Origin of the sequence: Hyphomonas sp. UBA4494, assembly GCF_002388935.1 — a bacterium.
Taxonomy (GTDB): domain Bacteria; phylum Pseudomonadota; class Alphaproteobacteria; order Caulobacterales; family Hyphomonadaceae; genus Hyphomonas.
Genome location: NZ_DGNK01000020.1, coordinates 1 through 57490, shown reverse-complemented (window position 1 = coordinate 57490; position 57490 = coordinate 1). Strand labels below are relative to the sequence as shown.

Sequence of the window (57490 nt, the reverse complement as noted above, 5' to 3'; positions counted from 1 at the left end):
GCGCTTTGGGTGCGGTCATGGGGCAGATCCGAATATCGATTGGGTGTCGGGTTACAGCCGTGCGCAGGGCGAAGCAAGCACGGGAATGCGATCAGAATGACCCACGAGATTCATCATGATCATTTGACCCTGCCCCGCGCCCGGTGACCATGCGGTAAAACCCGCCATGCCCCAGCAAGGCCAGGACCAGACCAATGAACAGAAAGCCGAAGAACAACAGGCCGAACATGGCCAACTCCTTTTTCTATGCCCTTACCTCAATTCAGACCCTAGCCTGCAAATGTGGCAATTCCCAGAAAATCTGGATTACCAGTCGATCGCCCTGCCATGACGGATCGCATCCAGCGCTTCGCTGGCCTCACCGTCGGCGGTGTGAGTGACGACGGGCGCGAGCAAACGCACCTCTCCCCGTCTCAATCCCTTGCGTCCCCGCACCAAAACCCGGCGCGCATCTTCGCCATGTTTCGGCGCGATGGGCAGAACGGTAATCTCTCCCGTCAGGCGATCCAGCACAGCGAGAATTCGGGCAAGTTCGGCAGCGCGATGAATTATCACAATGGGCGCACGCGGCTTGGCCGCAAACGCCATCGCCTTGATCCAACCATCGAGGCTGAGGGATTCGAGATATGCTCCAGCTTTCTCCGCTCCCGGTGCGGAGATCCTTCCTGGCTCGAAATATGGCGGGTTTGCAAAAACCAGATCGAACCGATTTTCCTTGTCGCGTACCCATTCGGCGGCATTGCCAGTCTCGACACTCACTCGGTCTTTGAAATTGTTTGACGAGACAGATTGCCGTGCGAGGTCAGTCATGACCGCATCAATATCCACGCCTGTCACCTGCATCTGCGACAATCGAAATGCGGCCGTCATCAGCGCCCCACCGCATCCACAGCCTATTTCTAGGGCCGCGCCGCCGGACTTTTCGGGAAGGGCCGCGGCCAGCATCAGCGAGTCTGTGCTGGCTCTGAAGCCCTTTTCAGGTTGGAACAGGGTGACCCGCCCTTGGTAAAGGGTATCTTCTGTGATCTGCCCCACTAGCCGCGTTCGACTTCGGCCAAGGCTGCCTCGGCAGCAGGCAACAATTCCTCCGGCACCATCACGCGCCTCGGAAACGCGCCGATATTGCCCTCGACAGCGGAGATATGCTGATCAACGATGAAATATTCGATGCCCGCCTCCCGCAGCAGGTGCTCAATATAGCTCAGCTTGACGACGTCATTGGTGCGAAAGACTTCCTTCATTCGGTCGCCGAACCGCGCAGATTGATGTCCACAGAGCGGGCATCATAGACACTCGGCCGATCAGGTTTGTCGCCTTTGCCGGTGACGATTTCGAGGACTTCGGTAACCGACCCGCTATTGCCACCCCCTAGCGGAATGCCGATCCCTACGCCGACCCCGACGCTGCTGTGGCCGCGAGAGCCCGACGAACCGCCAATGGAGACGCTGGAACCACCGCTACGGCTGTCTTCACTACGTTCGGCAAAGCTGCTGGTTATCTCAAACCAGTCAGAGCCCTCCAGAAGCGTCAGTTCAGCTGCACGCAGCAAGGCCCGGTCACGCGCCTTCGACGGACTGGAGTCGGTGTAGGAGACCTGGTATCGGCCCGTTTCGATCTGCTGGCTGGAATAGCCCATCGCTCCGGACTTGGATGCGGGCCCGTAGGCCGCGTTCGACGTACATGCAGCGAGCAGGCCAGCGGCGAGCAGAATTGCATATGGCTTCATGTGGGAACCCTTCCTTGTTGGAATATTCTCAACGGCCCAATTGCCTGAATGTTTCGCACACACGGCGAGGATTCGCCACAACACTTCGCTGTGAGATGCGTCGGGGTGCCACGTCGCGCTTGATGCGAACCCATCCTACGACTATTTCCCATTTCGTCAGAGAAATGATGGGAGCCAGTGAAAACGTGACCCTTGCGCCAAAACCAAGAGGCAAAGAGGCAGTCGGTTCCATTGTGGATCGGATGCAAACGCTCGTGGCCAAGGACCTCGGTGAGGTCGAGACCTTGCTGGCGACCCGCGCAGCAAGCCCGATATCGGTCATTCCGGATCTGTCCGGTTACATTGTGTCGGCGGGCGGCAAGCGCCTGCGACCATTGATAACCCTCATTTCTGCACATGCCGTGGGCACGCCGAACAAGGCAACACATGCTCTTGCAGCGGCCGTGGAGTTCATCCACACCGCCACGCTGTTGCACGATGACGTGGTGGACGAAAGCGATCTGCGACGCGGGAAACCTGCTGCCAAGGCAATTTGGGGCAACAAGGCCTCCATCCTGGTGGGGGACTTCCTGTTTGCGCGCGCGTTCAACCTGCTGGTTGAAACCAACAGTCTCGAAATCCTGAACCGGCTCGCCACAGCATCCACGGTGATTGCCGAAGGCGAAGTTCGCCAGTTGGCCGCGATGCAGGCCCGGGATCTGCCAACCGAAGACTATCTGGCAATTATTGAAGCGAAGACCGGCGCGCTGTTCGAGGCCGCTGCCGAGACCGGCGCCATGTCGGTCGGTAGTGATGATCACGCTCATGCGCTTGCCACATACGGCAAGAATCTTGGTCTCGCCTTCCAGATCATCGATGACGTGCTGGACTATGGTGGCACCACGTCGGTAATTGGCAAATCAGTTGGCGATGACTTCCGCGAATGCAAAATTACACTGCCCGTCATCGTCGCGAAGCGACGCGGCTCAGATGAAGACCGTCTGTTCTGGGACCGAGCCATGAATTCCGAAACGCAGCAGGACGCCGATCTGGCTCACGCTGTTCATCTGATCCGGGCCACTGGGGCTGCAGACGCCACCGTTCAGGAGGCCGAGGCCTATGCTGCGCTGGCCAAGGGCGCGCTGAGAACGCTCGAAGAGTCCCCCTATCGCAGCGCACTCGAAGATCTGGCCGATTTCTGCGTAAGCCGGGCCTACTGAGTCCGCGAGCGTTCGAGCCACCAAAAGACTGATCCGATAGCGGCAAGGGCAACCAGTGCCGTCAATTGCAGAACCGGGAAATCATCGGCCTGGTCAGTGGACTCTGCTGCGCCAAACATGGTGACCACACCCATCACCGCGCAAATCAGTGTCATACTCCACCAGAAGGTCGCGACACTGAGGTGGCCCCAACCGCGGGCAATCAGCCGCTGATAGGCGTGATCGGTGTGCGCCTGAAGAAGATTGCGCCCCTTGAATGTGCGCCACGCTAGCGTCAGCAAGACGTCAATCAGAAACGGCAGGGCAAGCGTGAGCGCCAGAAGCGCGGCGCGAACGCCGTCCATGCCGTCGCCAAGGTGGTAGACGGCCATCAAGCCAAACAGTCCCCCGGCGCCTAGAGATCCACAGTCTCCGGCATACAGCCCCCCTCGCAAGTTCCACACAAGAAAGCCGAGCACAGCTCCGAACATGGCGAACTGGGCGATTACGGCAAATTCCCCGATCGGGTCGGGTACACAGCTACCAAAGCACAGCATCAGCACGGCAAAGAGCGGGAACAAAGCCACATGCATGATCGCAATCGATCCCAGCGCCAGGCCGTTGGCGCCGTCCATGAAATTGACCGCATTCGTAATCACGATCAGCCAGACAATGACCGCAATACCAAGGAGCCATCCACCTGCCCCGCCCGACATGAAGAATGGTATGGCCGCAATGACAGCCCAACCGCACAGCAGCGCGAGCTTCAACAAGGCTGACAGGCCGAGCCAGTCATCGAGGAAGCCGATTGCCCAGGGCGTGACGGCTAGCGCAACTGCAAACAAAATCCTGCCCATGGGCATCTGAGCCAATGACGAGGGTTCCGCCATGACCGCGAACGCACCCAGTGTAATCAGGATCGCGCCGAAGATACCGATCCCGCCCGTGCGAGGCACAGGCGCTGCCTGCTGTTTACGGCCACCATCCGGAGCATCGAGCAGCGGCAAATGACGCGCCAGGGTGCACAGGACGAAAGAAATCAACGCCGCTCCGGCAACGAGGTAGAAAATCGTCATCGCGCGTCCCCCAAGCTTGTGGCACGAATCCACCACTTGGGATGGGCGCGCTCAAGATCCCTTGCCGCAGACTGTGCGTCGTCATCGGTTGCAAACAGCGCGAAACAGGTTGCGCCCGATCCACTCATTCTTACGAGACGACTTCCCGGCACCACATTGAGGACGTCAAGCACCTCCCCGATAGCTGGTACAAGGCGCACCGCTGGGGATTGAAGATCGTTACGTTGGTGCGCCAGCCATGCGATCAACTCTTCCGGCGAACGCATTTCAGGCACGGCTTCGAGGGCGCTGAAAGCACTTATGCCCCCTTCTGCGTCAAAGGCCCGGAAAACCGGCCCGGTCGGGCAATCGACCGCTGGATTCACCAGAACAGCTGGCAATCGAGGGAGGTTCTTTTGCGGGCGAACTTGTTCGCCTTCGCCCTGCATCAACGCCGTCCGCCCTTCCAGCGCAACAGGCACATCGCCGCCCAGCGGCACCGCGACCTGTCGGACAAGATCGCGCTCCAATGACCACAATTTCTGAAGAACGCGCAACGTCGCGCCGGCATCCGCCGAACCGCCGCCAATTCCCGCTGCCACGGGAAGATGCTTGTCAAGCGTCAGCGCAGCACCGTGCGATCTGCCCTCGGCCACGCACAGAGCTTGCGCTGCGCTCAGGACGAGATTGTCACCACCGACTTCCAGGCCGCTGGATCGTGGCCCCGCGACACTGAGGGTCAGAGTATCTGCGGACTCAGCAGATACCCGGTCGGCCGCTTCCGGCCCTGCGAACATGACGAGCGAATCGAGCGGATGACGGCCGTTTTTTTGTACGGTTCCGACATGCAGGAACAGGTTTACCTTGGCGGGCGCGAGAGATGTCGGCATGTCAGACTGCCACAGCGACTAGGGACGAACAGGCTTGGGAAGTTGCGCGCCTGCACCAGTTTCAGCCTGTTTGACCAATGGCACGTTCGGACCGGCGACCAGCTTGGCCTCAATTCGGTCGCGCTCGCCATCCGCAGGATCGAGTGTCAACGAACGCCGCCACTGGAATCGCGCCTCAAGCTTGCGGCCGGTCTGCCAATAGGCGTCACCCAAATGATCGTTCAGAACAGGATCGCCAGGCTCAAGCTCGACTGCGCGTTCCAGATGCTGCGTAGCAGTCTCGTAATCCCCCAGCCGGTAGTGCGCCCAGCCAAGGCTGTCGATGATGTAGCCTTCATTTGGCTCCATCTCCGCAGCCCGTCGGATCATATCCATGGCGAAGTCGAGGTGCTCACCCCGATCAACATAGGAATAGCCGACATAATTCAGCAGTGATGCGTCGTCCGGCTGCAGAGCCAAAGCCTTCAGCAAGTCGCGCTCACCTTCGGGCCAGTCGCCGAGCTCTCCACGTGATACACCGCGCGCATAGAACAATCGCCAGTCCTCACGCTTGTGGCTTGCATCATCGCGGATGATCTCTGTCAGCAAGGCCTCTGCCTGTTCCTGTCTCCCAACAGCGCGATAGAGGTCTGCAATCTGGATCTGCAAGCCCCTGTCCGGAGAATGGTCCAGGGCCTCGGCGGCAACGGCGAGGGCAGACTGACTGCGTCCACTGCGCTGCAGGGCCCAGGCGATCTGCCCCCGCGAAGTAGCATAGAAAGCTGACGTTTCAGGCACACGCGCCAGCACGCCAATGGCTTCGTCCCAGCGTTCCGCATTCGAGAGAGATTGTGCCCAGAGGGATCGCGCAACGTGAAGCTCCGGATCAAGTGCCAGCGCCAGCACGAAGTATACGGCTGAGACATCATCGCTTGTCTGGCTCATCAAAGCGGCCGCCGGAACATAGATGGCAAGCGCGGCCCCCTCATCCGGGGTCAGCCTCCGAACCTTGATCTTGTCGCCCGATGCAATCGCCTGGCTCAGGCGCGCAATAGAGGCGTTATGGCCAACTTGTTCGTCAAACGTATTCAGAATTTCCAACGCCCTGTCACGTTGGCCACGGGAGGCCAACAACTGGGCGTGTGCTTCCACACCAACGGCAAGGCGGGCGCTCGAATCCCACAGCGTGTCAAAAACCGACAGCGCGGCATCATCATTACCGGCCGACATCTCGATCAGCCCCATCATGTAGAGCGTTGCGCTGTCCAGCCGTGGATCGCCAGACAGGCCATCTTCGAGATACCGGACGGCTGCATCCGTCCCTTGTGTATCAACTACGCGCCAAGCCGACAGTCCGCGCGCAATCATGCGGTTGAACGGCCCGAAACGAGACTGCTCCAGCATTTGCTTCGCGTCATCTTCCCGACCGACCCGAAGAGCTTCCACAGCCAGGGTCAATCTAACGAGAGCGGCCTCGCTGCCGAGGGTGTTTGCCCGCTTCGCCACCCGCACGCCTTCGCGATAATCGCCAGACAGAAGCGACGCAAACAAGGCGCGATCAGCAATACCAGATTTCTCCGGTGCAGAATCAATCGCCAGAGCGTAATGCTCGGCCGCCTTTTGGGGATCATTGGTCATCGCCGCAAAGCGCGCGATCAGAAAATCGCTGTACGCCTCGGCCTCAGTCGGACGACCATTGTGGACGAGCGAAGAATCCAAATGGCTCAATCCACCACTTGAACACGACGCTGACAGCGCCAGAAGCGACGACGCCACAAGAAAACGCAACAATATCATAGGAGGCAACTTCTCAGTAACGGTGCGCCGCTGCAAGGGATTTCCCCCGCTCTAGCCCTGTCCCGCCAACAGAATGTCCTGCTTGTCAAAAAAGCGGTCGATGCCGCGCTTGACCGCCGACATGGCATTGCGCAGGTCGCGGTCGGACTGCAGGCGCTTTGCGTCGGCCCGGTTCGTCACGAAGCCCATTTCCAGAAGCACCGCCGGAACATCCGGCGCCAGCAAAACATAGAAGCCTGCCTCGCGGTGTGTATTGCGCAGCACAGGGCCGGACTTCTCCAGTTCCGGCAGAAGCATTTCCGCAAATTCAGACGAGTGCGTCTTGGTTTCGCGCTTTACGAGATCTTCGAGGATGCCACTGACACGTTGCGGGGCGCCGTCCTCGAGCGGAATGCGCCAATTGTTGCGATTGGCTTCCTTGTCGATCCGGCGCTCACCACTCGCGCTGATCGTATAGACGGATGCGCCGGCAACTTCGCGACTCGCCGCAGCGTCCGCATGTAAGGAAATGAACAGGTCAGCGCCCCAATCGCGCGCCATGCTGACGCGCACCTCATGGTCGACATAGACATCCGTGTCGCGTGTCAGCCGCACCGTATAGCGGGGGTCCGCCTGAAGGATATTCTTGAGTGCGAGTGCCGCCCGCAAGGTGATGTCCTTTTCCACACCGCCTGTAATAGCCATGGCACCCGGGTCCTTACCACCATGCCCCGCATCGATAACAACCGTGTAGGATTGGTTTGCGACGCGCTGGGACGCTGGCAACGGAGCATCAGGTCTCATTGATGCGAGTTCAATTGCGAGTTCTTCCTTGCGCTTTTTGGCCTGATAGGAGGCAAGCTTGCGCATATCTTTCTTCGCCACGCTGCTGAAGCGCGCGGCCGACACGGTCTGAAGGTCAACGATTACCCGGTAGGATGGCTCGTTGCCCGCAGGTGGCAGGGACAAGGTCCGCGCGACCATCAACGGGCGCTCAAGCGCAAAGCTGAGCGTTCCCTCGGAGAGCGCCCAGGTGGCAACACCACCACCCCCATCACCCACAGCAGGGGTCACTGGCCCATCAACTGGCAGCACGAGGCTGCGAGCGTTTCCCGATTCGGCAAGGAAGGCGCGACCTTCCTGCTCGGAATCTGCCCACACGGTGATTCGAGTCGGCTCTCCATTGCCAACAACCTGCACCCGGCTGACATCGGCGGATGCGGCAAAACCCGCACCCAGACAGGCCATCACAAGGCAAACAAAGCGTAAAATAGTCATCAGGATCGCATGTATTCCAGATTCGAAGGTTTTCCCTACCAGACCGATTATTAACCCAGCATTGACCACAGGTTACGTATTACACAGCCTCAGCGCCCTTTTTGGTCTTTTCTTGACGGTCAAAATTGGGCAGTATCATCCGGTAGCCGCCAATCAGGCCTACCAAGCAAGTTTCCCAACGTCGCGACAGCGATCCCGGCTTCACCGAAAAGGCAAGCGGGCGCCGCGCTCCGGAAAGCAGAGAAGATGTACGCGGGTGCAGTAGTCAAAACCGATTTTCCTGTACTGCCCATGGGGCAGTCGGGTCGGCGTGACCGTATCCTCCCCCTAAATTTACAGACCGGCCCTGCGGCTGGCTTGAGGTGCGTTGACGCATCCAAAGCTGCTGCGCCGGCTCATAAGGTTCCTTTACATGAGCAAACTCATGCTAATCGACGCCTCGCACACGGAAGAGACCCGTGTTGCGATCGTCAACAATGGTCAGGTCGACGACTTTGACTTTGAAACAACTGGCAACGAACAACTCCGCGGAAACATCTACCTCGCAAAAGTAACGCGTGTAGAGCCGTCGCTTCAGGCGGCATTCGTTGAGTATGGCGGCAATCGCCACGGTTTCCTGGCTTTCAGCGAAATCCACCCCGACTATTACCAGCTGCCCGCGGAAGACCGCGAAGCCCTGCTGAAGGAAGCAGCCGAAGAGGCCGCTGCCCAGATCGAAGACGACGATGATGAAGATGGCGATGCAGTCGACATCGACGATGAAGACGACGTCGACAACGATGCAAGCGACGATGACTCTGACGAGTCGGAAGACTCCACCGATAATGAAAGCGGTGAAGCCAAGGCTGACGCCGCACCCCGCCGGAAGAAATCAAGCCGCGCCTCGATCTCCAAGCGCTACAAGATCCAGGAAGTCATCCGCCGCCGCCAGGTGATGCTGGTCCAGGTCGTGAAGGAAGAACGTGGGAACAAGGGCGCCGCCCTGACCACCTATCTCTCCCTCGCTGGCCGCTACTCTGTCCTGATGCCGAACACGCCGCGCGGCGGTGGCATTTCCCGCAAAATCGTCAATGGCGCGGACCGCAAGCGCTTGAAATCCATCGTCTCCGAGTTGGATGTGCCGGACGGCATGGGCCTGATCGTGCGGACCGCAGGCGCCAAGCGCACCAAGGCCGAGATCAAGCGTGACTATGAATACCTTTCCAAGCTTTGGGAAAACATTGTCGAGAAGACACTGACATCAGAAGCTCCAATGCTGATCAATGCCGAGGGCGGTCTCGTCCACCGGGCAATGCGCGACATGTTCGACAAGGATATCGAGGAGGTCCTTGTTCATGGTGAAGAGGCCTATCGCGAAGCGAAGGATCTCGCCAAGCTCATCATGCCGAGCCAGTCCAAGAAGGTTCAGCAATGGAAAGAGGAAGACCCGCTTTTCGTGGCCGAAGCGGTCGAGCAGCAGCTCGATTCCATCTACTCCCCCACCGTCCAACTGAAATCCGGCGGCTATCTCGTCATCAACCAGACCGAAGCCCTGGTTGCGATCGATGTGAACTCCGGCAAGTCGACACGTGAGCGCAACATTGAGCAGACGGCTGTGCGGACGAACCTCGAGGCAGCTGAGGAAGCCTGCCGCCAGATGCGCCTGCGCGACCTGGCTGGTCTCATCGTGATCGATTTCATCGACATGGACGAGAACAAGAACAATCGCGCCGTCGAGAAAAAGCTGAAGGATCACCTCAAGGTGGACCGGGCCCGCGTCCAGCATGGTCGCATCTCGCAGTTCGGCCTGATGGAAATCTCACGCCAGCGTCGCCGTCAGGGCGTGCTGCAGGCAACCTCCGATCCGTGCGAAGCGTGTAACGGCACTGGCCGTCGCCGCTCTATCCCGTCGGCGGCACTTCAGCTGATCCGGGCCATCGAGGCCCGCGCCTCCATGGGCGGCCTGAAAGCCATTTCCGTGAAGGCTCCGACCGATGTCGCGCTCTACCTGCTAAACAACAAGCGCGAAGCGCTGGTCGAAGTCGAACAGGTGGCCGGCTTTGCTGTCTCGATTCACTCGTCAGAAGACATGCTGCCAGGCGATTTCGTGATCGATGCAGAGCGCGACCCGAACGGAAAGCCGAAGAAGCGCAAGCCACCACGCTCGCTCGCCAAGCCGAGCAAGCAAATCGTCAGTGATGACGAGGATGAAGATGACGAGAGCGAAGACGACACGTCCGAAGCCTTTGCTGATCAAGATGACGAATCCACAGGCACCCGCCGCAAGCGCCGTCGGCGCCGAGGCGGTCGTGGCCGCAAACAAGAGGCAGCTGAGTCGCAAGACGATGAATCCCGGCTCGACGGCGAGGACGCCGAGGATGACGGCGATGACACCGCCGAGGCCGCGTCAGACAGTGACGACGATTCAGAGGATGGCGCCCCTCGCAAGCGCCGCCGCCGAGGCCGTCGCGGAGGTCGTCGGCGGCGCCGGTCTTCAGACACCCGCAACGAGGCAGCCGATGGAGCGCCAACAGATGGCGGCGCCTATCTGGACGGCCTCGCTGCGAGCGCTCCGGAAATGCTGGACGATGTTCCGCCGTCCGAGGCCAAAGTAGAGGAGCCGGTAGCGGCAGAAGCTGAAACTGCTCCGGACGAACCGAAGACGGAAGAGACTTCTGGTGACAGTGAGGAAAAGCCGGCGAAGACGAAGCGTCCCCGCCGATCCCGCAGCAAGAAGAAGGAAGCCCCTGTGGCAGCCGACACCGGCGATGCACCAGAGACCAACGATCCTGTTGAAGCTGAACCCACTCCAGCATCCAAGCCTGCTTCAGAGCCAGAGCCTGTTGCAGAAACGCCAGCCCCGGAGCCTAAGCCTGAAGTGGCGCCCGCCATGGTCGAACAGGCTGCGCCAGACCCCACTCCTGAGCCTGCCGCAAAGCCCTCCAAGAAGGCCGAGCCAAAACGCGCCGGCTGGTGGTCCCGCGCCAAGCGGTAAGACGGCTAGTATGGCTGGCGAAAACACAAAAGGGCCGGAGCAACGATGCTCCGGCCCTCTACGTTTCAAGCTCATACAAAGTAGACGAACCGGAACTCTATTCCGCGACCAACCCTGCGAACTGGGGGTCAGCTACTGCCTTACCTATCAGCTCTTGCACGGCTGGCGTAAAAGCATCAATCACGTTCTGGCAAGCTTTGAGCGCCGAGTAGCTCGTTTTGAAGCTATAGTCCGTAGATACTTCATAGCCATCGGGCGCAGCTTCAGACGAAAGCTTGAGCCCAATCTTCCAGGACCCAGTCCCAAATGAGTTGAAATCCAACTGCGTGATTTCACCATCGATTGTTGTTCCGTTGGACTGATCGTAAACTCCGGCGGCAAAGAGTTCGTCTCGCATCGCGCCCTCAATAAAGGCAACCGGCGCTTTTCCAGGAGCTACTTCCAAAGCGCCGAGCGCTCGGCAAGTCATATCGCCTTCAACGCCCTCTGCGGTAGTAAACGCCGCCAACTGGACCTTTTGCTCATCGTCCTCAAATGCGGATTGAAACGCCATGATGTTCGCAGTCGACGGCGTATACGGACGGCTGGACGTTGTTTCGCAAGCGCCCAACGTTAGAGCGGCCACAACAACCGCTACATACTTCAGCATAGAATTCTCCCCAAATTTCCCCGTGACCCAAGTTGATCACAGAACCACATTTCCCGCATTGGTTGCTAGGGTCAACAACAAAAAAAGGCCGGTCTTGAAATAATCACGACCGGCCTCCAAATGTTCGATTAAAGCGAAAAAATATTCACATTCGAGTATTTACGCCGCAGCTTTCTCGGCTTTACCGGCTGGCGGAAAGCGGTCGTAGAAGCCTTCGCCCTTGGATGCCATGTCGCGGAGCAGGTCGCCCGGACGGAACCGGTCACCATACTTGTCGGCGAGCTTATCGGCCTCGGCGACGAATTCCTTGATGCCCCACATCAGGTCGATATAGGAACAGCAACCGCCCGTATACGGTGCAAAGCCCCAGGCGAGGATGGAGCCAATGTCGGCATCGCGCGCATCGGTGATAACACCCTCTTCAAAGCAACGGGCAACTTCCACAGCCTGACGGATCAGGAAGCGGTTGGTCAGCTCTTTCTTTAGGTCTGGTGGGCATTCGTCCACCTTCACTTCCAGCTGCGTGTTCAGGTCTGGCCAGAGGCGTTCCGGCTTGCCCTTTTCGTTGTAGTCGTAGAAGCCCTTGCCAGCCTTGCGGCCCACACGCTCCTGGTCCTCGACGAGCCAGGCGAGGAACTGCGTCCGGTCATCCGTCTGCAGATCGATACCAGCTGCCTCAGCGGTTGCCCGCGTCACTTTCAGGGCTGTGTCGAGGCCAACCGAATCGGAAACTTCCAGCGGGCCCATCGGCATGCCGGACTGTCGGCCGACATTCTCGATGATCGCTGGCTTGATGCCTTCTGCCAGCATTTCCATGCCCTCGCGTGTATAAGTGCCGAAGCAACGGGAGGTATAGAAGCCGCGACTATCATTGACGGCAATCGGCGTCTTGCGGATGGCGAGCACATAATCGACCGCCTTGGCGAGGGTCGCTTCGCTGGTCTTTTCACCGCTGATGATTTCGACAAGCCCCATGCGCTCGACCGGCGAGAAGAAGTGGATGCCGATAAAGTTCTCAGGGCGCTCCGATGCTTCAGCCAAGCCTGTAATCGGCAATGTGGATGTGTTTGATCCGAAGACAGCATCCTTGTCGAGAACAGCTTCAGCCATCTTGGTGATCTTGGCTTTCAGTTCGACATTCTCGAACACGGCCTCGATGACCAGGTCAGCGCCTTTGACATCATCATAATTGTCGGTCGTCGTGATCAGGTCGAGCAGTGCGTCACCCTTCTCCTGTGTGGACTTGCCACGCGAGACGGCCTTTTCGACGAGACGGCGGGAATAGTCCTTACCCTTCTCGGCATTCTCTTTCGAGACATCGACGAGAACAGTCGGGATACCAGCCTTGGCCTGCACATAGGCAATGCCCGCGCCCATCAGGCCCGCACCGACGACAGCGATCTTCTTGAATTCGGTCTTCGGATGACCGGCCGGGCGGTTGCCGCCCTTGGACAGTTCCTGCATCGACAGGAACAGGGACCGGATCATGGCTTTCGCTTCCGGGCGCTGCTGGGTGTTGATGAAGTAGCGGGTCTCGATCCGGAGACCTGCATCGATCGGCACCTGAATGCCTTCATAGATGCAGGACAGGATGTTCTTCTGGGCCGGATAGTTGCCATAGGTCTTGGCCATCAGCATGGCATTGGACATGGTCGCGACCTGGCCCGCACCGGGGCTACGATGCACGACGCCGCCCGGAACCTTGAAGCCCTTTTCGTCCCAAGGTGCCTGCGCCTTCGGATTGGCCTTGACCCAGGCCTTCGCCTTGTCGACCGTTTCGGACGATGGGGCGAGTTCCTGAACGACACCCATGGCGAGCGCCTTCTCGGCATTGAAGCTTTCACCTTGCAGGATCAGTGGCAGAGCGGCCTGAACGCCGATCAGGCGTGGCAGGCGCTGGGTGCCGCCAGCGCCTGGCAGGAGGCCGATCTTGGCTTCCGGCAGGCCGAATTGCAGCTTCGGATTGTCATTCGCCGCAACGCGATAATGACAGGCCAGCGCCACTTCGAGACCGCCGCCGAGGGCGAGGCCATTCAGCGCAACGGCCACCGGCTTGCCGCAGGTTTCCAGTTCGCGCAGCGTCTTGTTGAGCGAAAAGCCGCGATCGAATTGCGCCTTTTTCAGCTCTGCTTCGGACATGTCCGCAGACGACTTTCCGGCGCCAGCGCTCTGGTTCATTTCACCAAGATCCGCCCCGGCGCAAAAGCCGCTCGGCTTGCCCGACGAGATCACCAGGCCCTTGATGGCGTCATTGGACGCGACTTCCTTGGAGATTGCGATGATATCAGCGACAGCTTTTGCCGTCAGCGTGTTCATGCTGCGGCCTGGCACATCAAAGACTGCGTGCGCAATGCCGTCACCATCGACGTCCCAACCGAATGTTTCGAGTTCCATATCGTGTATTCCGTTCGTCTGTATCTTGATTAAACGCGTTCGATGATCGTGGCGGTGCCCATGCCGGCGCCGACGCAGAGGGTGACAAGGGCGGTTTCCTTGCCGGAGCGCTCCAATTCGTCGACCATCGTGCCAAGGATCATGCCGCCGGTCGCGCCGAGCGGGTGGCCCATAGCGATGGCGCCGCCATTCACGTTCATCTTTTCATGCGGGATGTTGAGGTTCTGCATCATCAGCAGGACGACCGATGCGAAGGCTTCATTCAGTTCGTACAGGTCGATGTCACTGGCTTCCATGCCGGCCTTCTTAAGGACCTTCTGGGACACATAGGTCGGGCCGGTCAGCATGATGCCCGGCTCGGAACCGATGGACGCCATCGCGCGGATGCGTGCGCGCGGCTTGAGGCCGAACTTCTCGCCCATTTCCTTCGAGCCGAACAGGACCGCTGAAGCACCATCCACGATACCGGACGAGTTACCGGCATGGTGCACATGATTGATCGCTTCCAGTTCCGGATAGCGCTGCTTGATGACTTCATCGAAGCCCATCGCGCCCATGCCAGCGAAAGACGGGTTCAGTGCGGCGAGCGACTGCATGTCAGCGTCCGGGCGCATGTGCTCGTCATGTGCCAGCTGGATGCCGCCCATCTGATCTTTTACCGGAACAATGGACTTGGCAAAACGGCCCTCTTTCCAGGCAGCTGCTGCACGCTTCTGGCTTTCGACGGCAAACGCATCAACGTCATCACGCGAGAAACCATACTTGGTGGCGATCGTGTCAGCGCCGATGCCCTGTGGCGCAAAATATGTTTTCAAGGCAACTTGCGGATCAGACGACCACGCACCACCGGACGCGCCCATTGGCACGCGGCTCATGCTTTCAACACCGCCGCCGATGGCCATATCTGCCTCGCCGGTCATGACTTTGGACGCGGCCATGTTACAGGCCTCGAGGCCGGAGGCGCAGAAGCGATCAACCTGAACGCCTGCAGTGGTTTCGGCGTAGTCGGCGTTCAGTACAGCAACGCGCGCAATATCTGCGCCCTGCTCGCCAACCGGGCTGACACAACCAAGAACCACGTCATCGACATTCGATGTATCGAGTTCGTTCCGGTCACGGATGGCTTGCAAAACCTGGGTCGCAAGGCTCAGCGCAGTGATCTCATGCAGTGATCCGCTTTTCTTGCCTTTACCGCGGGGCGTGCGCACCGCGTCGTAGATATAGGCTTCAGTCATTGGAGAGGCTCCTTCTAAACGTAAAATCAGGTTACCGGTTTCAATACCGGATTGAGGGTCAGGCTCGCGGTGGAACGGGCAGCTTCCTTGCCGCGGGAATCAAACAGTTCGGCTTCCGCGAACAACATGGCACGGCCGACATTTCTCAGACGCGCTGTAACTTCGATGACGCCCTTCCGGACTGGGCGTAGAAAATGGGTGTGCAAATCAACCGTCGAAGGCAGCTTCGTCTTGCCCGCCTTCATTCCGGCGAGCATGCCAATCGTATCATCCATCATGGCGACAAGATAGCCGCCCTGGATAACGCCTGCCGGATTGCAGAACTCCGGGCGGCCTTCAAAGCGCACCCGGGTTGTCAGCGCTTTCATGTCGAGCGCCAAGAGTGCAAAGCCAAGCGATGTCGAGGACGGGCTCGGCGTAGGGAAGACATCACGAATGAGATGACTGTCAGGCATTGGAAACTAGAGCGTCCTCGCGATTAGCATTTTCATGACTTCGTTGGCGCCGCCATAGATACGCTGAACGCGTGCGTCTGCATACATCTGAGCGATGGGATATTCGTCCATATAGCCGAACCCGCCATGCAACTGCAGGCACTCATCAATGATCTTGCACTGCAAGTCAGAGATCCAGTATTTCGACATTGATGCGGTCGAGGCATCGAGCTCTTCCTTGAGCAGGCGCTCCGTACAATGATCGGCAAACACTTTGGCGACGGTCGCTTCGGTCTTGCATTCCGCCAGTTTGAACTGCGTATTTTGGAAATCGAAAATCGTACCGCCGAACGCCTTGCGGCCCTTCACATATTCGACGGTCTCGTGAATTGCACGCTCAATCATGCCGACGCCCTGAAGGCCGATTATGTGGCGCTCCTGCGGCAGTTTCTGCATCAGCTGGATGAAGCCCTTGCCCTCGACTTCGCCAAGAAGGTTGGAAGCTGGCACACGCACTTCATCGAAGAACAGCTCCGATGTATCCGCAGCATGCTGGCCAACCTTTTCAAGGTTCCGGCCGCGGCGGAAGCCTTCCAGCTTGTCTGTCTCGACAACGGCAATCGAAATGCCCTTGGCGCCCTGGGTCGGGTCCGTCTTCACGCAAACGAGGATCAGGTTTGCGGTCTGGCCATTCGAGATGAAGGTCTTCGAGCCGTTGATGACATATTCGTCGCCATCGCGCTTGGCGGTCGTTTTCATGCCCTGCAGGTCAGAGCCTGCACCGGGCTCCGTCATCGCAATGGCGGTTACGAGTTCGCCCGAACAAATGCCGGGCAGCCAACGCCGCTTTTGTTCTTCGGTGCCATAGGCGACGATATAGGGTGCAATAATCGCATTGTGCAGGGTTATGCCGAATCCGTCGACACCCTTCCACTGCTGTTGTTCGATGATGATGGCTTCATGACGGAAATCACCACCCGCGCCGCCATATTCTTCGGGCACGGATGCGCCGAGCAGGCCCATTTCGCCAGCCTTTTTCCAGATTTCCATCGGAACAATACCGTTCTTGCGCCACTGGGGCACATGCGGCACGCATTCCTTTTCGAAGAACTGGCCAACAGCGTCAGAGAAAATCTCGAGCTCTTCGTCCTGGCGCCAATTGGCCTTCGGGACATCTAGTGGGCTGGCCTGCATTCGTCTTCCTCCGCTATGGGCGGCATTTGCTTGCCGCTTACGTTCACGTAAACATGTAAGCGTCGCTCCGAGGAATTCCCAGCCCTCTCCCAACGTCAGAACGAGCGGAATCGCATAATTTTTTTGTGTGATAGCGCGTGAAACCCACTTATTTGGGCCACGCGCCATCAAAATCGAACTGGCGCTCTAGAACGCTTCCGCTGACAACGCCATCATCGACTTCGCGCCGGTCTTCACCTTGGCCAAGTGTGCAGCACCATCCGGCACCATCCGGTCCAAAAAATAATAGCCGGTTGTGAGCTTCTCTTCATAGAAGGGATCGCCCGCCGCCTTCTTCTCCAGCGCGATCTTGGCCATTTTCGCCCACATGAATGCCAAGCCTGTGAGGCCAAACAGGTGCAGGTAATCGTGGCTGGACGCGCCCGCATTGTTGAAATCGGTCATGCCATTTTGCATCAGCCAGGTTGTGGCCTCTTGCAACTGGGCCTTCAGTGTCGTCAGGCCCTCGATAAACGGGGCCATATCGGCATCGCCATCGGCTGAGTTGATGAATTCGTCAACTTCACCAAAGAAGCTGAAGACAGCCCGGCCACCATTGGACGCCAGCTTGCGGCCAACGAGGTCGAGCGCCTGTACGCCATTGGTGCCTTCGTAAATAAGAGTGATACGGCAATCGCGGACGATCTGCTCCAGACCCCATTCACGCGTAAAGCCAGAGCCGCCGTGAAGTTGCAGCGCCTGATTGGCTTTCTCAAAGCCCATATGGGTCAGGTATGCTTTGATGACCGGCGTCAGAAGGGCCATATAGTCGCCCGCCTTTTCCCGCACTTTTTCATCTGGAGATTTGTGCTGAAGGTCACCCTGGAAGGCCGTCCAGTAAGTAAGCGCGCGCGCGCCTTCGAGGAATGCCTTCTGGTCCATCAACATGCGGCGCACGTCCGGATGAACGATGATCGGATCGGCAGGCTTTTCAGGTGCCTTTGGCCCGGTCAGGGAACGCCCCTGAAGACGGTCCTTCGCAAAATCGACTGCATTCTGATAGGCGACGACGGCTTGGGACAGACCCTGCAGGCCCACGCCGAGGCGCGCCTCATTCATCATGACGAACATGGTGCGCATGCCTTTATGCTCTTCGCCAACAAGAAAACCTGTCGCGCCGTCATAATTCATGACGCAGGTCGCATTCCCGTGAATGCCCATTTTTTCTTCGAGGCCACCGCAGGAACAGGCATTGCGCTCGCCCAGCGAGCCATCTTCGCCCACCATGTATTTCGGTACAACGAACAGGGAAACGCCTTTGATGCCTTCTGGCGCGCCTTCGATGCGGGCGAGCACGAGGTGGATGATGTTCTCCGTCAGATCCTGCTCGCCGCCGGAAATCCAGATCTTCTGGCCTGTGATCTTGTAGGAGCCATCGCCCTGCGGCACGGCTTTTGTTTTCATCAGGCCCAGATCGGTGCCGCAATGCGGCTCGGTGAGGTTCATCGTACCGGCCCATTCGGCGGACGCCATCTTCGGCCCGTACTTGGCCTTGAGTTCATCGGAGCCACCCGCCATCAGCGCCTGATAGGCACCGTGCGTCAGCCCCGGATACATCCCGAACGCCATGTTCGACGATGATACCATTTCAGTCCAAGCAATGTTTACAACGTGCGGAAGCCCCTGACCGCCCATGGACGGATCGGCCGACAACAAAGGCCAACCGTTTTCAACGAGTTGTTTATAAGCTTCTGGAAAGCCATCCGGGGTTTTTACACTGGCGTCATCGCCGCGCACACACCCTTGCTGGTCGCCCACAGCGTTGAGCGGAAACAGGACTTCCTTGGCGAATTTGCCTCCTTCCTCGAGGATGGCATTCACCAGGTCCGGCGTGGCCTCTTCGAAACCCGGCAGGTTTGAATAGTTCTGGATCTGCAACAGGTCCTGCAGGATGAATTGCATGTCGCGGATCGGCGCGTCGTAACGTGGCATTTTGTATTTCCTGTCAATAAAGCACGAAAATCGCAGATATCTGCGGCGCGCTTGTACAAATTAATTTGCCCCACCGTAGCATCTGCTGGGTGGGGCACAATTTGGTCGATGCAGATCAGACTTCGTCGAGCTGCCTGCGGGCAATTTCGTCATATGCCGCAAGCTGTCGCTTGTTCTCATCAGACGGGCCGGTATTCGCAATTTGCGTTTCCAGCCATGAGATCCCCTTGCGCAACTCCGTCAGGGCGGTGTCGATGTCGCCTCTCTGAATTTCCAGCTCCTTCACTTGCTTGCGGAACTTGTCGAGCGACATTCGCATCTGAGCGCGCTGTCCGTCATCGAGCACGTAAAGGTCTAGGATTTCACGGATATCGGCAAGCGGCAGGCCGAGACGCTTTAGCCTCACGATGATGGTGAGCCGCGCGCGATCCCGATTGGAATAGACCCGGGTCATGCCATCCCGAGCGGGATGGAGCATGTCCTTGTCCTCGTAGAAACGCAGCGCCCGCGGCGTAACGCCAAACTCGCGAGCAAGCTCGGAAATTGTGTAGGTGCGGGAATCCGCAGCGGAAATCTTGGAGAGCTTGTTGTTCATCATTCCGCAAATCTAGATCAAGGCTTACGCGAACGTCAACGTAAACTTTTTTGGCATTCTTCGTTTCCCCGCAGATTCCCTTGGTAGAGTTACCGGATTTGGAGGTTTTCTTTACCTTTAACCTGCCCTTAATCCGGCTCCTGTCATCACCGATGCTGAATCTGAATGATTTTGCCCGAAGCATTAACAATCGCGGGCAAAATGAGTGCTTAGGAGAGTGGGGATGAGCCAGACGGGGCCCTGGAGCGTCAAAGGAATTGACCAGCGCGCGCGCGACGCCGCTCGCGAGGCAGCGCATGCTGAAGGCATCACCTTGGGGGAATATCTGAACCGGCTACTTATGTCGGTCGATGCCCCCCGGCCAAACGAAGTTGCGTATCCTTTCCAGAATCGCCGACCAACGGCAAACGCGGCGAACGACACGCTCGACACGTTGACGCGCCGCATTGAGGCAACAGAAGCGCGCTCCACACTTGCCATAACGGGTATGGACCACACGATCCTCGGCCTGGTGGCTCGCCTGGAAGAGGCCGAGCAAAATTCTGCTGCCGTAGCGGGCCATGTGGATAGCCTGATCGAAGAACTGAAGGACACACATTCCGCTTTGCAGGCAAAAGTGCAGAAGCTTGAAGCCGACGACACGACCCGCGAAAATCTCGAAGCGCTGAAATCACTCGAACAGGCGCTAGGCAAACTTGCCAGCCATGTCTTCGAAGAAAGCGAACTGGCTCAGAATGAGGCCCAAGCCATTCAGGGCCGGGTCGAGACAGGCTTCACCGAGCTGACCGACCGCGTTGAAAACATGGAAGTGAAGGTCGAACAGACCCTGTCCGATGCGGCCTCTCGCGTCGAGCGCGCCGTGGACCAAGCAGAGTTGCGCGCCGAGGGCACAGCCCGCGAGCTTGCCGATCGTCTATCCAATCTGGAAACGCATGTGAACTTGCGTCTGTCTGAGGTCGACAAGAGCGATGCGCGTCTGGAAAGTGTCGAGACGAAGATTACGAAATCCCTGGCGACTGTCGAAACCACACTGGCTCAAACACAGGACCGGTTGAACCGAGCAGAAACCACCACGGATGCGGCCCTGCTCAGCCTTGAGTCCACATTCAACAATCTTGACGCCAAGATCGAGACCCTGTCGAAAACGGTCGAGCCTGATTTGGCGGACCGCCTTCGGGCAGAGTTTGAATCGCGCTTCGACGAAATCATGACGACTGTCCGCAGTACCGTCGACACGGCCCGCGCAGAACTGGCCGAAGAAATATCTCGTGCGGCCTCGGGCGCCAGTGAGGAAGCCGTTGCCGAACTTCAGACCGGTCTGAACGAAGTTCGCGAAAAACTGGTCGCAGGCGAAGATCGTCAGACTCAGGACATGAACAAGGTCTCGTCCGAGATCGGACGGATTGGTGACCTGGTCGGCACACGGATGGAAGAATTTGGCGCAAACCTCGACAAGCGGGTCAATGCAAGTGAGCAGCGTAGCGCCGAGGCAATTTCCCAGATTGGGGATCAGGTTGCGACCGTCGCCAACCGCCTGCAAGCGCGCCAGGACAAGGCCCTGCAGACCCTCGCTACCGAGATTGATGAGAACCGCAAGCGCGCAGATCTGAAGCTCTCCGAAGCGATATCAAGTGTCACCGATAAACTCGAGCAGGCGCAAACCCAGACCAGCGCATCCCTCTCGCCAATCCAGAAGGCGATGGCGTCGCTCGCGACGCGATTGAAAATGCTCGAAGACACCGCTGCGCCTTCCAAGTCCGGTGCAGTCGAGCCAACTGATTTGGCAACCATGAATGCGCTGAACGAGACTGATCGCCTGCTCGAAGAATTCCAGGAAGAGGAAGACGCATCGTCTGATCTTCTCTCGGATGAATATGATGCAGTGTTTGAGCCCGGCCTGCCCGAGGACATTGCAGATGACGATACCAGCGACGCATTCCTCACAGACTGGACCGAAACAGAGGAAGTCGAAGAAGTCGAGATAGAAGCTGGGACGAACGCCAAGTCAAATGCTTATGAAGAAGACTACGATCTCGTCGAGGACGAATTCGAAGTTGACGCAGATCCGGACAATGCAGAAGACGATTTCTACGACGCATTCGCCGATGCTGATGAAGCTCCTTCCCCAGTCGGATTTGATGCACTTGCCGAGCTTGAGGACTACGGGGACAATTCTGCCGAGCCACGTGAATCGGATATTTTCGAAGACGATGAATTCGACACGGAAGTCGATCCGGCCGGAGAAACATTCGCCGACCCTGAGTTTACAGAGGCGCTAGAAGACGAGCCTGAGGCCGCCTCGCCGGCTGCGAACTATATCGACATGGCTCGCCGCGCTGCGATTGCGGCGTCGTCGGGTCGCAAGGATTCTTCCCCATCGCTTGCACCTCCAAGTGATCAGGCTGACAAAGGCTTGCGCTTCGGAAACGGAAAGCTCCCACTCTATGCTGCGGCCTCAGCCGTTATCATCACGGGCGCCACTGTGGGCGGGTACCTTTATCTGCGCGGTAAGCAGGCCCCGACTTCGGTAATCGAACTGGCCGCGCCCGTCGATGGGGCGGCTGCGAGTCTAATTGAAACAGAATTGCCACCCGCAGAAGCCGCCGAGTCATCCGATGATGCCCTTCTGTTCGAAGATGATGTCGCGCCGCCAACTGACTTGGAGACTGCGGCCGCAGACAAGAGCGGCGAGGTTGCACCATCTGAAGAGCCATCCGACCCGATGGCTGAACTGATTGAACCAACGCCAATGATCGCGACCGCGCGTATTGAGCCGACCACGAGCTACCCGCCGATCCCGAAAGTCGACACGCTGGCAAATGCCGCAGCATCCGGGAACGGCATCGCGCAATTCCAACTAGCGCAACAGCAGCTTGCCGATGGCAACTTGAAAGGCGGCGCAGTCCTGATGCGGCAGGCCGCAGAGAAGGGCTTGCCAATTGCTCAGTACACGCTTTCAAAATTGCACGAAAAAGGTACGGGTGTACCGAAGGATCTGACACTGGCCCGGGAATGGACGGAACGGGCTGCAAACGGTGGCAACGTGAAAGCAATGCATGACCTTGCCGTCTTCATGGCTGAGGGCGAGGGCGGCGAGCAAACCTATGCCGGTGCCGTTGGATGGTTTCGAAAAGGCGCGGAGTTCGGCATTGTCGATAGCCAATACAATCTCGGCGTACTGTACGAGCAAGGCCTCGGCATCAGCCCAAATCTGACCGAAGCCCTTTACTGGTTCATGGTCGCTGCCAAGAATGGCGACGCAGGCGCACCGGCAAAAGTCATGGAAATTTCCAAGCGCGTCTCACCAGAAGCGGTGAACCATGCCCGTGTACAGTCTGAAGACTGGACCGCCTCCCGCGCCAACGCAGCAGCCAATGGCCGGTTCGGCGCGCAATCATGGAACATCGGGAATGCGGCTCAAGTACGCGCGACACAGCAGGCCCTGACCGTACTTGGCTACAACATTGGCTCCGCCGATGGAGCCCTTGGGCCGGATACAGCGACCGCCATTCGCGACTATCAAACCGCTCAGTCTCTCAACGTGACAGGAACCATCACGCCGGAACTGATCGAAAGTCTGAACGCTCGCGCCAAGTCTTAGTGTTATGGCCGTGTAAAAGCGCGCGGCCGTTCACTCTCATCCAGGCTGAGATAACGGTCACGCAGTCGCGTTTGGCGGGACTCGAGTGACTGCTGCTCGCCGGCAATGATGACAGCGATGGGTGCAGACGCGACCTCCAAAGGATCCCCGTCCCAACCAACCACATCAGCGGGTGCGCCGGGCGCGAGGCGACCATACCCCGTCAGGCCGAACATGTCCGCCGGGGCGGTGGTCAACGCCGCCAAAGCATCATCGAAGCTCAGTCCGTTGGCGACTGCATTGCCGGCAAGCTGTGTCGCAAGCCGCGCCTGATGGCTGCTATCCCCAACATTGGCAATGGCAAATGTAACGCCTGCTGCGGCCAGTCGCGCTGCATTTTCAGATGTCGCTGCCAGTTTCTCAAACGAGCCCGGAAGATTGGAAAACGCATTGATGATCACCGGGATATCCATCTCGGCCAGCCGTGGCGCCACACGCCACGCTTCGTCCGCGCCGACAATCACGATCTTCAGTGACGGCTCCTCCTCGGCCAGATCCATCACGGCATTCAAGTCACTGGCACGACTCGCTTCAATCAAGATCAACTGCTGGCCCCGTGCGGCGGGCGACAGCGCTTGTGCATCAATCCGGTTCAGAACCGCACCATCATTCTGCGTGATGTAGCGCGCTGGATAGCTGCGCGCATCATCCAGCGCCGCCCGCAGCAGCGTCATGGCAGACTGCCGCGAGCCGCCAGCAAGGCCCGCGCCTGCTTCACCGAGCTTGATGAAGGTAAATGCCTTCTCATCCAGCTCCGTATCGAGATCACCGCTCGTATCAGCTACGAAACCCTGCCCGGCAAATAGCGCATTGCCGGTGTTGGGTACAACAACCAGGCGCGTAAAACCTTCGATCCGGGTGACATCAATCGCAGTGGCGTCGGGATTGAACCCATCGGCTGCATTCAGCGCGGCTGAAAACGGAGACATCGCCGCCGCCGTGTCATTCGTAGAATCTTCCGCGCCAACTTCAACCAGGCCTGTTCGGGCAAAGGAGGCGATCAGACCAGGCGTGACCCATTCAGCGGAAATCTCGGTGGCGCCACCTGGCACTTCAGTATCTGCCCCGCCGACCGTGACAATCCGGTCGTCCTCGATGACAACAACGCCGTTTTCGATCATACCTTGAGCGGTGCCGGTCCAGACCGTTTCACCGCGAATGACGAACGTATCGGCGTACGCGGGCGCCGCTGCGAGACCCAAGGCGGCAACGCTTGTAAGTAGTGTACGGATCATTTGCGATCTCCTTCACCAGGTTGGCCTATTTCAAAATCCATCACAGGATTGGTCTCAGGATGGTCGCGGTCAAACATCAGCGCGCCGTCAATAAAGACCTGGTCTGCCTTGGCGTAGACGCTGAACGGGTCATCGGACCAGACGACGACATCCGCCATCTTGCCGGGCTTCAGGCTGCCCGTACGATCGTCAATGCCCAATGACTTGGCCGGGTTCAGCGAAAGCCACGTCCAAGCGACCTCTTTCGGAATATCGATACCTGCCCTCAAACCATCAGACCATGCCTTGGCGGCTTCCTGGTTGAGACGTTGAATGCCGACATCACTATCCGAATGGACGATGGCACACGCGCCGGCCTTGTGGACCATCGGGATGTTCTCACGGACGCCATCATAGGCTTCCATCTTGAAGCCCCACCAATCGGCCCACATGGAAGAACACGCACCATATTCGGCCAGCTTGTCGGCAATCTTGTAGCTCTCAACGGCGTGGTGAAAGGCGGTGACCTTGTAGCCAAACTCCTTCGACATATCCATGATTTGCGCCATCTCATCGGCGCGGTAGCAATGCATGTGCACGAGGATGTCGCCATTCAGCACACCCGCGAGCGTGTCCAGTTCGAGATCACGCGCAGGTGGTTCACCGCCTTCGTCCTCGTACTTCTCCCATTTGCGCTTGTATTCTGCAGCTTTGATCCAAGCTTGCCGGTATCCCGCCACGTTTCCCATCCGAGAATAAGGGGCGCCACCAGGAAAACGCCCGCCGCCATAGCCATAAACGCGCTTGGGATTTTCGCCGCAGGCCATTTTCAGCGTATAGGGCGCGTCCGGAAATTTCATGCCCTGAACGGTCCGGCTCGGCACGTTCTTGAGGATCACACCCCGCCCGCCGAACAAGTTTGCGCTGCCCGGCAGCACCTGGAGCGAGGTGATGCCTCCGGCTATCGCCCGCGTGAAGCCTGGATCTTGCGGCCAGACACCGTGCTCCGACCACACTTCGGCCGTGACCGGCGCAGAAATTTCGTTGCCATCGCCGTGCGCGGTCACACCGGGCGAGGGATAGACGCCGAGATGGCTGTGATTATCGATAATGCCCGGAGTCACCCAGCGACCTGTCGCATCAATCGTCTCGGCACCCACCGGGGCTTCGATATCGGCGCCTAGTGCGACGATCTTGCCATCCTGCAACAGCAGGCTGCCATCTTCGATCAGGTTACCTTCGCCATCGAGGATTGTGGCATTGGTGATCAGGACAGGCGCATTCGGATAGGGCGCATATGTGGAAGGATATGGATTGCGGTCGAACGCGTCTTCCGACGACGCAGCCTTGTCGGTATCGTCGCCTCCACCGCACGCTGAAAGCAGGAGTGCCGCAGCGCAAACAGCTGCCAGCCCATAAAGTATTCGCATTTCATTTCGCCCCGTGTCCGCAGAAAGGTTTGGCGCATACTGCTGACATTTCTTCCGGCTTCAAGGCCTGAGCCGGAAACACGCGTGAAATTCTTGCCTGCCCGGCCGGATTTGCCGCAATTTGTTTCTACTGTTCCGGTTGAGACGGATCTTTCTTGTCTCGGCCGAACACCAAGCGCATCAGCCAGTTTGGCGCGAACCGTTCGACCCGGGGATGCCTTGCCAAAACGCTCTCCATCCACCGCCTGCCCCACATCGCGTTCCGCCCCAGCAGCACGACACCAAGAATGGCAATCGGCAAGCCAACAGGAATGATCGGCGTGACGAAAGCGATTGGAATGGCCACCACGATCATGATCAGACCGGTAAGCGCCAAAATCTGGCGGAACGCTACGTTCACACCATTGCGCAGCCCCGCCGCAGGCTTTGGGGAAGCTGCGGTCTGTTCCGTTTTCATGTGGGTTTCGTCATCGGCCATTAAGCTGAATATGGGAAAAGAAGCGGGCGCCGCCAGCGATATCGTCATGATGTGGTCAAAGTCTGGTGTCTGCGTTACCTGATTGCTACAGATTGCCCGCTCGTTCCGCGCGCAGGGCGGGATGAAATGTTGCGTGAGGCCCGGAATGAAACTGCAGTCTGTTCAGGTCCTGCGTGGAGTGGCGGCCCTCCTGGTCGTTCTCTATCACACCAGAGCCCACGAAACTCGCGGCATCGCCCATAATGGTGGCGGCGAGTTGGCTTGGCTTGGCGGCATTGTGACGAATGGTTTCGCCGGGGTCGACCTGTTCTTCGTGATCTCCGGCTTCATCATGGTCGCCGTGACCTACGAATTGAAGCCCGGCATCCAGACAGCTCTGGACTTCGTGTTCCGTCGGCTGACCCGGGTCTATCCGGTCTGGTGGCTGTTTGCCGGTATCACCACAGTCGGTCTGCTCGGCTATTTCCAGTTGGGCAATATGGTCGAAACGTTGCAAGTCACGTCGCGTCCGGAGCCAGACTGGATCTATATCATCAAGTCCTTCCTGCTGATTCCACAGGAAAAGGAGCCGGTACTTGTGGTGGGGTGGACGCTGATCCATGAAGTCTATTTCTATCTCGCGTTCAGCCTCGTCTTGCTGCTTCGCAGATCCTTGTGGCCCTATGCGTTGCTTGGCTGGGGAGCTGCAGTCATCGCAGGATGGATGTCTGGACTGTCCGGCCCGATCGTTACCGATTTCTTTTCGTTATTTTTCTCGCCCATGACCATGGAATTTCTGTTCGGCGCCGCCACAGCAATGCTCGTCGCGTCCGGAGTTGCGTGGCGAGGTGGGATCGTGATGCTGGTCTCCACGCTATGGATGGTGGCGTCCCTGTGCCTGCAGGGGCCCCAAACCGATTACACACTTCAATGGGGCCGCGTCATGATGTTCGGCTTGCCGAGTGCCGCGCTCATCTACGGTCTCGTCACGCTGGAACTTGAAGATCGTTTGGCATGGCTTGTCCCGGCGGGCGTCGGCGCTTTGCTGACTATCGCGGTTTTCCAGCTCTACGGACTGGGAGAAACAGCCCCTCTATCCGTGCGGGTCAATGCCACTATTGTTGCAGTTCTGGTGGGCGGCTTGGGCATGCTTGCTACATTTTGGACAGGTTGGCTGGCTGGTCAGACTAGACCTCGCAGCGTGCGCGCCCTGTTTCCAGCCTTGCGCAAAATACTCGCCGCGATGGTCCGGCTCGGCGACGCCTCTTATTCGCTCTACCTTGTGCACACGATCGTCATCGTGGCCCTACGGGTCCTGTTCGGACGCCTCGGAGACATTCCCGTTCTCGCGCCTGTTTTCCAGCTCGGCCATCCTGGCCTGCTCGACAATGTCGCGTTTGCGCTTGCCTGCGTGACGGGATCGATTGCCGCCTCGCTGCTCAGCTACACCTATTTTGAACGGCCAGTGGGCGCGCTCTTCCGAAAGTCACGCCCAACAGTGCAGAACGCTTCCTGATCCTTATTCTGCCGCACGGAACTCGTTTCTGGCGGCGTCCATTTGAGCACAGGCTTGCGCGCTGCCTGTGTCTCATCCAGCCGGCGCATCGGGGCGAGATAGGGCGCGCCCTTCATTGTCTCGTCCCCCTGCGCGGCACGCCGGGCAATCGATTCCAGCGAGTCACAAAAGCGATCCAACTCGGCTTTCGATTCAGACTCGGTCGGCTCGATCAGCATCGCCCCATGTACGACCAAGGGGAAGTACATCGTCATCGGATGATAGCCTTCATCAATGAGAGATTTGGCAACGTCGATGGTTTCGATCCCGTCTGCCGTGAAGGCATCGGAGAACAACGCTTCGTGCATGCAATAGCCTTCAAAGGCCGGGGTCATCACGGATTTGAGGCGAGCCTGAATATAGTTGGCATTGAGGACGGCATCCTCAGACGCCTGTTTCAGGCCGTCCGCGCCATGGCTGAGCATATAGGTCAGGGCCCGGACGAACATGCCCATCTGGCCGTGAAAGGCGACCATACGGCCGAAGCTCTCTTTAGCGTCACCTTCCATATCCTCAACGAGACGGAAGACGCCATCTTCATCCTTCACAACAAAGGGCACCGGGGCATAAGGCGCCAGCGCATCGGACAGGACGGTCGGCCCAGAGCCCGGTCCGCCGCCGCCATGCGGGGTGGAGAAGGTCTTGTGCAGATTGATGTGCATCGCATCGACACCAAGGTCGCCGGGGCGAACCCGGCCAACGATGGCATTGAAGTTCGCGCCGTCGCAATAGAAGTATCCGCCAGCCGCATGGATCAGGTCGGCGATCTCCTTGATATCGGTCTCGAACAGGCCGCAGGTATTTGGATTGGTCAGCATAATGCCGGCAATGTCGTCGGATTTTTCGAGCTTCGCCTTCAACGAATCCATGTCGACGCGGCCGCGCGCATTGGCCTTGATCTCGTCCACGATGAAGCCGCACTGAACGGCGGTTGCCGGATTCGTTCCGTGGGCGGAGGCCGGCACAAGAACGCGCTTGCGGGTCTCGGCCTCGCCGCGCGCGACCAGCGCCTGACGGATTGCCATCATGCCGCAGAACTCGCCATGCGCCCCGGCTTTGGGGCTCATCGCAACCGCAGGCATGCCGGTTAGTGTCTTCAGCCAAGTGGCCAATTCGTCGATCAGTTCCAGTGCGCCCTGCACGGTTGCCTGCGGCTGCAGCGGGTGGATATCCGCAAAGCCGGGCAAGCGCGCGAGCTTCTCGTTGAGACGCGGATTGTGTTTCATCGTGCAGCTGCCGAGCGGGAACAGGCCAAGGTCGATGGCATAGTTCTTCTGGCTGAGGCGCATGTAATGGCGCACGGTCTGTGGCTCCGACAGACCCGGCAGGCCGGTCGGCTGGCTGCGCGCAACGCCGCCAAGGCGTCCGCTCCGGTTCTGCGGCGCGGGCAGGTCAACGCCGGTTGTCTCAGACGTCCCGATCTCGAAGATCAGGCCTTCAGCCTGCAACAGGCCCCGCGAGCCAGACATGGTCTCGATGGCAGCTACCGAAGCCGAAGTCGGCGCCGTCGGGCGGCCTTGCATGTTCATGGTCATATCGGTTTCACCTCGTCAAAATATTCACTGCGGGCCACGAGCACCGCCTCAGCTGTTCGCTCAGGTTCATCAGCAAGGTAGGGAAACCAGAAGCTTATGCCGACTTCCGGACTTACTATAACGTCTAAACTGCCGATGCTTGAGAAACCCTTGCTCTCGAAAAGACGACGAGCGTCCTCGCTGGTGCGTCCCGTGAGGAGGTAATTATCCCAAGTAATTCGCGCGCGATCATCGAATTCGACCGCCTCGACAGTGCCACTTCCGGTAAAATAAACAAACACTGTGCCGTCGTCGTGGCAATATTCATGAGCCGGAAAAGCTGAGCTCTGCGTCCGGAAGAACTGCCGCGCCTTAAAACCGAAGCACTGCTCAACCTCGCCCCGAGACATCCCGAACCGGATTGGGAGCGGCCCTACGCCGGGTTTAAATCTGCATTCAAGCGTCATCAAAGCACCTCAGTCAGCGCCGCGGCATAGGCGGCTATGTCTTCCGGTGTCGTGCATTCGGTGGCGGCGCAAATAATCACGTCACCCATATGCCCATCGGGGAAGAGGCGGCTGGCGCGGACGCCGCCGACCACACCGGCCTCATCCAGCATGGCCAGCACGGCTTCGGCGTCCATCGGCGTGCGGAAGGCAAACTCATTGAAGAAACGCGGTGTCAGGATTTCGATGCCGGGCACCGCCTCCAATGCCTCCGCAAGATCGCAGGCCGCCTCATGGTTCAGCAGGGCCAGCTGCTCCAGCCCCTTGCCGCCCAGCAGCGTCATATGCGCCGTGAAGGCCAGTGCGCACAGGCCGGAATTGGTACAGATATTGGAAGTCGCCTTGTCACGGCGGATGTGCTGTTCGCGGGTCGACAGCGTCAGCACGAACCCGCGATCACCGTTGGCGTCAACGGTCTCGCCGCACAGGCGCCCCGGCATCTGGCGCACCAGTTTCTGGGTACAGGCGAACAGGCCGACATAGGGCCCACCGAAATTGAGTCCGTTCCCGATGGACTGGCCCTCGCCCACGGCAATGTCCGCGCCCATCTCTCCTGGCGGCGTGACAAGGCCCAGCGAGACAGCTTCGGTGAAGACCGACACAAGCAGCGCGCCTTTTTCATGCGCGGCGTCGGCAGATTTCGAAAGATCGGTCACCGTCCCAAAAATGTTCGGGCTCTGGCCGATGACGCAGGCGGTCTGATCGTCTACCGCATCGGCCAGCGCATTCTCTCCATCCATAGTTGCGGGCAACTGGACCACTTCGAACCCTTGCGCCTCGCACACCATTTTGGTGGCGGCGGCATAGTGCGGGTGCAGCCCACCCGACAGAATCACCTTCTTCCGGCGTGTCACACGGGTCGCCATGATGGCCGCCTCGGCGCAGGCCGTGGACCCGTCATACATGGAGGCGTTTGCCACATCCATTGCCGTCATCGCGGCGACCTGGGTCTGAAATTCGAACAAGGTTTGCAGCGTGCCCTGCGCGATTTCTGGCTGGTAGGGCGTATACGTCGTCAGGAATTCAGAGCGCTGGATCACCATGTCTACCGTAGCCGGAACATGATGCTTGTAGGCGCCCGCCCCGACAAAGAACGGACCGGACGAGGCCGACCGGTTCTTGGCCGCGAGATTCGACATGTGGCGCTCGACGGCGAGTTCCCCCTGATGGTCCGGCAAGCCTTCAATCGTGCTGCCGAGGCGCGCAGCTTCAGGTACGTCCGTGAAGAATTCATCGACTGTTTTGGCGCCGATGGTCGCCAGCATTTCTGCACGGTCTTCCGGGGTCAGGGGGAGGTATCTCATATGTGCTACTCCATCAACGCCTACAGGCCGTCACAAAATGCCTTGTAGGCATCCGCATTCATCAGCGATCCAAGTTCGCCGGCATCGGTCAGTTTCAACTTGCAAAACCAGCCTTTGCCTTCAGGGTCTTCGTTGACCGTCTCAGGTGCGTCAGCGAGGGCGGCATTGCCCTCCACGACTTCACCGCCGACGGGGGCATATACATCCGAAGCCGCCTTGACGCTTTCGACCACCGCCATGTCGTCGCCCTTGGCGAAGCTGGCTCCTGCTTCCGGCACTTCGACAAACACAACATCGCCGAGCTGCTCGGCGGCGTATTTGGTGATCCCAACCGTGGCGACATCGCCATCCACGGTGATCCATTCATGGTCTTCAGTATAGTAAGTTGTCATGCCCAATTCCCTCTCAGCGTTTGTAATTGTGTGCCACGAAAGGCAGCGCGCACACTTCTGCGGGACGCGCCTTGCCTCTCACCATCAGGTCGATTTTCGTGCCAGGCTCAGCCAGGTCTGCTCGCAAATAACCCATTGCGATGGGCGCATCGACACTAGGTCCAAAGCCACCGGATGTGACAATGCCAACTGCTTCGCCACCAACTTCGATCACGGTTCCCTCGCGGGCTGGCGCGCGCTCCAGCGGCTGGATACCAACACGGACTTCAGCCGGGCCGGCGGCGAGAGCCTTCATAATACGTTCCGCCCCCGGAAAGTCAGCGCGTTCACGGCGTTTCTTCTGGATCACCCAGGCAAGGTCTGCCTCGACCGGGTCGCGGGTCGTATCCATGTCGTGGCCATAGAGGCAAAGCCCAGCCTCGAGACGCAGGGAATCCCGCGCGCCAAGACCGATCGGTTTCACCCGGTCGTCGGTCAGCATTTCATTGACGAGCGGCAGGCCAGCCTCCGGCGAGACAAGCACTTCAAACCCGTCCTCGCCGGTATAGCCACAGCGCGACACGATGCAGCGCGAGCCATTCAGCTCGAACGGCATATGACGCATGAATGTAAGATCTTCGCAGCCGGGGAAGAAGTCGCTCATCACGTCGGCGGCCTTCGGGCCCTGCAGGGCGAACAGGATACGGTCATCGGCGCGCGTCAATACGGCCTTGCCCTCAAAGCTCCGCTCAAAGAGCGCCCAGTCGGCTTCTTTCACGGCGCCGTTCACGACAATGTAGAGCGAACCTTGCGCATTTTCCCCGATTGGGCGGGTGATGATGAGGTCATCCAGAATGCCGCCCTCTTCATTGAGCAGCACGGTCAGGCGCGCCTGGCCCTCCTTGAGACTTGCAATATCTGACGGCACCAGCGTCTCGACCAGCGCGGCGATCTCGGCATGCGCGTCATCACCGCCGCCAATGCCATCGGCCAGCGACAGGAAGCATGGACCCATATGGGAGACATCAAACAGGCCCGCCTGCGTACGCGTCCAGAGATGCTCGTCCTTGACGCCCATTGGATACTGGACCGGCATTTCATAGCCGGCGAACGGCAAAAGCTTCGCGCCCAGCTCTTCGTGCAAGGCATGGAGCGGCGTGCGCTTCAAATTCTCTGTCGTCGTGTCGTCCATGACGCCCTTTCATAAGGAGACGGGGCAGCCTCAAGCTGCGCATCGTCGCCCCCGCTGTCCTGGGCGCCTGAGAGATTCCGCCCGGCATGCGGGCTTGCTCCTTCGGCGAGACGGCACCATCAGCCCGTCTCTTTCCAGCGTGTTGTCTCTCTCCCGGTCCTTTTGCCTGAGCGTTTCCGGGGCGGTTGCGCCTTCGGCGGCGGGGTTGGGTACCCGCTCTCTCCCGGGAGGAGTTCGTCTATACGAGTCGAACTAGCGCGGATTCTGATGGCCAGCAAGCGTGCCTGTCGCGAATCCCTGCCGAAAGCTCCCACCTGGCAAAAGTATGGGCATCAATTTACAGCTTCAACAGGAGCATCCCCCGTCGCCACGGCGCGTAAAGTGACCATGACAGGCTGGTGGTCCGTGTATTGGAAACTCAAATCCAGCCCTTTTGCGGAAACAATTTCGACATTGGGCGACACAATCAGCCCATCAATAATCGTGGTGTAGTTTACGCCTGCCTTGTAGGTCTGTTCATTGGTACGAACGCTCGGCATGGAAGGGTCCACCGCGATTTGCCAGCCGTCGCCCAGTTCTTCCCGGGGGAAGTCATGAATCCAGAACTGGGCAGAATCATCGGCCGTGTAGGAAAAATCGGTTGGTGTGAGACGCATGTTCCAGTCACCTCCTACAGCCACGGCCTTGCCGGAGTCATAATAGGAGCGCGCCAGATCCAGAACCGCGCGCAATTGCTGCATCCTGGTGTTGGCTCCTTCATCGAAGGCCGAGAGATGAACATTGATGACCGCCCAGTCTGTCTCACCAAGTTTCAACTCCGTCACCTGGACATGATAGCGGCGGCGTATGAATCCCATCAGGGCTTCGGGCTCTTCCGGAATGCGGACAATTTTCGTGCCTTTGTTCGCGACGCGCAAGAACGTGCCCAGTCCATGTTTTAAAGAGATGGGGCCCGGAAAGAAGCGGGTCCGGATGTCCGAGGAGAAGAACATGGAATAATCTGCCAGCGAGTGCTTCACAGTACCCAGGACATTCACGCCGCGCGTCAGGAAGCCGTCCGCCGCCAGTTCTTGCATCAGGATGATGTCGGGCTGGTGATCTTTCAGGACTGCTGAAATGCCGGAGAGATTCTTTTCCACCACGGCCTTGCTGGGCGGACGCAACATGGTACCGCCATCCGCCTGAAAATCCGATTCCTCCCCCAGACCGGAATATCCGATATTCCAGGTCATGACATTCAACGTACCGCTCGCAGGCTGAAGCTCTGCCGCCGCAGCCGTCCGCTGCACTGGAATGGATTTGTCAGTCAATGTCACACACCCCGCTAGACCCAGGTACAAAGTGGCTAAGCCAATCACAAGGATCGGTATATAGAGTTTGCGCATTATGCCTCCGTGGCTTTCTCGGCGTGGGCCGGGCTCTCTTCCTGTTCCGGACGATTGAATTGCTCGACAATCCATTGCGTGACACCCAGCACGGCGGCGACACCGCCCCATTCATTGCTGATCCGCGTGACGAACCCCAGGAGGGTCTTCTGGCTGATCATCTGGACATAGATTTCCGAGTAGCGCTCCAGCACATCGGACCCTTCCTGCATGACCAGTTCCCGGAACTGCGCAAGGCTGGCAATGTAGTCGTCAATGAAAGACGAGTAATAGCCGATATAGGTCCATGCGCCGACCGCCATCACCGCAATCACGCCAATGATGGTCGAGACCATGGTCAGCAAGACTGCATTGTTGATGAACAGGCTGCGCAGCGGCGTCAGGCGCACGGCGAGATTGATGGCGAAAATGCCCGCCATGAAGACGAAGACCGGAGACATGCTGTCCTCCGCTTTCGACAGCAGCAATTGGGTATCGAGATAGGAAAGTTCCAGACCGCGCTGAATCGATTCCCCTGTCGCGCCGCCGCCTGTGGGAAGCTGGCCAATCGCGGCCTCCGAGAGCTCTGCGAAATGGCGCGCATCGGCAAGGGCCTGACAGACAAGCAGCGTGATGAGCGCCGCCCCACCTGCAAAGAAGATCGTGCTAAAAATCCCGTATATGGAATAGGTAAAAGCCAGCCGTCGCTTCTCGCCCGTTTCGGCTGCCATCGCGGTGCGCATACCGTGGACGTAAACGACTGCAGCGACCAGGGCGAGAAGCGTGAGCGAGGCCACAGGATTGGCCATCACGATCTCGTCGACAGACACGTCCGGGCTGGACTGATCGATCATGAAGACCAGCACGGCCCCGAATGTGACAAGCGCCATTTCGCCATACATGCCGCTGCACCGGCGAAGTGTATGCCCCACTCGGAAGCGCAGGGAGTGCCGCTTCACCCAGATTGGTCCTGCAATGATGTAACCGAATGCAACAGTTAAAATCGCTATCGCCCAGCCTGCCAACAGGATCATGTCCCCCCCCTTGTGCAATCCCCTCAGTCTGCTGACATGATAGCCAAAGTAATCAGCTTCACGCAATGGGTTTGCTATGCCAGAAACCTGATGCCTGCTCTCAGGCCTCCGTGGCCTTTCGCCCGAACCAACCCTGCACCATCGACCACGCATTTTTCGAGCCCGACATGGTCTGCTCTGCCGCCCAAGCGGCGCGGGAGGTTAGCCCGCCGCAACGCTTGAGCAAATCCGTCGCGACCGAGCCGGATTCCTTTTTCACGCGCGCAAGTGCTTCGGCAGAGATCGAGCGAGCCTGTCGCGCGGACCAGCCTTCAAAGGCCCGGCAGCGGCGCTTGGCGAGATACCCCATCTTCAGGGTCAGCATGGCGTTTACCGCTCCGTCCATGACCGGCCCGGCGATCAATCCGCCCATACGCCCCAACAGGCCGCCGATCACATCCCCCGTCATGTCGGTCACATCCTCCAGCGCGCGGCTCACCACGACGATAGCCGCCACATCTCGCAGGATCAGCAATGTGCCGCCCAGATGTGGGCGGCCAAAGTAGATCTGGGAAATCTTCGCGATCAGGTTCGCATTGCGCCACAGCACCACGAATGCATCAACGGTGCCGTTCATGGAGAAAGCCGTGGCCACGCCGACGCCGACCGCTTCGGCATGGATCAGCTTGTCGACCTTGGCGTCGAGTTTCTTGAGATGGATTTCGATATGGCGCTTCTGGAAAGCTTCAAGGTCTGCTGCGACCGTGGCGGCCTCTGTCATGTCCGCCGCCGCGAACCGGGCCAGCAAAGCGCGCCCGGCCACCATGCCTTCCTCGATAGACGCCACGTCCTCGACCAGGAGCGGATTGCGCTTCAGCATGGCAAGATATTTGAGGTCGTATTTCAGCCGCTGAGACAGGAGTGTGATGTCCGGATCATCCAGATCGAACGGCGTATGGGGCGGCTTCGCTGCGACGGGCATGGACAGGAATGACGCGAGTGGCCGCCCTACCAGCAAAAGCAACAATCCCGCCAGCAGCAGGATGAACGCGTACCCCAGCACCGGGTGCACATCGTCGAACAGGCGGTAGAACAGAAATCCCTGTCCGATCACGGTCAGGAAGGCGAGCGTCAGCAGCGCCGCTCCAGACCATTTGATGACTTTCCAGGCTTTCGACCATTGGGATGCAAATTCCCATTGGTACGCGCTGTCTGAACTGGTCTCCACCGGGACTGGCATGGTCTTGGCCATATCGGAACTCCTCTACTGACTGATCTCTCCGAAGAGGATCAGCGAGGAGTTGGGCCAAGGCAATACGTAGCTACATGCGCTCCGGAATGCGAATGCCGAGAAGGTCGAGGCCAGTTTCGAGTTGCTTGAGCACGGCGGCCGACAGGGCAAGCCGGCTGGCGCGAAGGTCAGGGTCTTCTTCGGACGCAATCGGCAGCGCAGCATAGAAGGCGCTGAACCCCTGCGCGAGATTGTAGACATGCTCGCAGAGGATGTGCGGCATACGCTTTTCACGCGCCTGGAGCAGCGTCGCCGCGAAGCCGTCCAGTTGCAACACAAGCGCGCGTTCGGCGTCATGGCCGATCCGGATCTCGCCAGCCTTGTGGCCAGCCTCTTCTGCCTTGCGCAGGACCGATTTGATCCGCACTGCCGCATAGAGCAGGTACGGCCCGGTCTTGCCCTCAAAGCTCGTGAAGCGGTCGAGATCAAAGACGTAGTTACTAGTCCGGGTGTTGTGCAGGTCCGAGAAGCGCAGTGCCGCCAGCGCCACCTTGGCGGCGACATCCCGGCGCTCGTCTTCCGACATGTCTTCCGGCAGCTTTCCGGCTTCCGCAATCTTCTTCTGGGCTTCTTCGAAGGCCATGGCGTTGAGGTCCGCCAGCCGAAGCACGCCGCCTTCTCGGGTCTTGAAGGGCTTGCCGTCAGGACCGTTCACCGTGCCGAAGCCGATGTGTTCCATATGGCCTTCATCGATCAGGCCGAGCAATTCGGCGGCGCGGAAGACCTGTTCGAAATGCAGCGCCTGACGTTGGTCCACGACATAGAGCATCAGTTCCGGAACCGGATCCATATGCTCCATCCGGTCCTCAATCGTCGCGAGGTCGGTGGTATGATAGCCCGTGNNTGCCGCCGCGGCTGTTGACCAGCATGATCGGCGGCATATCCTTCTTGTCGCTCTCACGCTCGATGCGAACGATCACGGCGCCATCGTCTTCTTCGGAAAGGCCGGCGTCCTTGAACTTCTCGACGAGACCCGGGATCAAGTGATCGACATCACTCTCGCCCTTCCACAGGTCGAAATGAACGTTCAGGAATTCATAGTCGATCTTGAGCGCAGCAACCGACACATCAATGAAATGTCGCAGCAGGGCGCGATACCCTGGCCGTCCGGCCTGGAGTTCGGCCACGGCGTTCTGGCTGCGCTCATTGCGCGCCGCATCCGCCTTGGCCTTGTTGCTGGCCGCCGGGTAGAGGCGTGCAAGGTCTTCGATCGTGACGGGTGGCTGTTCCGGATACGGGCCCTCATAGACGGTGTCGAAATAGATCAGATCGGGCTGCTCGTCATAGAGTTCTGTCACGAGGTGGCCCATCTGGAGCCCCCAGTCGCCGAGATGGGTGTCGCCTGTTACCTTGTCGCCGAGAAAACGGAGTAGTCGCACCAATGTGTCGCCGATCACGGCCGAGCGCAGATGTCCGACATGCATCGGCTTGGCCACGTTCGGGCCACCGAAGTCGATCACAGTGACCTTGGGGTCAGCCGCCAGTTCGCCGCCCGCCATGTCGTCCGACAGGATGCCCGCAGCACGCGCCGACATCGCCTCGTCGGAGACGCGGATATTGATGAAGCCCGGCCCGGCGACTTCTGCCGACAGGACCATGGGATGATCTTTCAATGTCGCCGCGATCTCACCGGCAATCTCGCGCGGGTTCTTGCCGGCCGACTTGGCCGCCCCCATTGCGCCGTTACACTGGAAGTCCGCGAATTCCGGCTTGTCAGAGCGGCGCACGGCGCCCCATTTCGACTCCAGCCCCATGGCTTCAAAGGCGGCGCTGGCGGCCACCGACAGATCATTGATCAGGCTGGCCATTGGTTACTGTCCGGCATCCATGCGGAAACGCTTGCCCGCGCGGTTGAATTCCAATTGCTCCTGGGTCAGTTCGAACCCCACGACGACTTCGAAGTTCGTGCCCGAAATCGACTCATCCACACGCGGAATTTCGATTGTGCCTATGATTTCGGTTTTTCCGGTCAGGTTCTGGCCCCGAAAATTGCCCTCGGTGTTGAAGTATTTCTTTGCCAGCACCTTGCCGTTCCGGCGCGTGACCGCGACGTAGTAAGGGTAAGTGTGAGCATTGGAATCCGCTGCGGGGCCTTTGCCGAACGCAAAATCGATCTCGACTTCAGCTTCCAGTGGATTGTCCTCAACATAACGGCAGAACAGCCGTACGTCGATGATTTCACCCGTGAATTCGATATTGGAGTACAGCTCGCCACCACCATCAAATTCGACATAGCGCGACGAATCATAGAGGGCACCGACGGGTGGGCACGGGCCGGCATTCTGGCGCGTGTCGAAACTGTCCGCGATCTTTCCGGCACCACAGCCAGTGAGAATGACCGCGGCGAGAAGTGGGGCATATTTGATCATGCGTCGGCGTGTCCTTCTTGGCCTGATGCAAAGGCCTGTCCATCTGTTGCTGCAGATGTGTTAAAGGCCCAGACGTCTCGGCGCAACGCCCGCAGGCAGGAAGTAGGATGAAATGAACGACAGGCAGCCTCTTGTGATCCGACTCGCGGCGCCGCGCGGCTTCTGCGCTGGCGTTGATCGGGCCATCCAGATCGTCGAGGAAGCGCTCGAAAAGTGGGGCGCGCCGGTCTATGTGCGCCACGAAATCGTCCACAACGCCCATGTGGTGAGCCGACTCGAGGATCTGGGCGCTATCTTTGTCGAAGAACTGGACGAATGCCCAGAAGATCGCCCGGTGATATTCTCCGCCCATGGCGTGCCGAAATCCGTGCCGGCCGAAGCCCAGCGCCGCAACATGATATTTGTCGACGCTACCTGCCCACTCGTCTCCAAAGTCCATGTCGAGGCTGAGCGCCATCACCGGGAAGGCCGTGAAATTGTGCTGATCGGCCATGCCGGACACCCGGAAGTGATTGGCACGATGGGCCAGCTGCCGGGTGATACAATCACCCTGATCGAGACCGTTGAAGACGTGGCGAGCTTCGCGCCGAAGAATCCGGACAATGTCGCTTTCGTGACCCAGACAACCCTCTCTGTTGACGATACAGCAGACATCGTGGCGGCGCTGCAGGCGCGCTTTCCGGGCATTTCAAGCCCTCACAAGGAAGATATCTGCTACGCCACGACCAATCGTCAGGAAGCTGTGAAGTCGTTCGCGCCCGGCACAGATCTCGTTCTCGTGATCGGGGCGACCACAAGCTCGAATTCGGTTCGCCTGGTCGAAGTGGCCAAACGTGCGGGCGCCGCACGGGCAGAACTGGTCGCGAGCGCCGAGAATATCGACTGGGCCTGGTTTGAAGGTGTGAGCATACTTGGCCTGACGGCTGGAGCGAGCGCGCCGGAAGATCTGGTGCAGGGCGTGATCAATGCCTGTTCCGAGCGCTTTGATGTATCGGTCGAAAAGGTCGAAACAGCGCGTGAAACGGTAACTTTCAAATTGCCGCGCATATTATCCGAGCCGGCTTAGGCGTCTGCCTGCTGCCGGATATTCAAATCGCTGCAACATTCTGGCATAAGGTCGCGCATGACCTACACTGTGGCTGCCTTCTACAAATTCTTTTCCTTTCCGGACTTCGAAGCCCGCCGGGCTGCGCTGGCGGAAACACTGTGCGGCGCGAACGTAAAAGGCACGGTGCTGCTCGCCTCTGAGGGCGTGAATGGCACGATCGCCGGGACAGCCGAGGGCGTCGAGGCGGCGCTGGCCACTTTGCGTGCCCTGCCGGGCGCGGCCGACCTTGAAGCCAAGTTCTCCGAAACCGACGAGATGCCTTTCCTGCGCCTCAAAGTGCGCCTGAAAAAGGAAATCGTGACCATGGGCATACAGGGCACAGACCCGAATGCGCTGGTCGGCACCTATGTCGAGCCAACCGAGTGGAACGACCTCATCAGCGACCCGGACACTGTGCTGATCGATACGCGCAATGATTATGAATATTCTATCGGCACGTTCGAAGGCGCGATCGATCCGGAGACAAAAACTTTCCGCGAATTTCCAAACTGGTTCCGCAAGTTCCGTGAGCGGCTGGAAGCCGAAGGACGCACGCCCAAAGTTGCCATGTTCTGCACCGGCGGCATCCGCTGTGAAAAGGCGACCAGCTTTGTAAAGGCCGAAGGCATTGACGACGTGTTCCACCTGAAAGGCGGCATTCTGAAATATCTCGAAACCGTACCAGAGACCGACAGCAAATGGCGCGGCGAATGTTTCGTCTTCGACGAACGCGTGTCGGTGCGACATGATCTCACCCCCGGCAGCTATGATATGTGCCATGCCTGCAAACGGCCGATCACGAATGAAGACAAGGCGGAGGCAGCCTATGTACCCGGCGTTTCCTGCCCGCACTGTATTGACGAAATGAGCGACGAACAGCGCGCCCGTTTCGCCGAACGCCAGAAGCAGATCGACCTTGCCCGCCAGCGAGGCCAGGAACATATGGGCCCGGAGGCGCGGCGGAGCGAAGACGCGTGAGCGCGCCTGGGCACATCCTCTATACGTTCCGACGCTGTCCGTATGCAATGCGTGGACGAATGGGTCTGTCGATGGCAGGTCTGCCGGTCCATGTTCGCGAAGTGGTGCTCCGCGACAAACCCGCCGACATGCTGGCCGCCAGTCCCAAAGGCACGGTGCCGGTTCTGGTAACCGCCTCTGGTGAGGTTGTGGACGAGAGCCTTGACGTGATGCGATGGGCGTTGGCGCAGAATGACCCCGAGGGGTGGCTGGCCGCAGACCCGGAAACGACGGACACGTTGATCTCCCGTAATGACGGCCCGTTCAAGCAGGCGCTGGACCGATACAAATACCCCAACCGTTATTCAGACGAAAATCTCATGCCCGGCGCGGCGCGGGAGGCGGGGCTCGAGATACTTGGGGACCTTAACTCAAGGCTGGAAGCACATGGCGGCCAGCTTGTGCGGCCAACGCGCAGCCTGGCCGATATGGCGATATTTCCCTTCATTCGCCAGTATGCGCATACCGACGTGGACTGGTTTCTGGCGCAGGATTTGCCTGCGCTACAGGTCTGGCTGGACGGTCACAAGCAGAGCGCCCTGTTCAAGAGTGTGATGGCGAAATATGCCCAGTGGGAACCGGGCAATGACGAGCCATTATTGCCCGCTGCCGCCTGACCACCCAACGCTTACCGTCTACCCACCAAAACCGGCTATCTGGTCTTGCTATCACCGGCACGGTCTGTCCCGATATCTTCCAGATTATAGGGCGTGGTCTGGTACATCTGGTTGATCCAGTTTCCAAACAGAAGAAAGGCGTGAGATCGCCACCGATTTTTCGGCGTGCGGCTGGGGTCATCATCCGGGAAGTAATTGGCCGGCACAGCAATCTGCTTACCTGACGCCACATCTCGGCGATACTCATTCTCCAGAGAGGTCGAGTCGTATTCAATGTGGTTGAAGATATAAAGTCGGTTGCCGCGCGCCTCATGCAACAGGCAGAGCCCAGTCTCGTCACTCTCCATCAGGACATTCAGACCACTGCCGGACGGAATATTTTCGCGGCGCACTTCGGTCCAGCGGGACACCGAGATCGAGAAATCATCCGAGAAGCCCGTGAGGAACGGAGATTCCGGTTTTCGGTTATGGTGACGATAGACACCAAATGCCTTCTCTTCGAGAGTATGCTTCGGCACGCCATGAAAATGATGCACGGCCGCCATGGCCCCCCAACAGATGAAGAAGCTGGAATGAACATGAGTCTCGGTCCAGTCGAGAATTTGCGTGAGTTCGTCCCAATAGGTGACGTCCTCGAACGGCAGGGTCTCAATCGGCGCACCGGTAATGATGAAGCCGTCAAACTTGCGATCCTTAACCTCATCCCAGGTATGGTAGAAGGAGATGAGGTGATCCTCCGGCGTGTTGCGCGCCACATGGCTGCCGATGCGCACCAGAGTCAACTCCACCTGCAGCGGCGTCGCGCCGACAAGGCGGGCGATCTGGGATTCCGTCTCGATCTTGTTCGGCATCAGATTGAGCAGCGCAATCCGCATCGGGCGAATATCCTGACGCGTTGCGATGGATTCATCGAGCACCTGCACGCCTTCACGCACGAGCAGGTCGCGCGCGGGCAAACCGTCAGGAATTCGAATGGGCATAGGCTCTACTCCGCTACCAGTTTCGGCCAGTCGGAATCTTGCTGTGAGCGTGTTCGGATTTCCCGCGCAGCCTTTTAGCAAGTTGTTTAACGTGGCTGCAAGCCGACCGACCAAATCACCACGGGGCCTCTACATAGGCGCCCCGTGGCGGGAGTCAATCGGTTCGCGTGAGGGGATCAGCCCGCAATCGCCGCGCGAACAGCGGCGAGCGCATCGTCGGCCTTGTCGGTATCAGGGCCGCCCGCCTGAGCCATGTCAGGCCGTCCGCCACCGCCCTTGCCACCAAGCGCCTCGCTGGCCGCCTTGACGAGATCGACCGCCGAATAGGTGTCGGTCAGGTCCTTGGTCACCCCAACGGCAACACCGGCCTTGCCATCGGCGACGCCGACAAAGGCCACGATGCCGGATCCGATCTGGGCCTTGGCCTCATCCACCAGCGTGCGCAACTCCTTGCCGCCCACACCTTCAGCAATGCGCGCCATCAGTTTCACGCCATTGATCTCTTCCGGCCCGGCCGGCGCGCCACCGCCGCCGCCCATAGCGAGCTTGCGCTTGACGTCGGCCAGTTCCTTTTCCAGCGACCTGCGCTCCTCGCCGAGCGCAGCCACTCGGCGCGGGACATCCTTGAGCGGAACTTTCAAGCTCTCGGCAAGGTCTACCGCAATCTGGGCGCGTCCCTTGAGATAGGCCAGCGCCTCGGCGCCTGTTGCCGCTTCGATTCGGCGCACGCCTGCCGACACACCACTCTCTGACATGATCACGAATACGCCGATATCCCCGGCACGCTCGACATGGGTACCGCCGCACAGTTCAACTGAATAGCGCTGTGCATCGCCAGTGCCCATGGACAGCACACGGACTTCGTCGCCATACTTCTCACCGAACAATGCAAGTGCCCCCGCTTCGATGGCCTTGTCAGGTGAAGTTACCTGAATGCCCGTCGGGTGGTTTTCGCGAATCTGGGCGTTGACTTCATCCTCGACCGCTTCGAGTTCTGCTGGCGTCATCGGACCATTGTGCGAAAAGTCAAAACGAAAGCGATCAGCCTCGACCAATGAGCCCTTCTGCGTGACATGTTCGCCAAGCACATTGCGCAAGGCAGCATGCATGATGTGGGTTGCCGAATGGTTGGCCATGATGGCGCGGCGACGGGCGGCATCGACATGCAGGCTGGCCGTGGCGCCGAGCCTGGCTTCGCCCGAGACAACCTCCCCGATGTGAACGTGCAGGTCACCTGCTCGCTTCTGGACATCGCGCACGATGAAGCGCGCGCCGCTGCCGAACACTATCTCACCGTGGTCGCCGGCCTGCCCACCGGATTCTGCATAGAAAGGCGTTGTGTCGAAAACGAGTTCAGCCGGGCCGGCAGACAGTGCATCAACCCGTGCGCCGCCAGCAGCGATTGCGACCAGCTTGCCCTCGCCTTCGGTGCCATCATAGCCGGTGAAACTTGTGGCGCCAGCATCGTCGCGGACGCGGAACCAGATATCATCCGTTGCCTGATCTCCGGAGGAGAACCCTGCTGCGCGGCTATCCTGGCGCTGTTGCTCGAGCGCGGTTTCAAAACCATCAACATCGACGCTCATCTCCCGCCCGCGCAGGATGTCCTGCGTGAGGTCGAGGGGGAAACCATACGTGTCGGACAGTTTGAAGGCGACGTCGCCCGGCAGCGCATCGCCGGCCTTCATGTCCGCCGTTTCCTTGTCTAGCAGCGACAAGCCATTGCCCAAAGTGCGCTGGAAGCGAGCCTCTTCCTGTTCGAGGGCAGACTCAATGGCGGCCTTGGCGCGGCCAAGCTCCGGATAGGCCTTCCCCATTTCCGAGATCAGCGCCGGGGCAAGTTTGTACATCAGCGGTTCGCGCGCGCCGAGCAGGTGTCCGTGGCGCATCGCGCGGCGCATGATGCGGCGCAGGACGTATCCCCGGCCCTCATTCGACGGCAGGACGCCATCAGCAATCAGGAAGGCCGATGTGCGCAAATGGTCGGCGATGACGCGGAAGGAGGCAAGCTGGTCGCCTGCAGCCTTCGCACCATAGAGGTCTTCCTCGGCCGCGATCAGCGATTTGAAGAGATCAATGTCGTAATTATTGTGGACGCCCTGCAGGACGGCCGAAATCCGCTCCAAACCCATGCCGGTATCAATGGAGGGCTTGGGGAGATTTTTGCGCGAGCCGTCGGCCTGTTGGTCGAACTGCATGAAGACCAGATTCCAGATTTCGATGAACCGGTCGCCATCCTCATCCGGGCTGCCGGGAGGGCCTCCGGGAACGCTTTCGCCATGATCATAGAAGATTTCGGAACATGGGCCGCACGGACCGGTGTCACCCATGGACCAGAAATTGTCGGATGTGCCGATCCGGATGATCCGGGAATCCTCAAGGCCTGCAATCTTTTTCCAGAGCGCTGCGGCTTCGTCGTCCTCTGCGTAGACCGTGACGAGCAGCTTTTTCGGATCGAGCGCGAATTCCTTGGTGCACAGTTCCCAACCGAATTCGATTGCGTCTTCCTTGAAATAGTCGCCGAAGGAGAAATTCCCGAGCATTTCGAAAAAGGTATGGTGGCGCGCCGTGTAGCCGACATTGTCGAGGTCATTGTGCTTGCCGCCGGCGCGAACGCATTTCTGAGATGTCGTCGCGCGCGGACCGGGGGGCGTCTCGGCACCGGTAAAGATGTTCTTGAACGGAACCATGCCGGCATTGACGAAGAGCAGGGTGGGATCGTTCTGCGGGATGAGCGGCGCAGATGCCTGACGCAGGTGCCCTCGCTTCTCGAAGAAGGAAAGAAAGGTCTCGCGAATCTCGTTTACGCCGGTCATGGGCAGCTCTGTGTCCTTGCGATCAGTGTTGCGGCCGAGTCAATCGACGCACTTTTTACACCGGCGATATAAAGGTCCCTTTGCGGCACGCCAAGCGGGGTGCGCCACAAAGGGACAGTTCTCTGGAGAGAGAGAGGGTATTTCTGGCCCTGAAATGCGTATTTCAGGGCCAGAAATCCTGTGGATCAGCCTTCTGCGGCGTCTGGCAGATCGTCATCCTGTTCGGATTCCATGCCGGCATTCAGCAATTCATCCGCCAGAAGGCCTGCATTGCGCCGGATCGCATCCTCGATCTCGTCGGCGATGGCCGGGTTTTCCTTCAGGAAGTTACGGGTCTTCTCGCGGCCCTGCCCCATGCGCTCTCCCTTGTAGGAGTACCAGGAGCCAGCCTTTTCAACGACTTCAGCCTTCACGCCAAGATCAATGAGTTCACCCGTCTTGGAAATGCCTTCGCCATAAAGAATGTCAAATTCGACCTGGCGGAAGGGCGGCGCAACCTTGTTCTTGACCACTTTAACGCGTGTCTGGTTGCCGATCACTTCGTCCCGGTCCTTGATCGCGCCAATGCGGCGGATGTCGAGCCGGACCGAGGCGTAGAATTTCAGGGCGTTCCCGCCGGTCGTGGTCTCCGGGCTGCCGAACATGACGCCGATCTTCATGCGGATCTGGTTGATGAAGATCACCATACATTTGGATTTGGAGATCGAGCCGGTCAGCTTGCGCAGCGCCTGACTCATCAGGCGGGCCTGCAGACCTGGCAGGGAGTCGCCCATCTCGCCTTCGAGTTCAGCGCGTGGCGTGAGGGCCGCCACCGAGTCAATGACCAGTAGATCAACCGCGCCGGAACGGACCAGCGTGTCAGCGATTTCGAGCGCTTGTTCACCCGTGTCCGGCTGGGAGATCAGAAGGTCATCAAGGTCCACACCGAGCTTGCCCGCATAGAGCGGATCCAGCGCGTGTTCGGCGTCGATGAAGGCACAGACGCCGCCATTCTTCTGGGCTTCTGCCACGCTGTGCAGGGCCAGCGTCGTCTTGCCCGAGCTTTCCGGACCATAGATTTCGATGATACGGCCCTTGGGCAGGCCGCCAATGCCGAGCGCAATGTCGAGGCCGAGCGAACCGGTGGGCACCGCTTCGACATCCATCACCTTCTTGTCGCCAAGGCGCATGACCGAGCCCTTGCCGAAGGACCGCTCAATATTGCCCAAAGCTGTTTCAAGAGCTTTCTGCTTGTCCACGCCTGATTCCTTGTCCACGAGTTGTAGCGCCGCTTTGGCCATGAGTCGTCTCCTTAGGTCTACCATGGGGCCGCATTTGGCAAGGCCCCCGTTTGCCGTTGCTGAGTCGGATGTACCATATTTGTTCTGCGGAACAAAGGGGAAACTTCCTGCGCGCTACATCTTTTCTTTTGGTGCTGTTTCAGGCATGGTCGCGCATATGCTTGACCGATCCAGCCGCCCCGCCGGCGAAGCCCGCCTTCGCTATCTCGACGCCGACATCGAAATGATCGCGCCGGGAGACTATGTCACCTGCGCGGTGACCGGCCGGAAGATCCCGCTCCAGGCCCTGCGCTATTGGAGCGTGGACCTGCAGGAAGCCTACTGGGATGCCGAGGCGGCGAGCCAGCGCATGGTCAAGGCTGGTCACTGATGCGCCGCGCGCTGCTGACGGGACTGGCAACATTCGTGGTGGCGTGTGCAGCGGCAGAGTCTCCTGCGCCAACGCCTGCGCCTGACATGGCACCTGTTCCTGCTGCGCCAGCCCCGGTGGCTGAGCCTGAAATTGAGACAGAGACACCTGTTCAGGTCATCGCGCCGACATGTGACGGCGTTCTGGTACAGGGCGGGCTGGTGATTTGTTCAGCCGAACCGGGCAGTACGTTCACGGTCGCGGGAACAAAGCTGACTGTCAGCGAAATGGGCACGGCGCAGTTCGGGCTCAGCACGCGCGCGCCGAGTGTTGTCGGCTGGTCGCATGACAGCGGCGCATTCGGAGATCTCCAGATTGCCGAGCGCCAGGATGAATACCGCGAAATTTCGGGCTTTGACTGCGACAAGGTCGATGCCCGCTCGGCTGAACAGAAGGCACATGCCTCGCGCAGCTGGGTGAAGAAGCAGGACTCGTTTGCCAGCTTCAATCCCGGCCCCGGCGCGCTGGAAGGTTTTGTGAAGCCGGCCGATGCGCCAACCTCGTCGCCTTTCGGGCCGACGCGGAAATATACCGGCGTCTCGAAAGTGACCGGCGAGCCGTGCGAGAGCACATCGGTGCATCGCGGCTATGACATGGCCGCGCCGGTGGGCACCGAGGTCCGCGCGCCCGCGCCGGGCGTGGTGATCCTGGCCGATCCGGATCTCTATTATGAAGGCGGCACCGTGTTCCTGGACCATGGCCATGGCCTGGTCTCGGTGTTCATGCATCTGTCAGCGGTCGATGTGGCGGCGGGCGATGAGGTCGACACGGGCGACTTGTTGGCCAAGACCGGCAATACCGGCCGAACGACCGGGCCGCACCTGCATTGGGCGGTGAAGTGGCGCAATCCCGAAGCGCGCAGCCGGGACGGCGATTTCTATATCGACCCGGCCCTGTTGCTGGAGTTACAGCCCGCGCCTTAATCCTAAATGATGAATCAAGGTTACCGCAGGCTTGCCCGCGCCTGCGCAATTGCGCCCTTTGCGGAAACGCGCCCTTCAGACCTGTGGCGCATAATTCACCCGTAGCGCGAACACACACCCCTCTCCCGGATTCGCGCTGCGCCCCCCGGGTCTGCGGAACCTGTAATATCTGCAGCACACCGAACCTGCATGGGCGGTACCCATCAACTGCACCCAGCCGCCCATGGCTCCGCTCGCCCTTAGCCCCTCCCAAGGCGCGGGTGGGCGGAGATTGCAGCCTCCCCCGATGTCCAGATTTTAACGAATGGCCGCCCCGGTCAGGCCGGGGCCAGCCCTGCTCCGGCGGGTCGCGCGGGCGGGTCCGTGGCCGTATCGGCCCAATGGCAGAACTGCCAGAAATCCCAGAGTTTTCGCTGCAGCGTGTCGCGCCTCAGCCGGTCTTTCACATAGCCCGGCGGGCGGCCCATGCGCAGCGGATGCATGCGCCCGCGCTTGCCGGCCTGAAGCTCGGCCCGGCGACGCGCCTGCCACAGCGCCATGCGCCGCGCTTCGGCGGCGGGGTCTGCGCAACTTGTGGTGAGCCGCTCCAGCCGCGCCAGCAGCGGCGCGGGGTCCAGCGTTTCGGGCGGGCCTTCGGGCTCTGGCGCACGGGGCATGCCCAGCCTCCAGATCGAGGGGCGAGGCCCGTATCTTGCCGGGGGCGTTTCAAGCGGCTCCAACGGCGGAAAATAGAGCGTCAGCGTGTCGAGCATGGCGAGCTTGCGCGCCGGGGCCTGCCGTGCGAGGCCGGTCTGGCTGGTCCGTAAAGTGTCCATAACTGGTCCAGATGAGTCCATAGCCGAGGCGCGCGGCGCTGGCGGGGTCCAGCTGACCTCCAGCTGCAGCGACATGAGATAGAGCATGCGCCGCACCAGAGATTCCAGGGCGCGCAGCGTACGGAGCGATGCATAATAGACCGCGCGCGGCACGGCGCCCTCGCCTGACGCGGTGAGCGCGCCGCGCAGCTCTGCCATCAGCCCGGCCACAAAAGGCCAGCCCGTTTCCAGTGCGCGTTTGATGACGGAGTCCCGGTCGAACATGCGTATAAGCATACGGCAGGATTCAGAGGGGTGGGATAAGGTTTATTTTGTTTGTCTGGGAGGATCGACATGGAAATCGCCCCCACCTAGTTTGCTACGAGAGAAACTCAAAGATTGCGAAGTGATGACCGAAAAGCTCGACGAAATCTGGAGAGACGACTTACTGCGTCGAAGGAACGAGGCCCTTTTTCTCCAACGCTATCTTGACCGAGCTCATATAGAGCCAACTAAAGCCCTCAATCGTTCATCTTTCGTGGTGAATCTGAAAGGGGATTGGGGTAGCGGAAAAACCTATTTCCTAAAGCGGTTTGCACAACAACTTCGTACATCTCGAAAGTTGGTCGTCGAGATCGATGCATGGAACGCCGATCCAAACATCGACCCGCTAGTGACCATAGTTTCCGAAATAAAAAGTCAAATTGAAGCCAACTTCCCAAAACGGTCGAAGGTCAGAGCGGCACTAACTGGTCTGCAGAACGCCGGAGGAGCCGCCTCCATTTCATTTCTCAGCACCGCATTCAAATACAATGTAAGACGCGTCGTGGGAGGAGCATTGGATCAAGGACTTGATGCAATGGAAGACGCACCGGGTCTCGATTCATTATCCGATGAAAGCATCGAGAATTTTTCAGAATCCATACAATTGGGCACTGAAAGCGCAGTCGATGAAGTGTTCGAGGGACTGCAAGCGGGAAGCTATTTCAAACGACGCATGTTATTCGCGACTTTGCAACAAACAGGAGTTCGAAAATTTTGCCAGAGTGTCGAATCGCTCACCACCAATATCGAGAAATCATCCAAAAAACACGACTTACCCGTTTATATCCTTATTGATGAACTCGACCGATGCAGACCTACTTTCGCCATTGAACTACTTGAACGGGTCAACCACCTCTTTGATGCATCAGGCGTGGTCTTTGTGATCGCAACCGATAGTGATGAATTGGCACACTCTGTAAAAGCTGTGTACGGAAACTCTTTCGGAGCCAGTGGCTATCTCAATCGATTTTTCAGCTACACGTACTACCTCGCCACACCGGATAATTCCGACTACGTTGATATGCTATTGAGCGACTTGAGCATAGATGCATCCAAGTTTTCTGTAGGTGCAAGAAACGATCCGCTCGAACTGATTAAAGAAATGCTATTGCACACTATCGAAACCCCAAGGGCACTCAGGCAGGTGCTATTCCTTTTAAAAACCTTTAGTGACACTTGGGAACGCTCAGCAAAAATTGATGCAGCATATGCTACAGCTTGCGCTCTAATTGTTTTTTTGACCCCCCGATCGGATCACGAACTCTACCTCAAGAATAACTTCCCAGCGTCGGATATAGGTCAAAAGCTATCTCCTATTAGTTGGCCTTATCACAGCCGCAACGACGGCAAGCGGTCTACAATTAGAATCATCAACTATATCAATCAAATTAGTCATTGGTCCTCTCTAACTATTGGAGAAGCCATTCGAGAATGTGATCAACGGGGGAGCGTGTTCTCGGATCACTTTCGAAACAACCTATTCGCCGACGAACCACCTGCAGAACGAAATAGTTATAGAGATGGCCAGCCGATATCACACAGGTACATCGAGCTTATGCGTACAGCATCTCACCTGCACGAAGACTCCATGACCTAGAGTGGCGGGTCTTGACCCGCCCTACGGGACGAGCACCGTCGCGCCTGTTGTCGTCCCGCTCTCGATGGCTTCGTGGGCTTTTGCGGCTTCTGATAGCGGAAAGCGCTGGCCGATGTCGGCATGGATCGTGCCGGATTTCAGGGCGCTGAAGAGGAGGCCGGCGCCGCGCGCGAGGCTGTCCGCATCCGGAATGAAATGGAACAGGGTGGGCCGGGTCATGACCAGCGAGCCGCCTTGCGCCAGACGGCCGGGCGGGATCGGCTCAACCGGGCCGGAGGCGTTGCCATACGTGACGAACCAGCCCGCAGGCCGGAGGCTGTTCAGGCTTTCCTCGGCGCTGATGCGGCCAACACTGTCATAGGCGACATCGACGCCGCGCCCGCCGGTCAATTCTTTCACCTTGCCCGCGACGCCCTCATAGCCAATGATCACGTCGGACGCGCCGAGCGCCTTTGCCTTTTCGGCCTTGGCTTCGGTTGAGGTGACGGCAATGACACGCGCGCCAAGGCTGGCGGCCCATGGCACGAGCAGGCTGCCGACACCGCCGACGGGCGCCCAGACGAGAATCGTCTCCCCGGCCTGAAGCGGGCGGACCTCGAACAACAGCGCCCAGGCGGTGAGGCCTTTCAACAGGACGGCGGCGGCATCCTGCGGGCGGATGTCATCCGGCAGAAGCAACATGCGGTCGGCCGGGCCGGTGAAATGGCTGGCATAGGTGCCGCTGCCCAGATAGGCGACCTTGTCGCCGGGCTTCAGATGGGTGACGCCCTCGCCGACTTCCTGAACCGCGCCGGCGCCCTCCTGGCCGGGCGTGAAGGGAAAGCGCACGGGATAGAGGCCGGTGCGGTGATACGTGTCGATGAAGTTGAGGCCCGCCGCGCTCTGGCGCACGGTCACTTCGCCGGGGCCGGGCTTGCGGGGGATGAAATCCTCGACCTTGAGCACGTCTGGCCCGCCGGTCTCATGCATCTGGATGCGGTATGGCTGTGTCATGTGTGCAGTAGAAACCCGGAGCGCGCTGGAGCGCAAGAGCGACTCGCGTTTTGGTTGGGCGATGGCGACAGCACAGATCCTTATTGCGGGCGTGGACGAGGCCGGGCGCGGGCCCTGGGCGGGGCCGGTGACGGCAGGCGCGGTGATCCTCGACCCGGCGCGGCCCATCGACGGCCTGACCGATTCCAAGAAGCTGACCGAGGCAAGGCGCGACGCGCTGGCGCCGATGATCCGCGACCGGGCCGCGGCATGGAGCGTGGCGCATGCGACCCCGGAAGAGATTGACCGGCTGAACATTCGCCAGGCGACGTTCCTGGCGATGGAGCGGGCCGTGGCGGGGCTTGGCCTGGCGCCGGGGCACATATTGGTGGATGGCAACGCCCTGCCCGCGGGCTTTCCGTGCGCGGCGACGGCGATTGTGAAGGGCGACCTGACGGAGCCCGCGATCTCGGCTGCCTCGATCCTCGCCAAGACGGTGCGCGACGCGCTGATGAAGGAGATGGATCTGGCGTTTCCGGCCTATGGCTTTGCCCGGCACAAGGGCTATGGCACGGCCGCCCATGCCGAGGCGCTGATGACGCACGGGCCTTGCGCCCACCACCGGATGAGCTTTGCCCCGGTCAAGCGGGCACTGGCCGCGAGCGCCTGATTCGCCCCGGACCGCCCTGCCCGGCGCTCCCCCTTGCTCTGGGGCCCGGAGCTTAACCAATTGGGCAAATCGGGAAGGAATTCTCCCCCTCAGGCCCCCGAAACCGCCACATTTTAACGGCTGATTAACCGTAGCAAGAGAGCTTCGCGCGAAATGGGAGGGCTCCGCATATGTGGATATTGTTCGGGTGGCATACTTGGTGGGGCGAGTCTGGCCGGCCCTATCGCTTCAAGATCACGCTGACGCCGAAGGGCCTGCCGAATGATGGCGGCATCTATGTCTTCGTACAGCGTCGCTTCGTCTTCTTCCTGTTCCCGCTTTACATCGGCAAGGCCGCGAACTTCAAAAGCCGCCTGATCGGCCATGAACGCTGGTGGGAAGCCTGGTGGAAGCGCGGCGCGACCGAGCGGCACGTTCTGGTCCTGAAGAAGGAATCGGACCGGGCGCGCGTGGAGGAAGACCTGATCCGCCGCTACCAGCCGCGCATGAACAACATCCTCGTGCCTCGCGGCAGCAATGATGCGCCCAACAACAAGCGCCTGCGCTTCTGGTGGAGCATCAAGCGCTTCTTCCGCATTCCCTTCCTGGCGCGCTAGGCCGACTTTCAGCTTGGCCCATGCGCCCCTTTTGCTAGGGTGACGCCGGGGCTGGACCTGAAAGGACTGAACCATGTTCGAAGTTTCCCGACTTGCACTCGCGGGCTTGCTTGTCGCGTTGGGCGCTTGCACCAGCGTGCCGAGCGCAACGCAGGCCGATCTCGAACAGGAAGAGGCCGTATTGCGGGCCCTTAAATCAGACACCTGGCCCGGCCTCTATGCGGCAAACGATGCCGATGGACTGGCGGCATTCCTGGCCGATGATTTCGTCTTGATTGGCGGCGGTGTCCGCACCCGGGCCGATGAAGTGAACTGGATGCGCGAAAACAGCTGGGACGGGCCGGCGGATTTCGTGTTTGAAGTTGATGACGTCATTTTCCTCACCCCAGACTCTGCATTGGTCTACGGACGCGGCCTGAGCACGCGCATGGCCGAGGACGGCACACCTTGCCGACACAGTTACATGTCTTCCAACACGCTGCGAAGAACAGATGATGGCTGGCACCCCGTCTCGTCACACGTCTCCGATGCCACTTGCGACCCGGTTGCCTTGGAAGAATAGGCGTTCGACAGCCCTTTGACGCCCCTGTGACGGGGCTCTGGCGGGCTTCTGGCGGGCTTCTGGCGGCGCCGTGACGGCGTCAAGACGTGGTCGGCCAAGGGGTTTTTCCGCACTTTCATCGAGGTTACAAACAACCCGGAGAAAGGGGAGCGCCATGCAATATGATGCAGATGCCGCGAAGATCAAACGCTGGAGAGAAGAACGCCACTGGTCGCAGGAACATCTGGCCGAACTCGCCGGAATTGGCGTGCGCACCGTTCAGCGGATCGAGACGGGGGACAAGGCGTCTGGCGACTCCCTGAAGGCGCTGGCGGCGGCATTCAATGTCGATGTCATGGCGCTGACGGTGGACGCAAAGACCGAAGCCGAGACGATGATCCGGGAGAAGAACGCCAAGGCGACCGCCGCCATGCGGCTCGGTTTCTTCATCCATCTGGGCAGCTATCTGTTCGGCATGATCGTGTTCGCCGGGATCAGCCTGACCGTTGGAGGTAATCGCTATGCCATGCTGACGCCCACCATATGGTGGACGGTCGGACTGGCCGGGCACGCCCTGGCGCTGGCCCTGGTCGAACTTACGGCCCGCTACCAGCAACAGGTCGGCGCGGCGGACTGATCCGATCGCGCGGATTGAAACCGGCACCATACGCCGTTAGGTTTATGGTCCAGAGGGCTTTCGAGGATTCCCATGAAGAAGACACTGATGGCGGCGGCGCTGATAGGCGCCGTTTCGTTTTTTGCGCTGCCCGCCTCCGCCCAGTCACAGGAATCGCTGCGCGCGGAGCTACAGGCAGCGCTGACCGGGAACGATCTCGACGCGGCGCTGGACCTTGCCGACCGTCTGTATAACACGGCACGTGCGGAAAATGATGCGGCAGGCGAGGGCGCAGCGGCCTATTCGCGGGCTGAGATCCTGACAGCGCAGAACGCGCATGAAGACGCGGCCAGAGCGTATGAACAGTGCGAAGGCCAGTATCGCGCGATCAGCGCGGCGGCGCAGTCGCTGCAATGCGCGCTGCGGGCCGCAACCTCGCTTCAGTCGGCTGGGAAACCGGGTAATGGCCTCGACAAGCTGCAGGATGTGGCGCGAGAGCTCGAAGACATCGGTCAGGACCAGTCCGGCTTTGCCGTCGGGGTCTATATGGCATTGGCACAGGCGACGCTGCCGCCGAAGTTTCACCGTTTGGAAGGCGCGCGCAGCAAGCGTGAAAAGACCATAGCCTACACCAATAAGACAATGCGCGCACTTGAGGCGATTGGGCAGGCAACAAGCGAACACTACGCCTCCGCCTTGATGCTCAGGGGCGAAGCTCAGGAAGACATGCAAGATTACGAGGCGGCCGCCGCGTCTTACAAAGCCTTTCTCGAACTCTACCCGAACTTGCCGAATGCTTCTGAGGGCGTGTACGAAAACGCCCGCAATCGCTATCAGATCACTCAGTCCGAGATGGATGACAGCGAGGACGACACGTTCACCGTCACTGGCAAGGATGGCGAAGAGATCGTCCTGACCATTGAGCGCAAGCGGGAGGTTCGTTCACCGCGCGCGGGCAAGGAAACCCGCTTGGCTGATGGGGCCAGCGTCCGTGCGAAGATTACATTAAAAGCAGATGGACGCGTGGAAGATATCGAAATCCTTTCGAGCAAGCCGAACGAAAAGTATGGCGAGTCGTTTGAAAACGGCGTGAAGCATTGGCGCTTCATTCCGCCGAAGGGTGTATCAGGGACGGATGTGCCCCCTTTCGAATATGGCATGATTTTCTATGTGACGCGCCGCAACTAGGCCGAACGGCGTGAAATGCTTGCGCGGGAAACCCGGCCCGTGAGATAGGGCGCGTATGGCAGATGACACCTCCTCCTTTTCTGCGGCGCCGCCCCTGTTTGCGGATGCGCCGTCTGGCGTCAGCTTCAAGAAGCTGCGCAAGCGGCTGGTGCGCGGCGCGCTGAAGGCGATTGACGACTACAAGATGGTCGACCGGCGCGCGGTGGATGCGGGCGAGACCCCGCGCCCGAAATGGCTGGTCTGCCTTTCCGGTGGCAAGGATTCCTACGGCTTGCTGGCAGTATTGCTGGACCTGCAATGGCAAGGCGCACTGCCGGTGGACCTGGTGGCCTGCAACCTTGACCAGGGCCAGCCGGGCTTTCCGAAGCACGTCTTGCCGGACTGGCTGGAGCGGGTCGGAGTGAAATACAGGATCGAGACCGAGGATACCTATTCCATCGTGACCGAAAAGGTCGAGGCGGGGCGGACCTATTGCTCGATGTGCTCGCGCCTGCGCCGGGGCATTCTCTATCGCATTGCCCGGGAAGAAGGCTGTGAGGCGATCGTGCTGGGTCATCACCGCGATGACGCGCTGGAAACCTTCATGATGAATTTCGTGCATGGCGGACGCATGGCCGCAATGCCGCCGAAACTGCTGAATGATGAGGGCGATGTCTTCGTGCTGCGCCCACTGATCACCGCCGCTGAGGATGATCTGGCCAAGTTTGCCACCGCAATGGAATTTCCGATTATTCCTTGCAATCTATGTGGCAGCCAAGACGGGCTGCAGCGCGTGGCGATGAAACAGATGCTGGACGAATGGGAACGCAAGAAGCCCGGCGTGCGGCAGGTGATGGCGCATGCGCTGGCCACAGTGCGGCCGAGCCATTTGCACGACCCGCGCGTGTTCGACTTTGCCGGGCTGGAGATCGGCGACGCCGGCGAAGACGATCCGAACGTTCCGTTCTAGGCGACGTCAGTCCGGCGCGTTCACGAACAACAGGACAATGCCGCTCGATATTGCGTACTGGAATGCGCCGCCTTGCGCAGCAGCGCCCAGCGGAGTCTGCCACATCTGGAAGTAGGCGCCTCCGATCACCATGAACAGACCAAACCAGACCAGGAGCGCCATGACACACCCCATGATCGCCCAGGTCTTTGCGTCATTAAAACCTTCAGCTGATCCCCCCCGCACCCGAAACATGTCGTATGCGCCCTTGAGCGAGAACGCGGCAACCAGAAGTTCCCCGAGAATGATGAAACACAGCGCAGTCGTGATCAGGACGGGCGACGAGATTGCGGGCCCGAAGGCGTTGGGATAGGCCTCGTTGCCTGCCATCGGCAGCACGCCCTGGACGAAACTGGTCGCCGCTTCGAAGTTGACGATGTTGTTGAGCGCGTAAAACAGGCCCTGTAGCCCGACAAACAGGATCAGAATGATTTTGGAAATGCGTATCATGGCGTCCTCCCTACCAAGAAGATCACATTAAACGAGTTTTCTGGAAATTGCGAGAATTCGACCCGTGACACAAAAAGGGCGGCCCAAAAAGCCGCCCTTCTCCAATATCCTTCTGAACCTCAAAGGCTATTTCCGCCAGACGGCGGCCATGGCCGGATCTTCCTCTTCGCCCGTATACTTGCGTGTTTCGGCGCGGCCGACCACCATGTGGTGTACTTCATCCGGACCGTCCGCGAGGCGCAGGGTGCGCTGATTGGCATACATGCGGGCCAGTGGCGTCCATTGGGACACACCGGCGGCGCCGTGCATCTGGATGGCATCGTCAATAATGGCGCAGACACGTTCCGGCACCATGGCCTTGACCATGGAAATCCAGACGCGGGCTTCCTTGTTGCCCAGCACGTCCATCGCCTTGGCAGCCTTCAGCACCATCATGCGCATGGACTCGATCTCGATGCGTGCGCGGGAAACTTTTTCAAGGTTTCCGCCCAGCTTGATCAGGTCACGGCCAAAGGCCTGACGCGTCATGCCGCGAACGACCATCAGGTCGAGTGCCTTCTCAGCCGCACCGAGCGACCGCATGCAGTGGTGGATGCGGCCAGGCCCCAGACGAAGCTGGGAAATCTCGAAGCCACGGCCTTCGCCGAGCAACATGTTTTCCTTCGGCACACGTACATTCTCGAAACGGATGTGCATGTGGCCATGCGGGGCATCCGGATCACCGAAGACGTGCATGGGGCCGAGAATGGTGACGCCCGGATGCGGCAGCGGCACCAGGATCTGGCTCTGCTGCTTGTTCGGGGCGGCGTCAGGGCTGGTTTTCACCATGGTGATCATGATCTTGCAGCGCGGATCGCCTGCGCCGGAAATGTAGAACTTCTCGCCATTGATGACCCACTCGTCGCCTTCGAGCACGGCGCTCATGGAGACGTTCTTGGCATCCGACGATGGCAGGGCCGGCTCGGTCATGGCAAAGGCCGAGCGGATCTTGCCTTCGAGCAATGGCTTCAGCCAGCGCTCTTTCTGTTCGGGCGTGCCGACGCGCTCCAGAACTTCCATATTGCCGGTGTCCGGCGC

General features: G+C 59.4%; 51 protein-coding genes, 1 pseudogene and 2 riboswitches (1 of these 54 cut by a window edge). Of the genes and pseudogenes, 16 read left to right on the top strand and 36 right to left on the bottom strand.

What is annotated here, in order from left to right; all coding sequences use genetic code 11:
* The 5 genes from B2P82_RS08090 to B2P82_RS08070 all read right to left on the bottom strand — a co-directional run.
* Window positions 1–19: the beginning of a glycine--tRNA ligase subunit alpha gene (locus tag B2P82_RS08090; RefSeq protein WP_290496330.1), read on the bottom strand. Its footprint begins 878 nt before the window's first position; only the first 19 of its 897 coding nucleotides appear in the window; the start codon lies at window positions 17–19; its stop codon lies off the left edge, out of view.
* Between the two features lie 72 nt (window positions 20–91).
* Entirely contained in the window at window positions 92–229 is a 138-nt protein-coding gene (locus B2P82_RS08085) for a hypothetical protein (RefSeq protein ID WP_156947859.1), read from the bottom strand.
* 77 nt (window positions 230–306) lie between these two features.
* On the bottom strand, window positions 307–945 hold the full coding sequence (locus B2P82_RS08080) for a tRNA1(Val) (adenine(37)-N6)-methyltransferase (protein WP_290496328.1): 639 nt from the start codon (window positions 943–945) through the stop codon (window positions 307–309).
* 89 nt (window positions 946–1034) lie between these two features.
* A complete protein-coding gene (locus B2P82_RS08075; RefSeq protein ID WP_290496326.1) occupies window positions 1035–1241 on the bottom strand; it encodes a putative signal transducing protein in 207 nt (68 codons plus the stop codon).
* Window positions 1238–1726 carry a CC0125/CC1285 family lipoprotein gene (locus tag B2P82_RS08070; RefSeq protein ID WP_034814019.1) on the bottom strand — a complete coding sequence of 163 codons (489 nt, stop codon included), beginning with the start codon at window positions 1724–1726 and terminating at the stop codon, window positions 1238–1240. The genes B2P82_RS08075 and B2P82_RS08070 overlap by 4 nt, the downstream gene beginning before the upstream one ends.
* Window positions 1727–1893: 167 nt before the next feature.
* Here B2P82_RS08070 and B2P82_RS08065 point away from each other — a divergent pair, with 167 nt between their 5' ends.
* Window positions 1894–2925: a polyprenyl synthetase family protein gene (locus B2P82_RS08065; protein ID WP_034814020.1), complete on the top strand. Its 1032-nt coding sequence runs from the start codon at window positions 1894–1896 to the stop codon at window positions 2923–2925.
* Here B2P82_RS08065 and B2P82_RS08060 read toward each other — a convergent pair.
* From B2P82_RS08060 to B2P82_RS08045, 4 genes are all read right to left on the bottom strand, one after another.
* A complete protein-coding gene (locus B2P82_RS08060; protein ID WP_290496324.1) occupies window positions 2919–3980 on the bottom strand; it encodes a glycosyltransferase family 4 protein in 1062 nt (353 codons plus the stop codon). The genes B2P82_RS08065 and B2P82_RS08060 overlap by 7 nt on opposite strands.
* The gene (locus B2P82_RS08055) at window positions 3977–4849 is read right to left on the bottom strand and encodes a 4-(cytidine 5'-diphospho)-2-C-methyl-D-erythritol kinase (protein WP_290496322.1); all 873 of its coding nucleotides are present in this window, start codon (window positions 4847–4849) and stop codon (window positions 3977–3979) included. Before B2P82_RS08055 ends, B2P82_RS08060 begins: the two co-directional genes overlap by 4 nt.
* Before the next feature lie 18 nt (window positions 4850–4867).
* Window positions 4868–6547 (bottom strand): tetratricopeptide repeat protein, encoded by a 1680-nt coding sequence (locus tag B2P82_RS08050; protein WP_290496321.1) that lies wholly within the window; start codon window positions 6545–6547, stop codon window positions 4868–4870.
* Window positions 6548–6676: 129 nt separating this feature from the next.
* Window positions 6677–7882, bottom strand: a complete 1206-nt coding sequence (locus B2P82_RS08045; RefSeq protein WP_290496319.1) for an N-acetylmuramoyl-L-alanine amidase family protein — start codon at window positions 7880–7882, stop codon at window positions 6677–6679.
* A gap of 412 nt (window positions 7883–8294) precedes the next feature.
* Between B2P82_RS08045 and B2P82_RS08040 the strand changes: the two genes are divergently transcribed.
* Complete coding sequence (locus B2P82_RS08040; protein ID WP_290496317.1) at window positions 8295–10856, top strand: Rne/Rng family ribonuclease; 2562 nt, start codon at window positions 8295–8297, stop codon at window positions 10854–10856.
* Window positions 10857–10953: 97 nt separating this feature from the next.
* On the opposite strand, the gene B2P82_RS08035 is transcribed toward B2P82_RS08040, so the two are convergent.
* The 7 genes from B2P82_RS08035 to B2P82_RS08005 form a co-directional block, all read right to left on the bottom strand.
* Window positions 10954–11505, bottom strand: a complete 552-nt coding sequence (locus B2P82_RS08035) for a hypothetical protein (protein WP_290496316.1) — start codon at window positions 11503–11505, stop codon at window positions 10954–10956.
* Between the two features lie 159 nt (window positions 11506–11664).
* Complete coding sequence (locus tag B2P82_RS08030; protein ID WP_290496315.1) at window positions 11665–13899, bottom strand: 3-hydroxyacyl-CoA dehydrogenase NAD-binding domain-containing protein; 2235 nt, start codon at window positions 13897–13899, stop codon at window positions 11665–11667.
* Between the two features lie 29 nt (window positions 13900–13928).
* On the bottom strand, window positions 13929–15134 hold the full coding sequence (locus B2P82_RS08025; RefSeq protein ID WP_290496312.1) for an acetyl-CoA C-acetyltransferase: 1206 nt from the start codon (window positions 15132–15134) through the stop codon (window positions 13929–13931).
* A 26-nt stretch (window positions 15135–15160) separates the two neighbouring features.
* Window positions 15161–15589 (bottom strand): PaaI family thioesterase, encoded by a 429-nt coding sequence (locus B2P82_RS08020; RefSeq protein WP_290496311.1) that lies wholly within the window; start codon window positions 15587–15589, stop codon window positions 15161–15163.
* A 6-nt stretch (window positions 15590–15595) separates the two neighbouring features.
* The gene (locus B2P82_RS08015) at window positions 15596–16762 is read right to left on the bottom strand and encodes an acyl-CoA dehydrogenase family protein (protein WP_290496310.1); all 1167 of its coding nucleotides are present in this window, start codon (window positions 16760–16762) and stop codon (window positions 15596–15598) included.
* Window positions 16763–16948: 186 nt separating this feature from the next.
* On the bottom strand, window positions 16949–18733 hold the full coding sequence (locus B2P82_RS08010; RefSeq protein WP_290496308.1) for an acyl-CoA dehydrogenase C-terminal domain-containing protein: 1785 nt from the start codon (window positions 18731–18733) through the stop codon (window positions 16949–16951).
* A 115-nt stretch (window positions 18734–18848) separates the two neighbouring features.
* Entirely contained in the window at window positions 18849–19331 is a 483-nt protein-coding gene (locus tag B2P82_RS08005; RefSeq protein ID WP_233347663.1) for a MerR family transcriptional regulator, read from the bottom strand.
* Between the two features lie 220 nt (window positions 19332–19551).
* Here B2P82_RS08005 and B2P82_RS08000 point away from each other — a divergent pair, with 220 nt between their 5' ends.
* Complete coding sequence (locus B2P82_RS08000; RefSeq protein WP_290496306.1) at window positions 19552–22929, top strand: peptidoglycan-binding protein; 3378 nt, start codon at window positions 19552–19554, stop codon at window positions 22927–22929.
* Window positions 22930–22931: 2 nt separating this feature from the next.
* Here B2P82_RS08000 and B2P82_RS07995 read toward each other — a convergent pair whose 3' ends face one another.
* From B2P82_RS07995 to B2P82_RS07985, 3 genes are all read right to left on the bottom strand, one after another.
* Window positions 22932–24203 carry an amidohydrolase family protein gene (locus B2P82_RS07995; RefSeq protein WP_206992601.1) on the bottom strand — a complete coding sequence of 424 codons (1272 nt, stop codon included), beginning with the start codon at window positions 24201–24203 and terminating at the stop codon, window positions 22932–22934.
* Window positions 24200–25612, bottom strand: a complete 1413-nt coding sequence (locus tag B2P82_RS07990) for an amidohydrolase (RefSeq protein ID WP_290496304.1) — start codon at window positions 25610–25612, stop codon at window positions 24200–24202. The genes B2P82_RS07995 and B2P82_RS07990 overlap by 4 nt, the downstream gene beginning before the upstream one ends.
* A 127-nt stretch (window positions 25613–25739) precedes the next feature.
* On the bottom strand, window positions 25740–26069 hold the full coding sequence (locus B2P82_RS07985) for a hypothetical protein (protein WP_290496302.1): 330 nt from the start codon (window positions 26067–26069) through the stop codon (window positions 25740–25742).
* A 166-nt stretch (window positions 26070–26235) separates the two neighbouring features.
* On the opposite strand from B2P82_RS07985, the gene B2P82_RS07980 reads away from it, so the two are divergent.
* Window positions 26236–27585 carry an acyltransferase family protein gene (locus tag B2P82_RS07980; RefSeq protein ID WP_290496300.1) on the top strand — a complete coding sequence of 450 codons (1350 nt, stop codon included), beginning with the start codon at window positions 26236–26238 and terminating at the stop codon, window positions 27583–27585.
* Here the strand turns inward: B2P82_RS07980 and gcvPB are convergent.
* The 10 genes and pseudogenes from gcvPB to B2P82_RS07925 form a co-directional block, all read right to left on the bottom strand.
* A complete protein-coding gene (gcvPB, locus tag B2P82_RS07975; protein WP_290496298.1) occupies window positions 27519–29159 on the bottom strand; it encodes an aminomethyl-transferring glycine dehydrogenase subunit GcvPB in 1641 nt (546 codons plus the stop codon). The two genes, B2P82_RS07980 and gcvPB, sit on opposite strands and share 67 nt — an antisense overlap.
* Entirely contained in the window at window positions 29156–29605 is a 450-nt protein-coding gene (locus B2P82_RS07970; RefSeq protein ID WP_206992597.1) for a hypothetical protein, read from the bottom strand. The genes gcvPB and B2P82_RS07970 overlap by 4 nt, the downstream gene beginning before the upstream one ends.
* A complete protein-coding gene (gcvPA, locus tag B2P82_RS07965) occupies window positions 29605–30948 on the bottom strand; it encodes an aminomethyl-transferring glycine dehydrogenase subunit GcvPA (protein WP_206992596.1) in 1344 nt (447 codons plus the stop codon). The genes B2P82_RS07970 and gcvPA overlap by 1 nt, the downstream gene beginning before the upstream one ends.
* 20 nt (window positions 30949–30968) lie before the next feature.
* Window positions 30969–31340: a glycine cleavage system protein GcvH gene (gcvH, locus tag B2P82_RS07960; RefSeq protein ID WP_206992595.1), complete on the bottom strand. Its 372-nt coding sequence runs from the start codon at window positions 31338–31340 to the stop codon at window positions 30969–30971.
* Between the two features lie 13 nt (window positions 31341–31353).
* Window positions 31354–32511 carry a glycine cleavage system aminomethyltransferase GcvT gene (gcvT, locus tag B2P82_RS07955; RefSeq protein WP_290496295.1) on the bottom strand — a complete coding sequence of 386 codons (1158 nt, stop codon included), beginning with the start codon at window positions 32509–32511 and terminating at the stop codon, window positions 31354–31356.
* 144 nt (window positions 32512–32655) lie between these two features.
* Window positions 32656–32747: riboswitch (glycine riboswitch) on the bottom strand.
* 96 nt (window positions 32748–32843) lie between these two features.
* A complete protein-coding gene (locus B2P82_RS07950; RefSeq protein WP_290496293.1) occupies window positions 32844–33821 on the bottom strand; it encodes an endonuclease/exonuclease/phosphatase family protein in 978 nt (325 codons plus the stop codon).
* Window positions 33822–33895: 74 nt separating this feature from the next.
* Window positions 33896–34909: a hypothetical protein gene (locus B2P82_RS07945; RefSeq protein ID WP_290496291.1), complete on the bottom strand. Its 1014-nt coding sequence runs from the start codon at window positions 34907–34909 to the stop codon at window positions 33896–33898.
* A gap of 100 nt (window positions 34910–35009) precedes the next feature.
* Window positions 35010–36140, bottom strand: coding sequence for a DUF697 domain-containing protein (locus tag B2P82_RS07940; protein ID WP_290496289.1), 1131 nt, complete (start codon window positions 36138–36140; stop codon window positions 35010–35012).
* 70 nt (window positions 36141–36210) lie between these two features.
* A pseudogene (argS, locus tag B2P82_RS16965) lies at window positions 36211–37987 on the bottom strand (arginine--tRNA ligase).
* Window positions 37988–37990: 3 nt separating this feature from the next.
* Complete coding sequence (locus B2P82_RS07925; protein ID WP_290496283.1) at window positions 37991–38548, bottom strand: hypothetical protein; 558 nt, start codon at window positions 38546–38548, stop codon at window positions 37991–37993.
* 112 nt (window positions 38549–38660) lie between these two features.
* Here B2P82_RS07925 and ispH point away from each other — a divergent pair, with 112 nt between their 5' ends.
* Genes ispH through B2P82_RS07910 form a run of 3 tightly spaced genes read left to right on the top strand, consistent with a single transcriptional unit; the run spans window position 38661 to window position 41269 of the window.
* Window positions 38661–39614, top strand: a complete 954-nt coding sequence (gene ispH, locus B2P82_RS07920) for a 4-hydroxy-3-methylbut-2-enyl diphosphate reductase (RefSeq protein WP_206992591.1) — start codon at window positions 38661–38663, stop codon at window positions 39612–39614.
* Between the two features lie 57 nt (window positions 39615–39671).
* On the top strand, window positions 39672–40613 hold the full coding sequence (gene trhO / locus B2P82_RS07915; RefSeq protein ID WP_290496281.1) for an oxygen-dependent tRNA uridine(34) hydroxylase TrhO: 942 nt from the start codon (window positions 39672–39674) through the stop codon (window positions 40611–40613).
* The gene (locus tag B2P82_RS07910) at window positions 40610–41269 is read left to right on the top strand and encodes a glutathione S-transferase (protein ID WP_290496279.1); all 660 of its coding nucleotides are present in this window, start codon (window positions 40610–40612) and stop codon (window positions 41267–41269) included. Before trhO ends, B2P82_RS07910 begins: the two co-directional genes overlap by 4 nt.
* A gap of 35 nt (window positions 41270–41304) precedes the next feature.
* Here B2P82_RS07910 and metA read toward each other — a convergent pair whose 3' ends face one another.
* The 3 genes from metA to recA form a co-directional block, all read right to left on the bottom strand.
* Entirely contained in the window at window positions 41305–42249 is a 945-nt protein-coding gene (gene metA / locus B2P82_RS07905; RefSeq protein ID WP_290496277.1) for a homoserine O-acetyltransferase MetA, read from the bottom strand.
* A gap of 54 nt (window positions 42250–42303) precedes the next feature.
* Window positions 42304–42381, bottom strand: a riboswitch (SAM riboswitch).
* Window positions 42382–42425: 44 nt separating this feature from the next.
* Window positions 42426–45065: an alanine--tRNA ligase gene (gene alaS / locus B2P82_RS07900; protein WP_290496276.1), complete on the bottom strand. Its 2640-nt coding sequence runs from the start codon at window positions 45063–45065 to the stop codon at window positions 42426–42428.
* A gap of 185 nt (window positions 45066–45250) precedes the next feature.
* Complete coding sequence (recA, locus tag B2P82_RS07895; protein ID WP_206992586.1) at window positions 45251–46345, bottom strand: recombinase RecA; 1095 nt, start codon at window positions 46343–46345, stop codon at window positions 45251–45253.
* Window positions 46346–46502: 157 nt separating this feature from the next.
* Here recA and B2P82_RS07890 point away from each other — a divergent pair, with 157 nt between their 5' ends.
* Window positions 46503–46715, top strand: coding sequence for a DUF2093 domain-containing protein (locus B2P82_RS07890; protein ID WP_206992585.1), 213 nt, complete (start codon window positions 46503–46505; stop codon window positions 46713–46715).
* Entirely contained in the window at window positions 46715–47677 is a 963-nt protein-coding gene (locus tag B2P82_RS07885) for a M23 family metallopeptidase (RefSeq protein WP_290483678.1), read from the top strand. Before B2P82_RS07890 ends, B2P82_RS07885 begins: the two co-directional genes overlap by 1 nt.
* Window positions 47678–47994: 317 nt before the next feature.
* Here the strand turns inward: B2P82_RS07885 and B2P82_RS07880 are convergent, their stop codons facing one another.
* Complete coding sequence (locus B2P82_RS07880) at window positions 47995–48768, bottom strand: hypothetical protein (protein ID WP_290496274.1); 774 nt, start codon at window positions 48766–48768, stop codon at window positions 47995–47997.
* A 112-nt stretch (window positions 48769–48880) separates the two neighbouring features.
* Between B2P82_RS07880 and B2P82_RS07875 the strand changes: the two genes are divergently transcribed.
* Window positions 48881–50392 carry a KAP family P-loop NTPase fold protein gene (locus B2P82_RS07875; RefSeq protein ID WP_290496272.1) on the top strand — a complete coding sequence of 504 codons (1512 nt, stop codon included), beginning with the start codon at window positions 48881–48883 and terminating at the stop codon, window positions 50390–50392.
* A 21-nt stretch (window positions 50393–50413) separates the two neighbouring features.
* On the opposite strand, the gene B2P82_RS07870 is transcribed toward B2P82_RS07875, so the two are convergent.
* Window positions 50414–51385, bottom strand: a complete 972-nt coding sequence (locus tag B2P82_RS07870; RefSeq protein ID WP_290496270.1) for a quinone oxidoreductase family protein — start codon at window positions 51383–51385, stop codon at window positions 50414–50416.
* 61 nt (window positions 51386–51446) lie between these two features.
* Here B2P82_RS07870 and rnhB point away from each other — a divergent pair, with 61 nt between their 5' ends.
* The 6 genes from rnhB (at window position 51447) to ttcA (ending at window position 55924) form a co-directional block, all read left to right on the top strand.
* A complete protein-coding gene (gene rnhB, locus B2P82_RS07865; protein ID WP_349679739.1) occupies window positions 51447–52034 on the top strand; it encodes a ribonuclease HII in 588 nt (195 codons plus the stop codon).
* A 170-nt stretch (window positions 52035–52204) separates the two neighbouring features.
* Complete coding sequence (locus B2P82_RS07860; RefSeq protein ID WP_206992579.1) at window positions 52205–52630, top strand: GIY-YIG nuclease family protein; 426 nt, start codon at window positions 52205–52207, stop codon at window positions 52628–52630.
* Window positions 52631–52703: 73 nt separating this feature from the next.
* Window positions 52704–53192 (top strand): YybH family protein, encoded by a 489-nt coding sequence (locus B2P82_RS07855; RefSeq protein WP_290496266.1) that lies wholly within the window; start codon window positions 52704–52706, stop codon window positions 53190–53192.
* 154 nt (window positions 53193–53346) lie between these two features.
* Window positions 53347–53808: a helix-turn-helix domain-containing protein gene (locus B2P82_RS07850; protein WP_290496264.1), complete on the top strand. Its 462-nt coding sequence runs from the start codon at window positions 53347–53349 to the stop codon at window positions 53806–53808.
* A 72-nt stretch (window positions 53809–53880) separates the two neighbouring features.
* Window positions 53881–54975, top strand: a complete 1095-nt coding sequence (locus B2P82_RS07845) for an energy transducer TonB family protein (protein ID WP_290496263.1) — start codon at window positions 53881–53883, stop codon at window positions 54973–54975.
* Window positions 54976–55030: 55 nt separating this feature from the next.
* Window positions 55031–55924 (top strand): tRNA 2-thiocytidine(32) synthetase TtcA, encoded by an 894-nt coding sequence (gene ttcA, locus B2P82_RS07840; protein ID WP_206992575.1) that lies wholly within the window; start codon window positions 55031–55033, stop codon window positions 55922–55924.
* Between the two features lie 6 nt (window positions 55925–55930).
* Here ttcA and B2P82_RS07835 read toward each other — a convergent pair whose 3' ends face one another.
* On the bottom strand, window positions 55931–56413 hold the full coding sequence (locus B2P82_RS07835; protein ID WP_290496261.1) for a DUF2165 family protein: 483 nt from the start codon (window positions 56411–56413) through the stop codon (window positions 55931–55933).
* A gap of 126 nt (window positions 56414–56539) precedes the next feature.
* A partial coding sequence (locus tag B2P82_RS07830) for an acyl-CoA dehydrogenase family protein (RefSeq protein WP_290496259.1) occupies window positions 56540–57490 on the bottom strand: 951 nt, incomplete at its 5' end.

Coding starts and splice junctions, on each gene's coding strand:
- B2P82_RS08085 (WP_156947859.1), bottom strand. CDS start 229: ATGTTCGGCCTGTTGTTCTTCGGCTTTCTGTTCATTGGTCTGGTCCTG.
- B2P82_RS08080 (WP_290496328.1), bottom strand. CDS start 945: ATGCTGGCCGCGGCCCTTCCCGAAAAGTCCGGCGGCGCGGCCCTAGAA.
- B2P82_RS08075 (WP_290496326.1), bottom strand. CDS start 1,241: ATGAAGGAAGTCTTTCGCACCAATGACGTCGTCAAGCTGAGCTATATT.
- B2P82_RS08070 (WP_034814019.1), bottom strand. CDS start 1,726: ATGAAGCCATATGCAATTCTGCTCGCCGCTGGCCTGCTCGCTGCATGT.
- B2P82_RS08065 (WP_034814020.1), top strand. CDS start 1,894: ATGGGAGCCAGTGAAAACGTGACCCTTGCGCCAAAACCAAGAGGCAAA.
- B2P82_RS08060 (WP_290496324.1), bottom strand. CDS start 3,980: ATGACGATTTTCTACCTCGTTGCCGGAGCGGCGTTGATTTCTTTCGTC.
- B2P82_RS08055 (WP_290496322.1), bottom strand. CDS start 4,849: ATGCCGACATCTCTCGCGCCCGCCAAGGTAAACCTGTTCCTGCATGTC.
- B2P82_RS08045 (WP_290496319.1), bottom strand. CDS start 7,882: ATGACTATTTTACGCTTTGTTTGCCTTGTGATGGCCTGTCTGGGTGCG.
- B2P82_RS08040 (WP_290496317.1), top strand. CDS start 8,295: ATGAGCAAACTCATGCTAATCGACGCCTCGCACACGGAAGAGACCCGT.
- B2P82_RS08035 (WP_290496316.1), bottom strand. CDS start 11,505: ATGCTGAAGTATGTAGCGGTTGTTGTGGCCGCTCTAACGTTGGGCGCT.
- B2P82_RS08030 (WP_290496315.1), bottom strand. CDS start 13,899: ATGGAACTCGAAACATTCGGTTGGGACGTCGATGGTGACGGCATTGCG.
- B2P82_RS08025 (WP_290496312.1), bottom strand. CDS start 15,134: ATGACTGAAGCCTATATCTACGACGCGGTGCGCACGCCCCGCGGTAAA.
- B2P82_RS08020 (WP_290496311.1), bottom strand. CDS start 15,589: ATGCCTGACAGTCATCTCATTCGTGATGTCTTCCCTACGCCGAGCCCG.
- B2P82_RS08015 (WP_290496310.1), bottom strand. CDS start 16,762: ATGCAGGCCAGCCCACTAGATGTCCCGAAGGCCAATTGGCGCCAGGAC.
- B2P82_RS08010 (WP_290496308.1), bottom strand. CDS start 18,733: ATGCCACGTTACGACGCGCCGATCCGCGACATGCAATTCATCCTGCAG.
- B2P82_RS08005 (WP_233347663.1), bottom strand. CDS start 19,331: ATGATGAACAACAAGCTCTCCAAGATTTCCGCTGCGGATTCCCGCACC.
- B2P82_RS08000 (WP_290496306.1), top strand. CDS start 19,552: ATGAGCCAGACGGGGCCCTGGAGCGTCAAAGGAATTGACCAGCGCGCG.
- B2P82_RS07995 (WP_206992601.1), bottom strand. CDS start 24,203: ATGATCCGTACACTACTTACAAGCGTTGCCGCCTTGGGTCTCGCAGCG.
- B2P82_RS07990 (WP_290496304.1), bottom strand. CDS start 25,612: ATGCGAATACTTTATGGGCTGGCAGCTGTTTGCGCTGCGGCACTCCTG.
- B2P82_RS07985 (WP_290496302.1), bottom strand. CDS start 26,069: ATGAAAACGGAACAGACCGCAGCTTCCCCAAAGCCTGCGGCGGGGCTG.
- B2P82_RS07980 (WP_290496300.1), top strand. CDS start 26,236: ATGAAACTGCAGTCTGTTCAGGTCCTGCGTGGAGTGGCGGCCCTCCTG.
- gcvPB (WP_290496298.1), bottom strand. CDS start 29,159: ATGACCATGAACATGCAAGGCCGCCCGACGGCGCCGACTTCGGCTTCG.
- B2P82_RS07970 (WP_206992597.1), bottom strand. CDS start 29,605: ATGACGCTTGAATGCAGATTTAAACCCGGCGTAGGGCCGCTCCCAATC.
- gcvPA (WP_206992596.1), bottom strand. CDS start 30,948: ATGAGATACCTCCCCCTGACCCCGGAAGACCGTGCAGAAATGCTGGCG.
- gcvH (WP_206992595.1), bottom strand. CDS start 31,340: ATGACAACTTACTATACTGAAGACCATGAATGGATCACCGTGGATGGC.
- gcvT (WP_290496295.1), bottom strand. CDS start 32,511: ATGGACGACACGACGACAGAGAATTTGAAGCGCACGCCGCTCCATGCC.
- B2P82_RS07945 (WP_290496291.1), bottom strand. CDS start 34,909: ATGATCCTGTTGGCAGGCTGGGCGATAGCGATTTTAACTGTTGCATTC.
- B2P82_RS07940 (WP_290496289.1), bottom strand. CDS start 36,140: ATGGCCAAGACCATGCCAGTCCCGGTGGAGACCAGTTCAGACAGCGCG.
- B2P82_RS07925 (WP_290496283.1), bottom strand. CDS start 38,548: ATGATCAAATATGCCCCACTTCTCGCCGCGGTCATTCTCACTGGCTGT.
- ispH (WP_206992591.1), top strand. CDS start 38,661: ATGAACGACAGGCAGCCTCTTGTGATCCGACTCGCGGCGCCGCGCGGC.
- trhO (WP_290496281.1), top strand. CDS start 39,672: ATGACCTACACTGTGGCTGCCTTCTACAAATTCTTTTCCTTTCCGGAC.
- metA (WP_290496277.1), bottom strand. CDS start 42,249: ATGCCCATTCGAATTCCTGACGGTTTGCCCGCGCGCGACCTGCTCGTG.
- alaS (WP_290496276.1), bottom strand. CDS start 45,065: ATGACCGGCGTAAACGAGATTCGCGAGACCTTTCTTTCCTTCTTCGAG.
- recA (WP_206992586.1), bottom strand. CDS start 46,345: ATGGCCAAAGCGGCGCTACAACTCGTGGACAAGGAATCAGGCGTGGAC.
- B2P82_RS07890 (WP_206992585.1), top strand. CDS start 46,503: ATGCTTGACCGATCCAGCCGCCCCGCCGGCGAAGCCCGCCTTCGCTAT.
- B2P82_RS07885 (WP_290483678.1), top strand. CDS start 46,715: ATGCGCCGCGCGCTGCTGACGGGACTGGCAACATTCGTGGTGGCGTGT.
- B2P82_RS07880 (WP_290496274.1), bottom strand. CDS start 48,768: ATGCTTATACGCATGTTCGACCGGGACTCCGTCATCAAACGCGCACTG.
- B2P82_RS07875 (WP_290496272.1), top strand. CDS start 48,881: ATGACCGAAAAGCTCGACGAAATCTGGAGAGACGACTTACTGCGTCGA.
- B2P82_RS07870 (WP_290496270.1), bottom strand. CDS start 51,385: ATGACACAGCCATACCGCATCCAGATGCATGAGACCGGCGGGCCAGAC.
- rnhB (WP_349679739.1), top strand. CDS start 51,447: ATGGCGACAGCACAGATCCTTATTGCGGGCGTGGACGAGGCCGGGCGC.
- B2P82_RS07860 (WP_206992579.1), top strand. CDS start 52,205: ATGTGGATATTGTTCGGGTGGCATACTTGGTGGGGCGAGTCTGGCCGG.
- B2P82_RS07855 (WP_290496266.1), top strand. CDS start 52,704: ATGTTCGAAGTTTCCCGACTTGCACTCGCGGGCTTGCTTGTCGCGTTG.
- B2P82_RS07850 (WP_290496264.1), top strand. CDS start 53,347: ATGCAATATGATGCAGATGCCGCGAAGATCAAACGCTGGAGAGAAGAA.
- B2P82_RS07845 (WP_290496263.1), top strand. CDS start 53,881: ATGAAGAAGACACTGATGGCGGCGGCGCTGATAGGCGCCGTTTCGTTT.
- ttcA (WP_206992575.1), top strand. CDS start 55,031: ATGGCAGATGACACCTCCTCCTTTTCTGCGGCGCCGCCCCTGTTTGCG.
- B2P82_RS07835 (WP_290496261.1), bottom strand. CDS start 56,413: ATGATACGCATTTCCAAAATCATTCTGATCCTGTTTGTCGGGCTACAG.